We start from the raw sequence: 57,671 nt of genomic DNA, 5'->3' as shown, positions 1-57,671 counted from the left end.
TCGACCGCGGCATGTCCCGCGAGGGCATCCTGCCGGGCGGCCTGAAGGTGCGCCGCCGCGCCGCGAACACCGCGCGCAAGCTGCGTTCCGAGGGCGACCCGCAGGCCCTGGCCATGGAGTGGATCACCCTCTACGCGATGGCCGTGAACGAGGAGAACGCGGCCGGCGGCCGGGTCGTCACGGCGCCGACGAACGGCGCGGCGGGGATCATCCCGGCCGTCCTGCACTACTACATGAACTTCGTCCCCGGCGCCGACGAGGAGGGCGTGGTCCGCTTCCTGCTGGCCGCCGGCGCGATCGGCATGCTCTTCAAGGAGAACGCCTCGATCTCCGGCGCCGAGGTCGGCTGTCAGGGCGAGGTCGGCTCCGCCTGCTCGATGGCGGCGGGCGCCCTCGCGGAGGTGCTGGGCGGCTCGCCGGAGCAGGTGGAGAACGCCGCCGAGATCGGCATGGAGCACAACCTGGGCCTGACCTGCGACCCGGTCGGCGGACTGGTCCAGATCCCGTGCATCGAGCGCAACGGCATGGCCGCGGTGAAGGCGGTCACGGCGGCGCGGATGGCCATGCGCGGCGACGGCTCGCACAAGGTGTCCCTGGACAAGGTCATCAAGACGATGAAGGACACCGGCGCGGACATGTCCGTCAAGTACAAGGAGACCGCCCGCGGCGGGCTCGCGGTGAACATCATCGAGTGCTGAGGCAACGGCGCGGCGCGTTCGTCCCCTCCGGTGTCGTCAGTGCACGGACGTGGACGTACGGGCGGTACGGACCGGTGCGCTGCACGAACACGCTCCTCCGTGGAGGTCGCCGAGCCCCGCGGGCCGTCACCCGGTGGTGTCATGGGCACTGGGCTCGGCCCCGTCCGGTCGTGTTCCGCCCGTGACCGTCCCCGCGAGCCGACCGGGCTCCAGCACGCTGCCCGCGGGACCGGCCGGATTGACGTAGAGCGCGTGGCCGGGGGGCAGGCGGTCCAGGAGGGCCGGGACGGTGACGCGTTCGAAGGCGAAGCCGCCGACGCCGGCGAGGTGGGACGGGGCGGTGAAGACCGGGACCACGAGCCCGCCGTCCTCCACCGCGGCGGTCACCGGGGATCCGTCCGGCAGGGTCAGCACCGCCACCTCGGCGGTGGCCAGTGCGCGCAGGACGTCCTCGGCCGGTCCGTAACCGGTGACGGCGAGCTGGAGGGCCTTGTCGACGTCGTCGGTGGGCTCGGGCCAGCCGAGCGATTCCGGGGAGGGGCGGTACGCCTCGTTGTCCTCCCACTCCTCGATCTCGCCGGTCGCCCCCGTGCGCCAGCGGCCGACCACGACCCGGTCGGGCGGCACGCCCTCGCCGTCCCAGCCGGGGTCGATCATGCTGATCCAGTGGTCCGGCGCGAGCCGTGCGGCCTCGACGATGTCGTCGGGAGGCGTGGGCATCGCCGTCCCACTCCGCTCACTCATCTCATTCACCCCTGTTCGCTTTCACCCGTGTTCACCGTCCCGAGGGGCGGCAGTCCGAGGATCTCCCGGAACCTGGCGGCGAGGCGCGCCACCGTCCGGGGGTCCGCCCCTTTCGCCGCCAGCAGGACGGCGAGCCGGCGCACCGCGTCGCGGTACGCCTCCGCCGCGTACCGCCAGTCCGCGAGCACGGCGTCCGCATCGCCCGGCAGGAGCAGCCCGAGGGCCGTGTCCCACGTCCGGGCGGCGTCCGGGCCCGGGGCCGTGCTCTCGAAGTCGGTGAGGGCCGAGCGCCAGATCCGGCGCGACACCGCGGCCGCGACGGCGTCGAGGGCGTCCGGCCACGGGCCGGGGCGGGCCAGCAGCAGCCGCACCTGGTCGAGCGGCGCCAGTCCGCTGCCCCGCACGCCTCCGCCGAGTTGCGCCTCGACGTCCATTCCGGGAGTGATCCCGATGCCCGCGTCCCTCAGTTCGGCCAGGGTGACGGTCTCGGCGCCGGTGAACCCCGGCGGGTCGCCGGGCAGGTCCTCCGCGCTCACCCGGCCGACGATCCACCGGCGCCGGGCCTCCTCGGACGGCGGCGCCTGGAGCGGGGTGTCGTCGCCGGCCGTGATGACCTCGGGGGCGGGTCCGGAGGGCTGGGCCGCGGGTTCGGGCGCGGGCTCGGGCTCGGGCTCGGGCGGACGGGTCTCCGACCAGTGGGCTCCCGTGTCGTCCTGGGGTGAGGTCAGCACGAGGAGGCTCTCGTTCACCGCCGGACGCCGGTCGAGGAGCCGGAGGGGCCGCGTCGGCAGCCACACCGTCCGGGCGGCCCCCGTCCGGGCGGCGATCGCCTCGGCCAGGCCGGCGTCCCCCGCTCCGACGGGGACGACCGTGACGTCCCGGTCCAGCCGCGCCAGGACGGGGTCGTGCGAGAGCAGTTCGGCGATCTCCTCGTAGGGCACCGGGCGGGTCGTGCCGTCCGGCCAGGGCATGTCGACCTGTCCCGGGGTGGTGCCGCTCATGTCCAGTACGTATCCACCGGGGTGGTCGCTCTTCCCGGCGCCCTTCCGGTGCCAGGGCGCCAGGGCCCCGCGGCTGTTGCCCAGGCCGCCGTCGGGTGAGATCACGTAACGGTCCGCCCACATGCGGCTCGGGGCGGGCCTCCCCGTCCAGCTGCGGCCGGCCTTCGTCCCGTTCACGGAGGTGATGAGGGTGCGGTCGTCCAGCGCGCCGTTGCGTTCGAGGTCGTACGCGGCGAGCGCGGTGGGGTCGTGGGCGTCGCGGCCGAGGGCCGCCGCCGCGGCCGCCGTCCGGAGGAGGTCCGTCCGCAGGGTCTCGTCCCGCGGATCCTCGCCGGTGCCCAGGTGGAGCACCTTGGTCGTCAGGGCGTCGGGGTCGGGGTGGTTCTCCACGCTCTCCACGGCCTGGACCGTGGCCCACAGCGCGTTCTGCCGGTCGGCCGCGGTGACGTGCGCCGACGGGCGCAGCCCCAGCACCAGGCGGGCCCACCGGTCCGGATCGTGCCGGCCGATCAGTGCGCGGGCCCGGTCCACGGAGGGCAGCGGGACGAAGTCGGGCAGCGTGGACCGGGGGTCGGTGGACAGGCGCGCCGACGCGGCCTCCAGCATCGTCCGTACGGCGTCGGGGTCCGGCGGCGCGGGCCGGGTGCCGGGGGCGGTCGTCAGGCCGTGGTGCGCGCGGGTGACCCGGTCGAGCAGGTCGAGCGTCAGCTCCCCGTGCTCCCGCAGGTTCCCGTCCCCGCGGCGCATGACCTCCAGGGCGCCGATGCCGCGCAGCAGTCGGCGGTACGTGCCGGCCGGATCGTCCTTGTCCTCCTCCACGTCGACGCCGAACGTCGACCGGAGGGCGCGGACCAGTCGCAGGGCCGTGTCCCGGGCCATGGCCGGGGTGAGGTCCGGGGAGGTCTCCAGGCCGGCCCGCGCGGCCAGGACGTCGAGTTCGTCCGGGGTCGGTTCGGGGCGCAGCCTCACCAGGTCCACCGGGTCGTTCGCCGGGGTGGTGCCGATGCCGTGGTCGTACAGCTTTCCCTTCGCGTAACGGCTCAGGTGCTCCCGGTCCGGGGCGTAGACGTCGCGCCGTGTCGAGTTGGAGACGTCCTGGGCCGCCGACGAGACGGCGAGCGGGTCGGGGACGAACGGGCGGCTCCGCTTCAGGGCGGCGGCGGTGTACCCCTCCGGTCCGCTCCCCCAGCAGGACAGGAACACGATGGGGGTGTCCCGGTCCAGCCGGCTCACGCTGGGGCGCCGCCGGAGGTAGCCGCCGGTTTCCGTGCCCCGGACCGGAACGTTGTTCTGGAGCATGCGCTCGACCATGAGGGTCTGCCCCGGCAGGCCGTGGACCAGGAAGAAGTAGGGCTTGCGGCCCTTCCACGGCACCGGCCGGGGGTTCCCGATCGGCTCGCCGGTGACCGGGTCGTAGACGGACCACTCCGTCGACCGGACCAGATCCTGGAGCCACGGCTCGCGCCGGAGCAGGTCGGCGCCGTTGACCACCGCGCGGCCGACGGGCCGGCCCTCGTCGGTGAGGGTGACCGAGTTGACGTCCGCGTCCCGGAGGGTCCTCCCGTCGATCGTGCGCAGGACGCCTTCCCCGGGTTCCGGCCGTCCCTCGTCCGGCCCCAGGTCGCCGGGGTCGCTGGCGATCCACTCGCCCACCGGCTCACCCATCGGCTCACCCGCCGACTCGCCCATCGACTCGTCGCCGAGGGACCGGTCGTCGGTCACCTCGACGCGGTGCCGGCCGGTGTCGGGGTGCGGCTTCAGGGCGGTCTCGCCGCTGTGCGACCACAGCGTCCGGTCCGTCCGGGCCGCGGCCCTGCGCGGCAGGTCCAGTCCCATGGCGCCGGCGTGCGGCGAGACGAGCACCACCTCGGCGGCGTCCTCACGGCCCGCCAGCTCCTCGTCCTGCGCCAGCAGTTCGGCGAACTCCTCCGGCGACAGCCGCCACCGCTTGCTGCCGTCCGGCAGGACCAGCCGGACCTTGGTGTGGTCGCCGTCCTTCGTCCCGATCACGTACGGGAGGGGAGCACCGGGCCGGCGTGCCCACGGTGCCGGCCGGGGGTCCCGGTCGTCGCCGTCCACCACGTCGTACGAGGAGACGTCCAGGTCCCGGGCGGGCCGGCCCGTCCAGTTCCGGCCCAGCGGGGTGCCGTCGGGTGCGGTCAGGCGGGTGGCGTCGGACAGCAGGCCCTGCCGGCCGAGGTGGTACGCGGTCAGTGACGCCGTGCTGGTCGCCCGGCCGGCGGCCATCGCCTCGGCCGCCAGCTCGTACAGCCGACGTACGCGGTTCGACAGGTCGTCGGCGTCGAAGCGCACCGGGGCGGGAGGGGAGTCCGTGGACTCGCCGTCCGCGTCGCTGTCCGAGTCGTCGTCCGAGTCGGGGTCGTCCCCGGGGTTGTCGTCGAGGTGCAGGAGGTTCCCGGCGAGCCGGTCCGGGCCGGTGAAGTAGTCCGGCCGGCCGAAGTCCTCCGGGCTCAGTTCCGCCAGCCGGGCGGCGGCCTCCGACAGGGGTGAGCGGTCGACCGTGACGACCGCCTGGCGCCGTGCCGCCCGCCCGGTGGCGCCGTCGATCGGGCCGACGGCGCCGATGTCCCGGCCGCCGCTCTCCGTGACGACCGTGAAGTCCTCGGCCCGGACCGTGCCGCCGCGTACCTCCGCGACGTCGCGCACGCTCTGTTCGTTGAGCTCCAGCTGACGCCGGATCTCCTCGAGGAGGAGGTCGCGCACGGCGTCCGCCCGTTGCCGGCCGACCGTCCCGGCGTGCTCGACGGCGTCACCGGACAGCGCGAAGCGCGGGCCGTTGCTGTAACCGGTGACCGTGATCGTGGGGAGCCGGAGACCCGCCCTGAGGTCCCGCAGGCCGGACAGCACGATCTGCTCGGCCAGCTCGGCGAGTCGGCGGCGCTGGTCCGGATCGGTGATGTCCCGGTGGCGGTGCTCGAAGGCGACCCGGGACCGGGAGGAGGGCGGCGCCGGGGCGGGCTCGGCGGGTCCGGCGTCGTCCGGCGCCGCCACGCTCTCGGCCTCGTCGTTGTCGGGGGCGGAGTCGAGGTCGTTGTCGGGGTCGGGGTCGGGGCCCGACAGCGGCACCGTGTCCGTCGGGGCCGGGGTGACGGTGGAGGCCGGCGGCGCGGCGGGGGCGGTGGGGTCCGCGGTGTCGGAGGGCCGCAGCCGGCCGGTGTGTGCGGCGTGCAGCAGGTGTGCCAGGGAGCCGGCGGTCAGCGACCGGTCCCAGCCCTGCCGGGCGGCGTACTGGCCGGCGATGTGCCGGAGCCCGCCCCAGGTGAGCAGGCCGGGGCCGGTGTTGCCGGCCGCCTGGAACCGCAGCCTCTCGAGGGCGCCGAAGCCCTCGATCAGCTCGTGGAACTCCGCCTCGCGGGCCGGGTCGGAGTCGATGTGCACGCCGTGGGTCTGCCGCAGGGCCCGTACCCAGTGCAGGGCGCGGTCGGTGCGCCCCGGCAGCCGGTCGGGCAGTCCGCCCAGGTCGGCGAGCGCGTCGAGGGCGGCGGTCCCGGGCTCGGGACGGAACTCCTCGACGTGACCCGCGGGGTTGTCGGGGTCGTCGTACACGACCAGGTGCGGCGGCAGGCCGCCCTCGGCCTCGCTCGGCGAGATCTGCCGGTCCACGGTGAAGACGGTGCGGCGGGTCTCGTTGGCGACGTACTGGGCGGAGGAGGGATGGGCGAGCAGGTCCTGGTCGGCGCGCGTCATGGACAGCTCGCAGATCAGCAGCCACACCGGCTTGTCGGGGGACAGCGCCTGCATGCTCTTGCGCCGCGCCAGCATCCGGCCCAGCTGCCGGGGGTGGACCGCCTGGTTGGCGCCGGTGCTGCGGCGGGGCACGGTGGTGCGTCCGCTGTCGCCGTGGCCGACGAAGACGTAGGAGTCGGCCAGGCCCCGCGGCAGGGGCAGCGCGCCGCTCTGCTTCCCGGCGTACACGCCGGGAAGCCCTTCCATGACGTTGGTGTAGTGCTGGATGGCGGACACCACCCGCAGGGCCTCCTCCCGCAGCGCCATGTCGTGCGCGTCGAGGAACGCCCGCCCGGTCAGGGTCTGCCCGTCCACCGTGACCAGCGGATACGAGTGGATGTCGGCGTCCGGGAAGACGGTGCCGTTCGCGGCCCTGACGGTGGCCGCCGGGTCGTCCGGGACCAGTCCCGGGTCGGCGGGGATCCAGGTCCCCGCCGGATCGCTCCCGGGGGCGGGCGCGGCCAGGACCGGCACCCGGCGGCCGTCCGGAGCCGTTTCCAGCCGCAGGTCGCCGTAGGTGAACCAGGCGCGGGCGCGGGTGCGGTCGGCGATCGCCCGTGCGAGGACCTCGTTGCGGCCGTCCTCCTCCGCGATCAGGATCACCACGGGTACGTCCGGCCGCCGTCCCGGGTCGTGCAGCACCAGTTCGGCGAACTCCTCGTCCGACACTGGTTTCCCGTTCGCCAGCAGCATCCCCCCGTCGTTCCGCTCGGCCACCACCGCGTAGGCCGCGGGCCCCCAGGGCGAGGGGCGGACGCCCCGGGGATCGGCGACCACGTCCATGTGCAGGCGGATGCCGGGACGTCCGGTCCAGTTCCTGCCGTACGGCGCGCCGTCGGCCCCGCTGAGCGCGGACTGCTGCGGGTAACCCTGCCGGGTCAGCCCGTAGGCGGCGATGGCGTCCAGGCTGCCGGCGCGGCCCCGGCGGTGGGCGCTGCTCGCGAGGGTGAGGGCCTCGTAGTGCCGGGCCGCGTCCACCGGTTCGTCCGGTGCCAGGTGCAACAGCGTCCGGGTGATGCCGTCCAGGTCCAGGGCGGCGCCGAAGCGGGGGTGCCCGGCGCGCGCCGCTTCGATCACGCGCAGCGCGTTGAACAGCCCGGTGCGCAGCTCCTGCGGGAGCGGCTGGGAGCCGAAGGTGGCCTCGACGAGCGCCCACAGTTCCTGGAGCCGCTGCTGGACCGCGCCGTCGGTGGGCGGCGGCGCGGCGGCGGACCCCACGGCCGGCACCGGAGTGGGGTGCGGCGGCGGCAGCGGCGCGGGCGGGTGCGGCTGCGGCGTGTGGGTGCCGGTGGTGCCGTCCCACAGGGCGCGGACGGCCGTGTAGGAGTCACCGCCGTCACCCGGTTCGCCCTCGGCGACGTCCCACAGCGCACGGGCGCGGGCCAGCGCCTCGTTCTCGACGTCGGTGGCCTCGACGGGGTTGACGTCCGCGGGACGCGCCCCGCGGGGGCGGACCGGTTCGACGCTGCGCGGGTGGCGGGGCTCCGGCCGGGGGCCCTCGCCGTACAGCCGGCGCAGCAGGGGGTACAGGGCGGGCTGGCGGGTGCGCACCCACTCCGGTCCTGCGTTGTTGCGGGGCAGCCCGGTGTAGGGGTCGTTGCCGCCGTTGGCCATGAGGTAGACGTTGCTGAGCTGGGCGAAGAACTCGCGCTCGTTGCGGCTGCTGTAGTTGGGGGCGCTGCGGCGGCCGTCGGCGTCGTGGCCGTAGAGGGGGCCGTCGGGCCAGTTGCCCGCCTCGCCGGCCCGGGTGGTGGTGCGGAAGGTGTTGGTGATGCGCTGCCGGTCGACGGGGTCCAGACCGTGCAGGTGGATGGTGTGGGCGAATTCGTGCAGGGTGGTCGAGTAGCCGTCGGGGTAGGCGGACTTGCCGGTGCCGACGGTGGTGCGCTCGCCGAGCAGGTTCTCCTCGGTGACGGCCGCGGTGCGCGTGCCGATACCGCGGACGTCGTCCCAGGGGCGGCCGTCGCCGGTGGCGGCGTCCCGCAGGAAGCGGAAGGCGTCCAGGGAGGTCAGGGCCTCGCTCCTGGGCACCACCAGGACCCGCGAGCCCTTCTTGAGCAGCCGGGCCGTGACCTCGGGGTCCTGCAGCATCCGGGCGATCTGGGTACGGGCCCGGTCACCGGCGGAGACGGGCTGCTCGACCCCGTCGGGCACCTGGGTCATGAGGCGCGCCGCGACCGAGGCGAACTCGGCCGGGGTGAGCCTGGCCGGGGTGCGTCCGGTCGAGGTGCGCCCGGTCGAGGTGAGTCCGGCGCTCAGGGCGTCCACCAGCGCGGGATCAGCGGCCAGCCGTTCGCGGTCCGCGGGCGACAGCGACGCCAGCGCCGCGTCACGGTCGGCGGCGGACAGGTCGGGCAGCCGTGCGGCGAGGGCCCGGACCGGGTCCGCTGTCACCTCCGGACGGGCCCTCAGCCCGCCGGCGAGCGCGGTCAGCTCGGCGCGCAGCGCGGGCAGGTCGGCGTCGGTGACGCCGAGGGTGCTCCAGGTCTCCTCGTGGCGGGCGAGGGCGTCGCGGTCCAGGGCGGCGGAGTCGAGCAGTTCGCTGAGCCGTACGGCGAGGGAGGGGGCGGCGCCGGCGGGCCGCGCGGAACGGTAGGCGTCCTCGCGCGCGAGGACCTGCGTGACCGTACGGGGGCCGTCGGCGGGGGTGCGGTGCAGCGCCCACAGCAGGTCGAGGAGGTCGCGTCCGCGCAGCTCCGGGTCGGTCCCGGTGGCCAGGGCGAGGGCGGCGTCGGCCAGGGAGTCCGCGGGTGCCGGCACGGTGAAGCCGTCGGCCGTGACCGTGCCGGAGGCCGGCCGGTCCACCGCCGTGACCGTGAGGTCGACGCCGTTCACCGACAGGTCGAGCACCCGGCCGCCGCCCGGGCCGGACCGGACCCGCACCGACGCCCCGGGCAGCTCCCGCTCCAGCGCCGCGCGTATCCCGGCGACGGCGGGCAGGGCGGCCGCGGGCAGCTGGAACTCCACGGTGCCCAGGGGCCGGGGCAGGCCGGACTGCACCCGGCCGCGGGCGGCTCCGGACAGCACCACCGGGTGGCCGAGGCCGTGCAGCACGGCACCGACCCGGCGGGCGACGTCCAGCTTGCCGGTGTCGTCACCGGACGGCGTGGCCGGGGGAGCCGGAACACCTCGGCCGGCCGCGGTGGCGGTGGGCGCCGTCGGCGGAGGCGGGGGCGCGGGCGGCGGGGGCTGTGCGGGTTCCTTCGGCGGGGCCGGGGGCGGTGCGGGGACGGTCGCGGCGGTCTTCACCTGGTCGGTCCGGACCACGACGCCCAGCCGGGCGCTGAACAGGGCCGCCACGTTGGTCAGCCAGTCGGCGGCCTCCGCCGCGTCCAGACCCGGCCGGACCGACTCGCTCATGTAGCGGCCCGACTTGTCGTTCACCACCCAGGAACGCAGCTTCTCGCTCCAGCGGAACTCGCCGGACACCCGGCTGCGCCCCGGCAGCGTCCGGCCGGCGTTCTCCTCGCCGGGGGCGACGTGACCGGCGGCGATGCCGGTGTGGCCCAGCCCGTCCAGCGCCTCGCGCAGCGAGTCCGCCGTCAGGTCGGGGTCCTTCTCCCGCATCCCCGCCAGCAGCGCGTCGAACTGCTCCGGCGTGACGATCCCGCTCAGGTCCTCCGTGCCGAGGATCACCCGCCCGTCGTCGGTGACCGTGTACAGCCATACCGCGTCCCGGTTGCCGGTGATCAGCAGGTCGGGATCGACCTCGTCCAGCGGCACCCACAGGGGGTTGAGCCGTACGTCGCCGTCCTGGTCGCGTTCCTCGTCCTTGATCCGCTTCGGGAGGACCGGGTCACCGAACCGGTCGCGGGGTTCGGCGTCGCTGCCGTCGTAGTGGTCGACGCCGTTGTAGTAGACCTCCGTCCGCCGCGTGGCGTTGTCGGGCCCGGCGCCGCTGACCCGCCGCGCACCCGACGGGAGCGACCGCACCACGTCGACCCTCAGGTCGAACGCGTGCGCGAGAAGGGGCAGGAAGATCTCTCCCTCGGGTGTCCCCCAGCGGTGTTCCCAGTTGACGACGGCGTCCATGAGCCTGGGCAGTTCCGTGTCGTCCAGCGGCGCGGTGCTCTGCGTGTAGGCGGTACCGAGCAGGCGGGCCAGTGCGCGGTCGTCGAGGTCGTCGGGCGTCGGCAGCAGGCCGTGCCGCTCGAGGTGCTCGAACATCCGGCGCGGGCTCAGGTCCCCGGCCTCCACCTCCAGTACGGCCCTGGCGTCCCCCGGGGAGACCTCCGGGTCGGCGGGGCGCGACGCCATGCGGGCATCGACGTACCGGGTCAGCAGGTCGGCGGGGTCGAGGGCCTCGGGCACGGGGACGTGCCGGACGCCGTGGTGGGCGAGGAGGGCCAGCCTCCCGGCCCGGTCCATTCCCCGGACGCGTGCCCCGAACTCGTCGGCGACCGTCTGCCGGAACTGGCCGGTGATCTGCGGGTGCAGCCGCCCCCCGCTGCGGCCCACGTAGTCCTCCACGTGGGACCGCATGGCGCGGAGCACGGCCCGGGAAGGGCCGGCCCCGGTGCCGGACCCGGCCTGCCGGCGCAGCTCGCCGCGTACCGCGTCGGGGTTCCCCAGCCAGTCGTACGCGGCGCGGTCGGTGGCGGCGAGGCCGCCCAGACGGCCGCGGATGTGCACGGGGTCGCCGGCCATGAAGGAGTACAGGAGGCACTCGCCCGTGCCGGGCACCGGCACCCGGCGGCCCCTCGCCCGGCCGCTGTCGCGCTGCGGCTCGGAGCCCTTCTTGCCGTCCCCCTGAGGCGGAACGTGCGGCGGCTGGGACTCCGGTGCGACGGCCTTCGCCTTCGGCGCCGGGAGCTGCGGCTCCTCCGGCACGGGCTGCTTGCCCTTCGGCGGCTGCGGGTCCGTGGCCTTCGGCGCCGGGAGCTGCGGCTCCTCCGGCACGGGCTGCTTGCCCTTCGGCGGCTGCGGGTCCGTGGCCTTCGGCGCCGGGAGCTGCGGGTCCTTCGGCGGTGTCGGGGCGGTCGGCAGGGCCGGTCGGTAGTGGCGGTCGTCGAGGCTCAGCACCACGTGTGCGCCGGAGTGGGCGGAGGTGCCGACGAGTGCCTGGAGGTCGCCGGCGCCCGCCGGGTCCTCGGGAGCGAAGGCCTGGAAGGCGCCGTCGCCCCCGACCACCGTGACGCGCACGCCGAAGGTGCGTGCGGCGAGCAGCGGGAGCAGGTCCGCCGCGCCGTGGTTCCAGCCGGCCTCCGACGGGGCGTCACCCCGTCGGAGGAGCTGGGTGATCGCCAGGTTGGCCCGTACCTCGCGGGTCAGCTCGACGGCGTGCGGGATCGGACCGTCGAGGCCGTCGAACTCACGGCGGGCGGGTGTGTCCGTTCCGAGGTCCAGGCCCGCCGCGGCGATCTCCTCCGCGCTGAAGGCGTCGGTGTGGTCGGGGGCGACGGCGGCCAGCAGGTCCTCGTCGGCGTGGTCGGTGAGCCAGGAGGCCATCCTCCGGCGCAGGTCGGACACCACCCGTGGACCGGCGGGGTCGATGCCCTGCGCGGCCAGCAGGCCCGGGGCGGCGTGTTCGAGGCCGAGGGCGAGCGCGCGGAAGAAGGCGTCCCCGTCCCTCGGCACGTCCCGGAGCGTGTACGTCTCGTTCGCGGGTGACGTGAGGACGGTGTCCGGTGCCGTACCGGTCCTGGTGTAGCGGGGCGGGGCCGGGGGCTTGGCCACGGGCGCCTTGGGCGGGGCCTGGTAGGTCACCGCGGGCGGCTCGGCGAGACCGTCCAGCTCCTCCCGGCCCTCCGCGGTGGCCGCGAGCCGGTGCCAGCGGGTGAGCTGGTCCGCCCCGGCCCGTACCCGGTGGTACTCCGCCGCGGCCTTCTCCGCCGTGTCCCTGAGGGCGTCCAGCTCGGCGCGCCGGGTGTCGAAGGCGTCGCGTGCCGCGTCCCGGCGGGCGGTGGCCTCGTCGAGGGCCCGGCCGGGCGCTCGCGCGGACAGCAGGGCCGCGTCGAGCCGCCCGTCGGCCAACGCCTTCTCGGTGCGCGCGGTCTCCAGCCGCAGGTCGGCCGCCTTCCGCAGTTTCCCGGCGGCCTCTTCCGCGTCGTCCAGGCGGGCCAGGGCGGCGTCCTGCTCGTCCCGCAGGAGCTCCGCCCAGCCGTCGTGCTCGGGTGCGGCGCCGTACTCGTCGTCGGTGAAGGCGTCGACCTCGGCCCGCGCGGCGGCCACGTTCGCGTCCGCGATGCCGTGGTCCCGGCGGGCGTCGGCCTCGGCCTGTGCCAGGGCCCTGTCCGCGTCCTCGACGCCCGTCCGGGCGAGGTCGACCGGGCGTGCCGCCGCGCGGGCGACCCCGGCGGCCTCGTCGAGGGCGGTCTGCGCGGCGTCGAGGTCCGCGCGCAGCCCGCCGGAGGCGCGCCGCTTCTTCCAGTAGGCCTTGTCCGCGTCGACCCACGCCTTGCTCGCGCTCTCGACCGCGTCCCACGCCTTCCCGACGCGCTCGGGGAAGTTCGCGTCGGTGATGATCCGCAGGTCGCGGGCGACGTCCTCCCGGATCCAGGTGACGACGTACGCCTCGGACTCCATCGCCTGCGGACCCGACCGGGCCTTGGCGAAGGTCCCGCCCCGGATCCGGTCGGCGAGCCTGGAGTCCAGGATGCCGCGGTGCACGTCGCCGACGCCGATCCAGGTGGCCGGGACGGCGAACAGGAAGGTCCGGCCCGTCCTGGGCTTGAGGTTGCGGGAGGTCAGGTGGTCGTCCCCGACCGGCATGACGTCACCGTCGAGGTCGTTGGGGCCGGGGCCGAAGGCGCCGATCTGGTTGAGGCCCGCGTTGTTGGGCGAGTCGTACAGGAAGGCGCCGCCGAAGCCCGAGGACTGGCTGTGCTCGACGGACGACGACGTGCCGGCGTTGTCCCCGTACCGTCTGAGCACCTCCAGCTTCTTGCCGTCGGCGACCGTCAGCAGCAGCGCGCGGCTGAAGTCGGGCGCCGAGCGCAGCGTCAGTTGTCCGGTGTCGGTGCCCATGAGGGACTTCTCGGTCAGCCCCGCCACCTGGTAGCCGTCCGGTTCGGTGGTGCGCGGGAAGAACGCCGTGGCCGCCATGCCGCTGATGCCGTCCTCCAGCGCCTGCGCCGAGCCGGTGCCCAGGCGGGTCAGTCCGGTCTCCCTGGTCCTGCGCAGGAGTTCGGTGAGGGCGGCGTCGTCGGGATCGTCCTCGGCCTCCAGGGCCCGGAGGGAGAAGCCGGCGTCGTACGCCTTCGTGAGGAGGAGGTCGCCGGCCATGCGGATGTTCTCGATGCCGATGATCCCGCGGGGGTGCATGCCGTTCTCGGGGAAGGTGAACGGCCGTGTGACGCCGTCCCCGTCCCGGACCGTCAGTTTCTCCCCCACCCCGGGGAGCGGCACCGGGCGGGGCGGACCGGCCAGGGCGGGGTCGGCCGCCGGGTCGGGCGCGGGCAGCAGCCGGCCGGTCCCGGAGGCGCCGGTCGCGTCCGCCCCCGCCGGTGACGGCGCCGGCTCCATCAGGCTGAGCGGCACGTGCTCGCGCAGCTCGCCGACGTCGCCCTCCTCGACGATGCTCAGCCTGCCCCGGAAGCGGTCGAGGGCCGTGGACTGCGCCTCCTCCAGGTCCGGGTCGGCCGGCGCGCCGGTGTGGGGGGTGTCGTCGGCCTCCAGGGTGATGCGCATCCGGTACGGGGTGACGACCTCCGCGTGCGGTTCGGTGGACGCCGCCCGGTAGATGGTGACGGTGGTGACCGTGTGGCTCGACGCGACCGTCTTCCGGTTCGAGCCGCCCTCGGTGTACGTGGGTCCGGCGGCCACGACCTGGGGGTTGCCGGTGTGCACCATCTGGCTGGTCAGGAAGCCCAGGTCCGCGCCGGCCGAGAACTCGGAGTTCTGCTGGGAGGTCTCGATCGCCCGCCGGTTCTCCTCCAGTTCGGCGCTGTGGTCGAGTCCGTCGAACACGGGTGTCCCGGGGATCAGTTCGACGCGTGCCCGCACCCGCCGGCTGCCGATCCGGACGCTGTCCCAGCCCCAGCCGCCGGCCTTGACCAGGGTCGACGGGCCGGTGGTCGTCATCTCCCCCTTGAGCGCCCGGGTGGCACGGCCCGTCACCAGCTGCCGGATCCGCTCCCGGCTCCCCTCGTCGAGCCCCAGCTTCCCGATCCGCTTGTCGAACGCGAGCAGCACGTCCGTGGGGTCCAGCGCGTTCACCGCGTACGTGCCGAAGGCGGCGCCGCGCATCCAGGGCTGCGGCGTCCAGACCCGACTCGTGTAGCGGGGGACGTCGCCCAGCCCGTCGTCGATCAGCCCCATCCGGTGGGCGCTCTTCTCCGGCAGGTGCCCCAGCAGGCCGCCCGGGCTGGTCAGCGCGGTCCCCGCGGCCCCGGCGAGGGAACGCGGCACGAGGGCGCTGCCCGCCGCGGCCGTTCCGACGCGGCCGGTGCCCAGCCGGCTGGAGAGCAGCGCGAACCAGTGCTGCACATCGCCGGCCACGAGCACCTGGTGGGTGAAGCCCTTGCGGTTCATGTCCGCGACGACGGTGCGGACGACGCTGAGACTGTGCGTACCGGTCCTCGAAACGGGGTTGGCGACGATTCCGTACGCGCCCATGAGTCCGTGTCCCGGATTCTGTGCGACGGAGTAGACCAGCTGGCCGCCGAAGACGAAGCTGGTGCTGTTGCTGATCTTGCCGGCCGCCTGGCGGGTGCCGCCGAGCGTCATCTCGGTGTCCATGGACATCGGCGGGGTGAGGGCGCGCAGGTTCCCGACCGTCGTCGCGTACCGGAAGGTTCCCCACAGTTCGCCGTACGGCCCCTTGCCCAGCAGGCCGCTGCCCACCAGGCCCAGCGGCCCCGAACTCTGGTCGAAGCTCGACGTCAGGTACTGGGGGGTGAAGGTGCGGACGATGGCGTCCCGGGTGGGGGCGCCCTCCTTCACCAGCTGCCAGGCGCTGCCCGACGCCGCCCGCAGGACCCGGTCCACCTCCGCGGTCAGCGTGGGTGACAGCACCACGTTCACGATGACGAACGGGTGCTGCCGGAACTCCTTGAACTGCGGTGTCCCGCGGTCGGCGAGCCGTCCGGCGGGCTGCTGCGCGCCGGGTCCCGCGGGCAGGACGAGGTCGCCCTTCGCCAGGGCGAGGGCCCGCTCGGTGGTCATGGGCGTGGGGGCGGGCTCGTCGGACAGGTACGGGTTGAGCGCCCCGTCCGCGTGCGGGTCCGCGTCGGGCGTGTGCTGTACGGGGACACCGATGAGCACCTGTCCGGTCATCGGGCCGCCGCCCCGCAGGTGGCCCCGCGGCGTCCGGCCGAAGAGCACGTTGACCGGCTCGTCCAGGACCAGCAGACCCGGCAGCCCGAGGCCGAGACCGCGGATCAGGCCGCGGGGCCGCCAGTAGCCGCTCAGGCTCGCGATGAGGGCGAGGTCGTAGCGGTACAGGTGGGTGGGCTGGTTGCTCACCGACATCGGTTCGTTGGTGACCGTCGAGCCGAAGGTGGTCTCCGTCTCCCACTGCCGGCCCCAGCGTGTGCCCAGGGTCAGCCCGAGCGTGTTCCGGGGCAGCCCCGCCGTCTCGTCGACGTTGTTGTCACGGCCCGAGAACGTGCCCTCGAAGCCCAGCTCCAGGCCTCGTTTCGCGCTCTCCTGGCCCTCGAGCCGGTCGATGCCCTGGGCGCTGAAGCGCATGCCCTCGTCGATGTCCTTGCCCTCGTACCGTCGCCCGGTCAGCGTCCCGTGCACCCGGAGGGTGTAGTAGACCGTCCCGACGGAGTCGGGGTCCGTGAGCCTGACCGGCAGGCCGACCGTGGTGAGCGCCTCCAGGTTCGCGGTGACGTTCTGCTGGGACAGCACGCCGAGGATCTGCAGGGTGTTCTGGAGCGCGATCCGGTACTTGACGGGATCGGTCCACCGGGGCGGCACGGGCAGGCTCCGGGCCGCCTGGAGCACCTGGTCGGGCTTGCGCCCCAGCAGGTCGTTGAAGCGGGTGCGCCAGCCCTTCGGCAGGTTCGGCGGCAGCAGCTGGTCGAGGGGCACCACCAGGTCCTGGTTCAGGTGCGAGACGGCGTCGACGACGCCGTCCGCGAACCGGTCCAGCAGGGTGCGGCCGACGCCGTCCGCCGCGTCCGGGGTGACCCGGGTGCGCAGGCCGTCGTCGAAGGTGAACTCCTTCACCCGGTGCATGCCCAGGGTGCGCGGGCGGTCCACGGTCAGATAGGGCGGCACGAACGGCGGGGCGGCGCCGTTGCGCAGGGCGAGTGTGGTCCCGTCGTCCCATCCGGCCAGCCGCCGCGCCTCGGAGCTGGTCATCCGGTCCAGGCTCCAGGTGAGGAAGCGCGTCGGCGGCGCGTTGTCACCGGCCCGCCGCACCCGCACCGACTTCACGACCAGGTAGAGCGCGGTCCTGGGGCCCTTCACCTGTCCGGCCGACTTGAGGGTGCCGGCCGCGCCGAGTCCGACCGACCAGGTCTTCGCGAACGAGGCCTGGAGGACGGGCCCGAGCTGGAGCCGCAGGTCGAAGGGGGCCGTACCGGGGTCGTGGAAGTTGAAGGCGGGGCCGGCGACGGCCTGCAGCAGCAGGCTCCTGCCGTCGGCCCGGCTGCGCTCGCTGCGGACCGTCGAGGTGTTGATGTCCCGCATCTCGGCCTGGTCGGTCTCGCCGACGAGGATCGCCGTCCGCGGGATCAGCTCCTCCACGACGAAGACGCCCAGCGGTGACTTCTTCCTGTCGTCGGCGAACAGCGGCGGGGTGGTGATGCGGCCGCGCGCCATCGTGCCGCCGTGCCGCTGGAAGCTGTCGCCGGAGAAGAAGATGTCCAGCTCGGTGTAGGCGGAGCTGCCGGGGAGGGCTCCGATCTGCCGGGCCGCCCAGTCGCGGATCGCCGCGACGGGGCCGAACCCCTCGATGCGGACGAAGCGGTACTGGGAGTTGCGGTCCAGGTCGATGGAGCGGGGGATCCGGCCCGGCTCCGGGATCCTCGTGACGCTGTCGGGCAGGCGGACCAGGAGGCCCTTGCGGACGCCGAAGGAGAACCGGGCGGGCACGGCCCGGTCGGTCCTGGGATCGGGGGCGGTGCCGGGCCCGGGGTCGATGCCCGTGACGACCCGTCCGGCGGGGTCGGTGACGCGGATCTCGTAGTGGATGTCGTCCAGGAACGCCCGCGACTTGTCCAGCGTCCGGGTCTCCATCTGGTTCATGCGCTGGTCGGTCAGGGTGTAGCCGACCTTGTCGATGAAGCCGAACCGCACGGCGAGCCGGCCGAAGCCGCCGAACGCCGCGGCGCCCGCCGGGCCGATCGGCCCGCCGAGGCCGTACTGGGAGTTGGCCTGCATGTTCTTGGTCAGCCCGAAGGTCGCGGCCGCCCGGTGCATGCTGTCGATCTTCGTCGAGTCGCCGATGCCGTCGTCGAACGGGGCCCAGTTGCCGTGGTGCCGCGCCCTGACCCACAGGACGCGCGCCTTCCCGTCCGCGGTGACGTACGGGAAGGGGCGCCCCCCGCCGTCCGCCAGCGTCTTCGGCTTGTCCCGGAGCGTCCGCCGGACGTCGTCCAGCAGCCGTGTGTGGTCCGCGGGCCGGGCGTCCGGCCTGCGCTCCAGTTCGCGGTCGATGGCGTCCAGGGCCTGTTCGGTGCCGCGCAGGAGGACCGTGCTCTGACCGAACGTGCTCGGATTGGCGAGGAGTTGTTCGATCTCCGCGGCGGTCAGGTCGGGCGGCAGCAGCGACCGGAGGTCGTCGACGTACGCGGGCATCCGCCTGCCGTCCTCGAACCGGGCCGGGGTGCGGCGTACCGGCGGAGGTCCCATGGCGGGGTCGAGGCGCGGGGCGTTCGGAGACGGCGGGGGCGGTGGGGGCGGTGCCTTGGACGTGGTGACGGTCGTGACGGTCGCCGTTGTGGAGACCGGGTCGGTGGACGGCGTGACGCCGGGAGCGGGCGTGGTCGTTTCCGTGGATCCGGCCGCGAGGGTGGTGCCCGGAGTGCTCGTCGAGGTCTGGAGGGCCGGCCGGACGACCGACCAGTCCCGGTCCCGCTGACGCGCGCCGTCCCCGAGGGGGAGCAGGGCGAGGACGTGCGGCCTCGACGGGTCGTCCTGCGCGAGCAGGCCCATCGCCCCCGGTGAGGTCCATACGCCACGCCCGGTCCCGGTACCGAGGGCACTCCTGGCCTCCGGTGCCGGCTGGACCACGGGCGTCGTGTGCGAGGAGGCGAGGACGATGTCGGCGTCCTGCGGGCGGGCGTTCAGTCCCGGATCCCGCGCCAGCAGCTCGGCGACCTCCTCGTAGGGCACGCGGACACGCAGTCCGCCGGGCAGGTCCATGGTCAGACGGGTCGCCCCGGTCTCGCCCCACACCAGGTACGGCGTGGGCCTGGTGGGGTCGGTGGTCCACGGCATCCTCGCCCGGTACAAGGGGCGGTGGCCGCCGTCCCGTGTCGCCGCCATGACGAAGGCGCTGTCGGCGTCCACCATCAGGGCGGACGAGCCCCGCGCCCAATGGCGTCCGGCCAGGACCCCCTTGTCGTCGAACAGCCCGGTGTCCGGGGAGAGGGCTCCCAGCAGTTCCAGGTGGAACGAGGCCAGCTCGGTCAGGTTGTCCAGGTCCGCACCGGCCGCCGCCGCCCGCACCACCAGGTCGAGGAGTTCGGGCACCCGGGACGGGTCCGGCCGGTCCAGGTGCAGCACCCTGCCGGTGAGGGCGACCGGGTCGGGGGTCCGGCCCTCCCACTCCAGGGCCTTGACCGTCGCCCAGAACAGCCGGAACCGCTCGGGCGCCCCGATGAGCGCCCGGTCCGGGTCCAGCCCCAGGACGTGGGCGGCCTCGTCGTTCACGTCCTGCTCCGGAAGACCGGCCAGCCCTTCGGCCACGTTGGTCACGTGCGGCAGGGTCACGAGGTCGGTGAGCACGGCGCCGGGATTCAGGCTTACGACGTCGGCGGCCCTGGCCAGCAGATCCCGGTAGGCGTCGGGTCCCGGCTCGCCGTCCACGTCGGCGTGCTCCGTCGCGCGGATCTCGCGGGCCGCGCGCTCGAACAGGTCCAGGCTGAACGGCACGACGTCGCGCAGCGCCGGGTCGGCGTGCCGCATGGCGTCCAGAGCGCCGATGCCCCGGAGGAGTTCGCCGTAGCGGCTGTCGTCCTCGATCTCCACTCCGAACGTCAGACGCAACGCGCGCACCAGCCGCAGCGTCCGCTCATGGACGGCCTCCGAAGCCGGCCCCACCGGGTCGGTGTGCAGGCCCGCCGCGCGGGCGCGGTCGTCGAGCAGGGCGCCCGTGGGTTCCGGCCGGTGCTCCACCCATCTGCCGCGCCGTCCCCGCGAGTCCGTGACCATCTGGTGGACGACCTTGCCGTCCCGCCGGGCGAAGCCGAGCACGTGGGTGCCGCCGTACACGGTGCGCCCGGTCTCGTTGGCGACGTGCTGGCTCTCACTGAGGGCACCCAGCGGGTCGGGGGCGAACAGGTCGTGCACGCCCCGCCGCATGCGGATCACGCTCGGCGGTGCCGCGCTGAAGCACGCCTCCATCACGACGGCGTGGTCCTCGGGGAGCCGCGCCAGACTCGGACGCCGCTTGAGCATCCCGCCGGTCCGCTCCTGCCGGGTGCGGTGGTCCGGGTTCGCCAGGGTCGGCACCTGGGTCTCGCCCGGCAGGCCGTGCGCGGCGAAGACGTACACGGGCTTACCGGCGAACGGTACGGGCTGGTCGTCCCTGGTCCACTTCCCGGAGACGCGGTCGTGGTGGTAGAGGTCCGTCGCCGTCGTCGCGTGCCGGATGTCCTCGAGCACCTGCGCGTGCTCAGTATCCCGGAAGACGCCCCTGCCGATCGGTCCCCGGTCCGTGACGATGGTGTGGGACAGCGTCCACCGCTCCCAGAGCGGGGCGTCCGCGGCCTGTGCGGGGTCGAGCACCTGGCCGGGAGTGCTGCGGATCCAGTGGGGCCGCGGCCTGCCCCGGACGCCGCGCAGGGACACGACGTGCGGGAGCGAGGGATCCTGCTGCGCGTTCACGTCCACGCCGCCGTCGGCCGACCACACGTCCCTGCCGGCCCGGTCCGCGGCCCGGCGCGGCAGCTCCAGACCGCGGGCACCGGCGCCGGAGACGAGCAGCACCACGGGAACGTCCGCGGGGAGTCCGGCCAGCTCCGGGTCGAGGGCCAGCAGTTCGGCGAAGACGTCGAGCGGCACCTCGCGCGGGGCGCCGTCGTAGCCGCGTACGACGATGTGCTCGTGGTTGCCGTCCGCCCTCACGACGTACGGCTCCGGCTCGCCGGGGCGGTGCCAGGGCGCGGTGGTCACATCGCCGCGCTCCAGGGTGCCGTCGGACCGGAGTGCCGTCCTTCCCGTGTTCGTGAGATCCAGGTCGGGGACGTGGGCGGTGGTCCAGTCCCGGCCGCGGGGGCGTCCGTCGAGGCCGGTGGTCATGGCGTGGGTGGGTGACAGCACGCCCTGACGCCGGAGGTGGAGCGCGGTCAGGGCGGCGAGGCTGCCGGCCGACCCCGCCGCCGGGTCCGTCGCCACCCGGAACAGTTCGTCGCGCTGCGCGTCGCTCACCGGGGCGGAGTGGTCCAGGAGCAGCACCGTGCGGGCCACCCGGTCCAGGTCGAGCGGGGTGGGACCGAACAGGGGGTCGACCGGGCGGAGCCGGTCGAGGCGCGCGAGCCCTTCGAGGAAGTCCGGGTACAGGGGGTTCGACGTGACGGCGGGGCCGTAGAGGTCCGCCAGCAGTTCCCGGTACCGGGCTTCCTCGGGGGTGAGCTCCTCCGCCCGGTCCCCGTCCATGCCGTCGTCCTGGTGGTCCGACAGCGGGGTGTCGAAGCCCTCCAGCACGCCGTCCAGGTTCGGCAACGGCGTGTCGAAGCCCTCCAGCACGCCGTCCAGGTTCGGCAACGGCGTGTCGAGCCCTCCGACCGGTCCGGGGTCGAGAAGGTCGGTGAGGGCGGCGGGCGGCTCGGGCGGGGCCTCGGTCCCGGGGCGGTCCGCGAAGGTGACGTCGTCCACCCCGGTGTCGCCGGTGCCGGGCGCGGTGAGGTCGCCGGGCCGGACGGCCGCCCAGTCGGCCGCCGCGGGACGCCCCGGCGCGCTGGGCAGGAGGGAGGGGACGTACGGCCGGGACGGCCCGGTCGGGGCCAGGCTCACGCTGCCCTGCGAGGCCCATACGGTACGGCCGGTCCCGGCGCTGACGACGGCCCGCGGATCGGTGTCCGGGGTGCCGCCGGCGGCCGGTCCGGCGGCTGCCGCCGGGGCCGCCTTCGGGACGGCCAGGACGACGTCCGCGGTGTCCTGCGGGCGGGTGTTGAGCACCGGGTCGCGGGCCAGCAGCTCGGCGACCTCGTCGTAGGGGACGCGGGCGCGGAAGCCGCCGGGCAGGGTCATGAGGAGGTGGTCCCGGCCGCCGCCCGCCCACACCAGGTAGGCCGGTGATCCGCCGGGGGTGCTCCACGGCGGGCGTTCCTGGCCCACGGCCCGGTAGCCGCCGCCCTGCTGCGGGGCGGCGACGACGACACGGTCGGTGAGCGTGGTCGGGGCCGCGTTCGGCGGGGTCGGGGACCAGCGCCGCCCGGTCGGCACGCCGTTCAGGCCGAGCAACTGGGTCCGGGGCGCGAGGGCGCCCAGGGTCTCCAGGTGGAACGCGCCCAGTTCGGTCGGGTTGTCCACGTCGACGCCGACGGCCGCCGCCTGGGCGACCAGGTCGAGCAGCTCGGGCCGCCGGGCCGGGTCGGGCCGGTCCAGGTGCAGGATCCTGCCGGTGAGGGCGTCCGGGTCGGGGATCCGGCTCTCCCACTCCAGGGCCTTCACCGTCGCCCAGAACAGCCGGGCCCGCTCGGCGTCCCCGACGCCCGCCGGGCCGTCGGGGAGCCGCAGGACGCGGGCGGCCTCGGTGTCCAGCTCCTGGTCCGGGAGACCGCCCAGACGCCGTGCGGCGGCGGTGACGTGGGGCAGGGTGACGAAGTCGGAGAGTACGGTGTCCGGCTGCCCGCGCACGGTGTCGGCGGCCCGGACGAGCAGGTCGCGGTAGGCGTCGGGGCCCCGGTCGCCCGGCCGGTCCGCGTGGGCCGCGCGTTCGAACAGGTCCATGGAGAACGGGCCGAGGTCGCGCAGGGCCGGGTCGGCCGCCCGCATGGTCTCCAGCGCGCCGATCCCGGCGAGGAGTTCGCCGTACCGGCTGTCGTCCTCGATCGCCGCGCCGAAGGCCAGCCGCAGCGCGCGGACCAGCCGCAGGGTCCGTTCGCGGGTGGCGTCCGTGACCGGCCGGGCGGGGTCCGTGTGCAGGCCCGCGGCGCGGGCGCGGTCGTCGAGCAGGGCGCCGGCGGGTTCCGGCCGGTGCTCCACCCACCGGCCGCGCCGCCCCCGCGAGTCCGTGTAGAGGCGGTGGACGAACTTGCCGTCCGGCAGGGTCGCGAAGCTGACCATGTGGGTGCCGCCGTACGCCGTACGTCCGGTCTCGTTGGCGACGTGCTGGCTCTCGCTGACGACCGCCAGCGGGTCGGGGACGAAGGTGTCGTCGATGCCCCTGCGGGTGCGGACCACGCCCGGCGGCTTGGCGCTCGAGCACGCCTCCATCAGCACGGCGTGGTCCTTGGGGAGCTGCGCCAGGCTCGGACGCCGCCTGAGCATCCCGCCGGTCTCCCGCTGGTGGGTGTGGTGCCCCGGGTCCGTCGTGGTCGGCACCCGGGTCGCGCCCGGCCGGGCGTGGGCGCTGAAGACGTACACCGGCTTTCCGGCGAACGGGACCGGTTCGTCGTCCTTGACCGCGTCCTTGGTGACGGGGTTGTAGTGCCACAGCTCCGAGGACTGCGTCGCGAGCTTCAGCGCCGCGATCCGGCGCGGGGCCTCGGAGCCCTCGAACACGCCTCTGCCGATGGTCGCGCCCCCGTCGCCGACGACGCTGTGCGACAGCACCTCGCGCTCCCACTCCGGCGCGTCCTCGCGCTCCGCCGGGTCGAGCACCTGGCCGGGGGTGCTGCGGATCCAGTCGGCGCGCGGCAGCCCCTCCCCGAACAGCAGGGAGACGACGTACGGCCGCGACGGGTCGCGCTGCGGGGACACCTTCACGGTGCCGTTGGCCGACCAGACCTCCCTGCCGGTGCGGTCCGCCGCCTGGCGCGGCAGGTCCAGGCCGCGGGCACCGGCGTCGGGGACGAGCAGCACCACGGGGGTGTCCGGGGGCAGCGCGGCGAGCCGGGGGTCGCGGGCCAGCAGTTCGGCGAACACGTCGATCGGCACCTGGCGCGGGACGCCGTCGTAACCGCGTACGACGATCCGCCGGTGGTCGCCCTCCGCCATGACGACGTACGGCTTCGGCTCGCCGGGCCGGTGCCAGGGCGCGGGCTCCACGTCGCCGCGGCCCAGGGTGCCGTCGGGCTGCCGGGCCACCTTCCCCACCTCGGTGAGGTCGAGGTCGGGGATCGTGGCGTTCGTCCAGTTGCGGCCCCACACGCCGCCGTCGTCGGCGGTCAGCGCCTGGGTGGGGGACAGGACGCCGCGGAGCTCCAGGTGGAAGGCGGCCAGGGCGGCCAGGCTGCCCGCCGACTCCACCGCCGGGTCCATCGCCACCCGGAACAGCTCGCCGCGCTGCGCGTGGGTCACCGGATGGGCGGGGTCCAGGAGCAGCACCTGGCGGGTCAGGGCGTCCAGGTCGAGCGGGCCGTCGCGGAGCGCGGGAACGGCCTGCCGGAGCTGGTCGAGGTGCACGAGGGTGTCGCGGAGGGCGGGGTGCAGGGGGCTCGTCCCGATCGCGGGACCGAAGACGTCCGCCAGCAGCCGGTCGTACAGGGCCTCGGTGGCCGGGTCCGGCTCGGGGTCCGGCTCGTACTCGTACTCGGGCTCGGCCGCGTCCTGGTCGTCCTCCCAGTCCAGGATCATGTCGACCGAGTCCGGGGAGCCCGGCCCGGAGGATTCCCCGGTCGGGATCCCGTCCGGTGCCCGGGAGCTGAGCGGCGTCTCGTCGAGGGCGACGGGCTGGACGGGCGGCACCTCGCGGGAGACGACCGGGGTGGGCTCCGCAGTGGAGCCGGTGGTGGCCGGCAGTTCCTCGGACTCGGTCCGTACGGGCCGGTAGGGCTGCGGGACGTCGGACGTGGGCCGGGTCTCGGCCTTCGGTACCGCGGAGGACGGGCGGGACTGCTCGGACTCCTCGGGTGCGGGGGTACGGACGTCGTCCGGGGGCGACGGCTCGACAGTGACCGCCTGGTCGCCGGACGGTGTGGTCTGGGGCCGTGGCTGCGGGGTGGCGTTCGGCGAGGCGTGGCCGCCCGGGGACGTGCCGCTCGACGGGGCGGGTGCCGTGGGGGGCACGAGGGGCGCCTGCGGGTTCTGCTGTCGCTGTTCCCGCTCCTCGGGGGTGAACCGGGTCGTGCCGTCGTCCGCCGACCGCTGTCGTCCGGTCCCGTCCGGTGCGGAGTTGCTGCCGCCCGTCTGGGCCGAGGGCAGTCCGGAGGCGGCGGAGCCGGCGGTGTCCTGCTTGTTCACCGGCGGGGTGTCGTCCGTGCCGGCGGACCAGTCGGTCCCCGGGCTCCTGATCACCGACGGGCTGAGGGTGGAGAAGACGGTGTCGGTGTCGTCCACCAGGGAGTCCCGGTAGGCGTCGTCGTACGCGTTCGGCGGAGAGACGTAGGACGACGGCTTGCCCGCGCCCGTCGCCCCCGGGAGTCCGGAGGCGTTGACGTTGTTGTCGACGCCGTGAACCGTGCCGTGGTCCGGGAGGGACGAGACCGACGAGACGGACGAGGCATCGCTGGTGTCGCTGAAGACCGACGCGGCATCACTGGTGTCGCTGAAGTCGCTGAAGACCGACGCGGTGTCGTCGATGCCGCCGGCGTGGGGAACCGGGTCGTCGCTGTCCGACCGGTACGGCGACGGCGATGTGGAGGAGGAGGTCGGGACGCTGTAGGGGTCGCTGTACGTGTCGTCGTGGAGGTCCTGGTACGTGCTCGCGCCGTCGTACCCGTACCGGTCCTCGTACCCGTACCGGTTGCCGTTCGCGCCCGTGCCGCCGTTCCCGCTGCCACCGCCCGGCAGGTCGTTGACGGAGTCGGAGCCGAAGTCGAAGTTCTGGAAGAACTTGTTGTGAGCGAACTTTCCGCCGAACTCCGCCCCGGTGGAGGCCGCTTCGAAGAGCAGACCGCTGAGGCCGGCGCTCAGGAACGTGCCGGGGTTGAGCGTGAACGTGCCCAGGAAGATGAGGCCGGTGAACGCCTCCGCGAAGGTTTCCGCCTGCCCCTCGTTGATGAAGCTGAACGGGAGCTCGGAGGCTTCCTTCCAGAAGTTGTTGTTCTTGAAGTACTTGTTGATGAACCTTCCGCCGACCTCGCCGAAGATGCCCCCGAAGAGCCCCGCCAACGCGCCGGTCACCGCCGACTGGCCGATGTCCTTCCAGTCGAACCGGATACGCCGGCGCTCCGGGTCGTCCGGCGCGGTCATGGAGATCAGCTGCGAGGCGAAGGAGACGAACGCCTCCTGGATCGCCTCCAGCAGCACCGACAGCGGTGTGGGGACGGCGCGTCCCAGCCGCTGGAGGATCAGCAGGATGGTGAGCGCGGTGCGCGCCTTCTGGAGGGCGATCTCGGTGAGCGACGTGCCGCCGGTGAAGACGGCCAGGGCGGCGATCAGAGCCAGTTCGATGTTCATCAGGATGAACTCGATGAGGATCTGGTACTTCCCCTCGGACAGCTTGATCGAGCGGTCGATCTGCCGGGAGCCGAGCTCCCGGAGTTCGTCGGAGAACTTCTGCAGGTGGTTCTGGCCGTTGTCGTCGACGAAGAGCTTCATCGCCGCGACGAACTCGTCGGCGATCCGTGGCGGGAGCGAGTTCCCGGCGGTGGAGATCGCTCCCTTCATCGCGTCGGACAGGTCCCTGACGTCGTCGGCCAGCCGTTTGTAGGGGTTACGGCTGTCGAAGCCCAGGTCCTCGTTGCCGGTGGCGACGTTCGCGCCCACCCAGACCTCGATGAACTCCCGCAGGCCGGGCGGGAACATGATGGCCATTCAGCGCCTGTTCTCGCTCTCCGAGCCGTGCGTCTCGATGTCCTCCACCGCCTGGACCTGCGGCCGCTGCACGTGGTCGGCCTCCGCGGCGACCGCGTCGACCAGCGCCATGAACCCGCTGGTGATGGCCAGGACCGTGTCCGTCACCTGCTGCTGTTCCTGGCGGACCTGCTCGCCGACCGCGTTGGCGAAGTCGTCGTCGCCGCCCTCCACGCCCCACCAGCCCGCGTACCGGGCGTTGCCGGTCTCGAACCGGGGCAGCATCTCGTCGCCGTGGCGCACGGCGTCGGCGAGGTGCCTGGAGCCCTGCAGGATCGCCTGGATGTCGGCGGAGTAGTTGCCGGCCATGGTTACGCGCCCTCCTGCCGTTCCCGTCGTCCGTCGTCCGTGCCGCGGGCCACCCCGGGCGGGGCGGCGGGTTCCTCGTCGTCCTCGACGATCTCGTCGCGGAGCCTGCTCATCGCCGTGGGTCCCTCCGCGACGGAGGTCTCGCGGAGCAGCGATCCGAAGACGGACTCCCAGTCGACGCCCATCCGTTCCGGGGCGGCGCCGCGTGCGGTCATCCTGGTCAGCGGGTCGAGCGTGGCGACGACCCGGCGGGCCATCTCGGCCCGTGCCTTGTTCGCGGCCTCCAGCACCGCCGCGGAGAGCTGGGGGGCGGCCATGGTCCGGTACTTGCCGTCGAGGAACTCCAGGCTGGTCAGTTCGCCCTTCGCGCCGACGGAGACCCGGACCGACCGGTCCGTCGAACGCGCGGTGACCGAGGCCGCGTCCAGCTCGGCGCGTGCCGAGGCCGCGGCCTGCTCCGCCGCCTTGAGGTGGGCCATCGCCTGGGCCACCCGGTCCTCCATCGGCCGGCTCATCCCGGTCCCCTTCCTCTCAGCGTCCCAGGGCCTGCGGTGCGCCGCCCTCGTCGGTGCCCCAGACGTCCTCGTCCTCGGCCAGCCACGTGGTCCGTTCCCGGTCCCCGCTCTCCGTCTGCGGCCTGTCCCCCGCCCCCGCCCCGCCCATGGGTCCCATCGGCGGCATGAAGGGCGTACTGCTGCTGGTCTGCGTGGACCTGGGGACGACGCGGTGCTCCTCGTCGTCGACGGTCGGCGTGGTGGCGGCCGTCCGGCCGGAGCGGCCGACCACGGGCTCGATGACGGTCCTGGCGCGCTCGCCGGAGCCGCCGCCGGCCTCGCCGCCCGCGCCGCGCATCATCGGCGGGTACATCCCCGGCGAGCCCGCTCCCGTGCCGGTGCCGCCGGCGGAGGCGCCCGCCAGGGCGTCGCCGCTCTGCGGGCGCCCGAGCGCCGAGGCGAGGTCGTCCTGGTTGTAGAGGTTGTCGCTGAACGCGGAGGAGTACGCCGAGCCCGCGGAGCCCGCCGAGCCGCCCGGGTTGTAGGCGGAGAGGTCGGGAGGCTCGGGGAGGTCGGCGATGCGCTGCCGGATCAGTTCGTCGATGTCCTTCTGATCGGCGCTGATCCGGTCGTACTCGGCCTGGATGTCGCCCATCCGCTGGTCGTACTCGGCCTTGGCGTCCTTGCGCGCCTGCTCGGCCTCGGTGCGCGCCTCCGTGCGTTCCGCCTGGGCGTCGGCCTTCGCCCGGTCGTACTCGCTCCTGGCCTCGGCCTCGGCGGCGTCCGCCCGTTCGAGGGCCTCCCGTTCGGCGGCGTCGATCTCCTCGATCCGCCGGTCGTACTCCTCGCGGGCCTCTTTCTCGTCGGTGCCGGCGGCGATCTCCCGCTCGTACTCCCGGCGTGCCTCGGCGCGTTCCTGTTCGGCGTCCTGGCGTGCCTGGTCCCGCTGCTCCTGGGCTTCGGCCTTCTCCTGCTCGTACTCCTGTCGCGCCGCCGCCTCCTGGCGGTCGGCCTCCTGGAGGGCGGCGTCGCGCTCGGCGCGGGCCTCGGCCTTCTGCTGCTCGTAGTCGGCCTGTGCCTCGGCTTTGGCGTTCTGGGCGTCCAGCCTGGCCTGCTGCTGCTCCCGCAGGGCCTCGCGGCGGGCCTCCTCCTGCTGGGCCTCCGCCCTGGACTGCGCGTCGGTCTGTTCCCGCTTGGCGGCTTCCCGCTCGGCGGCGGCCTCCGACTTGGCGGCCTCCTGCTCGCGCTCCGCCTCGGCCTTCGCCTGGGCCTGCTCCTGCTCGGCGGCTTCCTTCTCGGCGGCGGCCTCCGCCTTCGCCGTCTCCTGCTCCTGCTTCGCTTCGGCCTTCGCGGCCTCCTGCTCGGCCTTGGCCTCGGCCTTCTCCTTCTCGGCCTCCGCCTTGGCCGCTTCCTGCTCCGCCTCGGCTTCCGCCTTCTCGCGGTCCTGCTCGGCCTTCGCCTCGGCCTTCTCCTGCTCGGCCTCCGCCTTGGCGGCCTCCTGCTCGCGCTCCGCCTCGGCCTTCGCCTGGGCCTGCTCCTGCTTGGCGGCTTCCTTCTCGGCGGCGGCCTCCGCCTTCGCGGCTTCCTGTTCGGCCTTGGCCTCGGCGCGGTCGGCTTCGGCCTGGGCCGAGGCCCGTTCCCGTTCCTTCTTCGCCTCGTCCTGAGCCTTCTGGTTCTGTGCGAGGACAAGCGCCTGCTGTTGCTGGGCCTCTTCCTTGGCGGCGGCCTGCTCGGCCTTGGCCTCGGCCTTCTCGCGCTCCTGCTCCGCCTTGGCCTCGGCCTTCTCCTTCTCGGCCTCTTCCTTGGCGGCGGCCTGCTCGGCCTTCGCCTCGGCCTTCTCGCGCTCCTGCTCCGCCTTGGCCTCGGCCTTCTCCTTCTCGGCCTCTTCCTTGGCGGCGGCCTGCTCGGCCTTCGCCTCGGCCTTCTCGCGCTCCTGCTCCGCCTTGGCCTCGGCCTTCTCCTTCTCGGCCTCTTCCTTGGCGGCGGCCTGCTCGGCCTTCGCCTCGGCCTTCTCGCGCTCCTGCTCCGCCTTGGCCTCGGCCTTCTCCTTCTCAGCCTCCGCCTTCTCCTTCTCCCGCTCGGCCTTCGCCTCGGCCTTCTCCTTCTCGGCCTCCGCCTTGGCCTCCGCCTTCTCCTTCTCGGCCTCCGCCTTCTCCTTCTCCCGCTCGGCCTTCGCCTCGGCCTTCTCCTTCTCCCGCTCGGCCTTGGCAGCCGCCGCCTCGGCCGCCGCCTTCTTCTTCTCGGCGTCGGCCTCCACCTTGGCGGAGATCTCGGAGAGGGGGCGGTCGTCCTTGTCGGTGATGCTGGTGTCGAACGCCTTCTCCGCCGTCTTGAAGGCCTTGTGGATCTCGACGATGGCCTCGGCGCCCGCCGTGCTGAGCCAGTCCTGCACGGACTGCTCCCACCGGCGCACCGCCTCGTCGGCGATCGCCTTCCACGTGGTCATCTCGCTCGGCTTGCCGTACGACTTGCCCTCGATGACGATCTCGTTCCGGAAGCCGTCGGTCGACACCACGTAGTTGTGCCAGGAGGTGTACGGTCCGGAGTTGTTGGAGATCGTCTCGATGTCCGTCTTGTCGTACTGGGTGTCGAAGAGGGTCAGCCGGGCGTTCTGCAGCATGTCGTAGAGCCAGCGCTGTGGATTGCTCTCGGCCTTCCACGCGTTCCAGGTGTCGTGGAGCTTCTGCGCCTGGGCGAGGAGAACGCCCTGGGCCTCGGCCAGCGCCCGGGCCGGCGCGGAGGTCACCGTCACACCGTCGATGGTGACGGCGGTGCCCTCGCCGCCCTTGCCGTTGAGCTGGTCGGCGTAGCCCTCGTAGTTCCGGGCCAGCTTGTGGATGAGCGCCTTGAAGATGGCGGCCGACGTGCCGTCCCAGGAGTCGCTGCCCTCTCCGATGTTCTCGGTGTCCCACTTGCCGATGGTGACCGCGCTGTCCTCGAAGAACTTGACCACCCGGTCGAAGGCCTTGGCCGTTTCCGTGAAGGTGCGCAGGTCGACGTAGTCTGCGTCGTTCACCGGGTAGCCGCGGTTCTTGAACCCGTGGGTCGAGTAGGGCCACATGGTGATCTGCGAGAGGGCGTCCCGGGAGCCGTAGACGTACCGGACCAGCGCGTTGGTGTTCCAGTCGAGCTTCTCGCCCTCTTTGTTCCAGCCGCCCTTGTCCTTCAGGCGCTCACTCGTCTTCGAGTAGTCCGGGATGATGTCGTTCCCGCCCGGCGGCCAGTCCTGGCCGGACGCGAGGAAGGTGATGTAGGCGCGGTACCGGTAGAGGTACTTCCCCGCGGACACGTCCTGGGAGTCGTCGCTGGGACGGTAGAACGGGATGGTGTAGTCGGTGTTGTGCGTCTTCCATCCGCTCGAGGACAGGAAACCCGACGAGTAATCCGGGCCGCCGTGCTTGTCCAGCCGAACGTGAATCAGCGGGATGCCGTCGTTACCCTTCAGGTCGTCGAACAACGTCTTCCGCTCCGGCAGGACATAGCCGGTGAGCAGGTCAACCGCTTTTTTCCAGTTGTCGTTGTTGTTGTCCCCGGGGTTGGCCATCGCCGAACTCCGCTACTCTTCCTCTTCGGTGCCACCGGAATTGCCGAGATCACTGTCGACATCCTCGAAGATGTCCATGAAATCGTCCGCGGTGATGTTCTCGAGATTCTTGCCCTGGGCCTTGGCCAGCTCGTCGATGGTGTCCCACAACGCCTGCTCGAGGTCCTCGAAGAGGACCGTCTGGTCCTCCAGGATGCGCACGACCTCGCCCGCGCCCTGCTGGACGACCTTGTTCAGGGCGCCCCCGCCGACCGCGCTGTTCTCGCCGGCCATGAGACCGATGACGAGCGGCTTCGCGGAGTCGATCGTCGTGGTCGAGATGCTGTCCGCGATGAACGTGATCGCCGGGCCGGCGGTCGGGCTGTCCTTGAGGATGTTCTCCAGGGTCGTCCGGAAGCCGTCGATCTGGTTGTTGATGAAATTCTTCAGGAACGTGCTGTCGAGGACCGTGACGGCCATGCGATCACCCTTCCGTCACCGGCCGGCGTCAGCGGCTGCCGATCCTGATGTCGCCCCACCGCTGCGACAGGTTCTGCTCCGTGTACCGGTAGTTGGAGGAGATCTCGGTGAGCAGACCGGAGTGGTTGGCGAGCAGGTTCTTGATGTTCTCGACAGCGTTGTCCCATTTCGCCTGGACCTCGCTGTAGACGTCCCGGTCGTCACCGATCCAGCTGTTGCGGAGTTCGGCCAGTTCCATTTCCAGGTTGGCCAGAATGCTCATGATCGCCTGGGACTGGCCGACCATGTCGTCCGCCGCGCCTTCGGCATGGTTGTAGTCGACGTAGATGTAGCCGTCGGAGAAGTCCATCGGAGTCCTCTATTCACCGGAAGAACGACGTGAGTGGAAGGGCTGGGAGGTCTGCTGGGTGCGCCGGGGTCAGTTCGACGACGTGTTGGTGCCGTTGAGCTCGTCGAACACCTGCGTGGAGCGCGAGTACTCCGCATCGATCGCGTCACTGGTGGATCCCTGCACCAGTCCGTGCTCCCTGAGGGTGCCGTTGAGCTCGTCGACCATCCGGTCCAGGTTGATCAGGATGGTGTCGACGTGCTCGTCCCACTGCTCCAGCAGCTTCTTGTACTTTCCGCCGTCCACACCGCCGTAGTTCGAGGCGAGCGTGTGCGACGTGGACTGGACGTCCTGCTGGCAGCGCTGGACACCGGTGAAGGCCTGCTCCAGCGCCATGATCCCGTTGCGGGTCGCGCGTTCTTCGGACTGCTGCATGGCCATGAGAGAACTCCCTTTTCGGTGACGCTCACCGGGGCTGCGGCCCCCACTTCACTCCGTGGGCAGACGGAGCGTCCCAGCGATCACGACTGACGCGCCGGGGGCATGGGGTGGCCAGATGCTATGCAGGCCACAACTTGTTTGGCAATTGCCTGCGGAACCGCGAAGTCCTCTTTTCGGAAGCTCAATTGAGCAATTTCCAGGAATTCGCGCCGCTCAAGTGAGCGGCGTGGTGCTTCCGGCCGGACAGATCGGGCATCGGTACCGTCCGCCGGAGGCCGCCGGGGGTCCGGCTTAACGTGAGGTGACTGGGCGGACGCCAAGAATTTCCCTTCCGGACGATCACCGGCGGGGCCCGGCCGTCCCCTTTCCCGCTACCGCCCGGGGCACCGCAGCGTCACCCGCGCCTCGCCCTCGGACGCCGCCTCGGGGGTCAGGTCCGGGCCGCTGGGCAGCATGGCCAGCATCGGGGACGGCATCGTCCGCGCCTCGACTCCCTCGTAGCCCAGCGCCTTCACCGCCTCCTGGGACAGCAACCGGTACTTCACGCCCTCGTCCGTCACCAGGTACGTGGTGTCGCCCAGCGCGCTGCCGCTCGCGCTCAACGCCCTGACCAGCGCGCCCTTCCCGGCCCGTACGGCGATGGAGTCGACCTTCAGGCAGCCCGGTTCGACCTCGGGCGCCGGCGCCTGCACGGCCGGGGGCAGGGCGCCCCCGGGCAGCACCGAGGCGCCCACCCGCACCCCGGAGTCCGTGGAGTCGACCTCCGCGCAGGACACGGAGCCGGTGGCGACGGTGACCGCCTTCGGCGGCTGCGCGGGCAGCTCCGCCGGCTCCGGGCTCCGCGCGTCGGGGGCGAGGTGCCCGGCCAGGGTGTCCGCGCCGAGCGTCGCCACGGTCGCGGCGCCCCCGCCGTACGCCTTCTCCCGCGTCTGCGGATCGCCCAGCAGGAGGGCCGCCTCCGTGTCCGTCAGGGGCACGAGCCCGTCCTTCGTGAGCAGGTGGAGGCGGACGGCCGAGCCGGGTACGTCGACCTTGAAGAGCTGCCCGATCCTGGTGCTCAGCCCGGCCAGTTCGGGGCCCTTCCCGCCCCGGCCGGGCACCTCGGCGGGGGCCAGGTCGGGTCCCAGCGGGAAGGAGTCGAGGAACGCCGCGGAGACGGGACGCGGGGTGACGTCGCCGTACCCGAGGGCCTCGGCCGCCTTCGCCCGCCCGTCCAGCCGCAGCCGGCTGCCCTGCCACAGCAGGTACGTGGCGTCGTCCGGGCCGGTGACCAGCATGCCCTCGTCCTCGCCCAGTCGCCTGCCGCCGGGCACGTCCTGCGGGGCGTCGGCGCCGAGGGCGAGCGTCGTGGTCACCGTGACGACGCCCGTCGTCCGGGGCAGGACGCCGGAACACACCAGCCACGGGGTGCGGTCCAGGTCACCGGTGCCCGGGAGCGCCTCGGGCCCGTCGGGGATGCCGACGGGTGTTCCGTGCGGGGTGCCGGCCAGCGAGGACGTGCCCACCGTGGTGACGCCGACCTCGCCGCCGGTGACCAGCCGGGCCGAGGCGTAGTTGCGCACCGGGCGCAGCCGTCCGTCCAGGTACAGGTAGCGCGCGCCGGTCTGCTTGTCGACGATCAGGTTCTCCCCCGAGCGCCACGAGTCGTTGCCGCCGGGCCGCAGGAGTCCGAGGACGAAGGCGCCCGCGCACACCAGCAAGGCGATGATCACGCCGATCGCGGCGCCGCGGTTGGTCCTGCCCAGCGGGCTCTCCGGGGCGTCGGGCTCCGAGCGCAGCATGGCCGAGGCCAGCCGGCCCATGATGAAGAGGTGCGCCTGTACTTGGTCGCGCTTGCTGTGCATGTCGCCGTTCTCCCGGGTCAGCCGTTGATGCCGCGGAGCCAGCCGTAGACGCCCATCGACCAGAGCGTCAGCGGCAGGATGCTGAGGGCGGCGAGTGAGTGCAGCAGCTCGGCCGCGCGCCCCCAGTACGGGACGAGCCGCCGTCCGGGCACGGTCCACGAGGCGATGGTGATCGCGGCGGCCAGCCCCATCAGGCCGGCCGTCAGGGTCAGCCGGTCCGCCGGGGCGAGGGAGCGCGCGGTGACGAACAGCAGCAGGACCACGCCCCAGGCCCCGGCGGCGGTCAGCGCCAGCCGCTGCCAGACGTTGCCCAGCCCCCGGCTGTGCAGCAGCAGCAGGAGGGAGAGGGCCACGACGGTGAGGATCTCGGCGAGGCCCGGCGAAGCCATGAGGGCCACCAGGCAGGGCAGGCACACCAGGCCGATGGCGCCGTAGAGGGCGGTCATCCAGCCGTCCGCCAGCGCGGAGCGGGCGTCGACGTCCGAGGAGGAGTACGGGTCGATGCCCTGCTGCAGCTGCTGGACGTTGGTCGGCAGGGGCGGCATCCGCATGCCGGCCAGCCGGAACGACAGCGACGGGACGAACCCGCCGAAGAGCACCACCACGACGGCCACCACGCCGGCCGCCTGCTGCGGTGCCAGGTCCAGGGTGATCAGGGCGGCGCCGAGCGCGCCCGCGGCGGCGACGCAGGCCGTGCCGATGAACAGCGCCGGGTACACGCCGACCGCCGCCAGGGCGAGCACCGCGCCCGCGCCGCCGGCCGCGGACGCCGCCAGCAGCCGTGCGCCGAGGACGGCTTCGCCGTCGGCGCCGCCCAGGTCGCCGCCGGGCAGCAGCCAGCCCGCCAGGGCGAAGTAGGGGGCCGCCATCAGGCCGAGCACCGAGCCGGCTCCGGCGTCCCCCACGGCGCGGGAGGCGGAGCCCGCCCCGGCGATCAGCAGCAGTCCGGCGGCCGAGGCGGCGACGGCCCGCACCCAGCCCGCCGTCCCCGGCATGGCCAGCAGCACGATGCCCAGCGTGAGGGTGGCCGCGGCCAGTCCGCGCAGCAGGCGCCGGCCGGCCTCCGGGCTCCAGCCGTGCGGCCTGCGGCCCATGCCGTCGGCGATGCCGTCGACCAGGTCGTCGATGTGCACCTCGGGCAGCGCCTCGGTGCGCGGCCGCAGGTAAAGGCCCTCTCCGTCCCGCAGACCGAGGGAGTCCAGGGTACTCTCGGGGTCGAGCGGTGGACCGCCGAGGCGTTGGAGCACCCAACCTCCGTGCTCCAGGCCGGTTTCCTCCAGGTCGTCCCCTCCGTAGCCGATCACTGTGGGCAGCAGATCGGCGACGGGGACGTCGGAGGGCACGGCCAGGTCGACGGTCCTGGCCGGAGCACGTACGGTGACGCGGCACAGGCTTGCCGTCCGGATCTCAGTCATGGGCTCGGGGTTCACGCTTTCTGGCGGACCACGCGATACGCGGTGGCTGGAAGGTGGCAGCGGCACACCGGCCGGTCGTCGAACGCGACGGATAAGTCGGACGGGGCATGCGCCGACGAGTTTGACCGTACGCCGGGCTTTTCGCAACACCACTCCGGGAGTTCAGCGTTACGGAACCCCACGAAAATTCTCCCGCCGCCGTCGCGCGGGACTCTGACTCTTTACGGAAAACCCGCGACGTTCCCGCGAGGTTCCTCCGGAATTCCTTCCGAAATCGTTGAGGAGGACGTTCGTTGAGCGTGATCCTGTTCCGCCGGCCGGCCCGCCGCAAAGGGCCGGAGATGCCGTCGGGGGAACTGAGTCTTCAGGAGCCGCCGACGCTTCCGGAAGTCGTGCCGGACAGTTCCGCGGTGTGGACGTATCTGCCGATGGCGCTGATGTCGGTCTCCATGATGCTGATGTTCATGCGTCCGGGGATGAGCCGGGACAGCGGCGGATTCATCTACATCGCGCTCGGTGTGATGGTGATCGCGTCGGCGGGCATGATGCTCGGTCAGGTCATGCGCCGCAACGGCGAGCGCAAGCAGCGGATGAAGGGCGAGCGCCGCGACTACCTGCGGTACCTGCGGCAGACCCGGCGCATGGTGCGGGCGTCCGTCGTCGAGCAGCAGCGCGCCCTCGCCTGGCGCCACCCGGACCCCGACGCGCTGTCGTCGCTGGTGCGCAGCACCCGGCTGTGGGAGCGGCGGGCGTCGGACGAGGACTTCGCCGAGGTGCGGATGGGCGTGGGCGACCAGCGTCTCGCGATGAAGCTGACGCCGCTGTCGACCAAGCCCGTCGAGGACCTGGAGCCGCTGTCGGCGCACGCGCTGCGCAGCTTCACCCGGGCCTACTCCACCGTCCGGGACCAGCCCATCGCGATCTACCTGCGGGCCTGGTCGAAGGTGCTGTTCCGTGGGGACGAGGAGCGGATACGCGCCCAGGCCCGGGCCCTGCTCGCGCAGTTGGCGGTGTTCCACTCCCCCGACGACCTGTGGATCGCGCTGTGCGTCTCGGACGAGCGGCGTGCGGAGTGGGAGTGGGCGAAGTGGCTGCCGCACAGTCTGCACCGGCACGAGGAGGACGGCGCCGGACCGGCCCGCATGATCACCTCGGCCTTCACCGAGCTGGAGAACCTGCTCGGTGCCGAGTTCCTGGAGCGGCCGGGCGCCGACCCCGACGCGGTCCCGGGACGTGAGGAGCCGTACACGGTCGTCGTGATCGACGGCTGCACGGTGCCGGCGGGGCACCGCTTCGACGGCCACGGCTTCCGCAACGCGGTGGTGCTCGACCTCACCGGGGCGCTCGCCTGGAAGCCGGGACGGACCACGCTGCGCCTGGAGGTGGACGAGGGCGGGGTCGCGCTGGTGCGCACCGACCGCGACCGCAAGGAGCAGTCGACGGTGCTCGGCCGGCCCGACCGGCTGGGCACGGTGGGGGCGCTGGCGCTCGCCCGGCTGCTGGCGCCGTACCGGATGAGCGTGGGCGGCGACGACTCCAGGCCGCTCGCCGACGACGTCGAACTGACCTCGCTGCTGAACATCCCCGACCTGCACCGGCACGACCCGGCCACGCTGTGGGAGAAGGCGACGGGCAGTGCCCGGCTGCGGGTGCCGATCGCGGTGAGCGGTGAGGGCAGGCCCGTGGAACTGGACATCAAGGAGTCCGCGCAGGGCGGTACGGGACCGCACGGCATGCTCATCGGCGCCACCGGCTCCGGCAAGAGCGAGCTGCTGCGCACGCTGGTGCTGGGGCTGGCGCTGACCAACTCCTCCGAGACGCTGAACTTCGTCCTCGTCGACTTCAAGGGCGGCGCCACCTTCCTCGGCCTCGACGAACTCCCGCACACCTCGGCGGTCATCACCAACCTCGCCGACGAGGTGGCGCTGGTCGCCCGTATGCAGGACGCCCTGCACGGGGAGCTGATCCGGCGGCAGGAGCTGCTGCGCGCCGCCGGCAACTACACCTCCGCGCTGGAGTACGAGAAGGCGCGGCAGTCCGGGACGCCGCTGCAGCCGCTGCCCAGCCTGTTCGTGGTGGTCGACGAGTTCAGCGAACTGCTGGCCTCGCACCGCGACTTCATGGAGCTGTTCGTCATGATCGGCCGGCTCGGGCGCAGCCTCGGGGTCCATCTGCTGCTCGCCTCGCAGCGGCTGGACGAGGGCCGCATGCACCAGCTGGAGAGCCATCTGTCGTACCGGATCGGTCTGCGGACGTTCTCCGCGATGGAGAGCCGGGGTGTGCTCGGTGTGCCGGACGCCTACGAGCTGCCCGCGCAGCCGGGTGCCGGCTTCCTCAAGAGCGGCGTCGACGCGCTCACCCGGTTCCGGGCCGCGTACGTCTCGGGGCCGTACCAGCGGCGCCGGGCCGTGGTGCAGGCGCAGGTGGCGCGGCAGGTGGTGCCGTGGACGGCGGAGTGGGTGGTGCCGCGCGCGCCCGCGGACCCGGACCTGGACCCGGCGGGCGAGCCCGACGAGCCGGAGTCTCAGGCGCGGGGCGAGGGGGACGGCGGCGGGGAGACGCTGCTGTCGGTGGCGCTCGACCGGCTGCGCGGGGCGGGACCGCCCGCCCACCAGGTGTGGCTGCCGCCGCTGGGCCGGCCGGCCACCCTGGACCAGATCCTGCCGCCGCTGGCACCCGATCCGCGGTACGGCCTGACCACGGCGGACTGGCCGCTGCGGGGACGGCTCACGGTGCCGGTGGGCGTCGTGGACCGGCCCTTCGACCAGCTGCGCGACCTGCTGACCGTGGACCTGTCGGCGGCCGGCGGCCACGTCGCCATCGCCGGGGGCCCGCAGAGCGGCAAGAGCACCCTGCTGCGGACCCTCATCACCGCGCTGGCCCTCACCCACACCCCGCGCGAAGTGCAGTTCTACTGCCTGGACTTCGGCGGCGGCACGCTGGCCTCACTGGACGAGCTGCCCCATATGAGCGGGGTCGCGGCGCGGGTGGACACCGAACGGGTGGGCCGTACGATCGCGGAGGTCACCACCCTGCTCGCCCGGCGGGAGCGGTTCTTCCTGGAGCACGGCATCGACTCCATGGCGACGTACCGCAAGCGGCGCGCGGCGGGCGAGTTCCCCGACGAGCCGCACGGGGACGTCTTCCTCGCCATCGACGGCTGGGCCACCGTGCGCCAGGACTTCGACCGGCACATCCCCACCTTCAACGCGCTGGCCGCCCGCGGGCTCAACTACGGCGTCCACCTGATCGTCACCACCGCCCGCTGGGTGGAGCTGTCGTCCTCGGTGCGCGACCAGACCGGGACCCGGCTGGAGCTGCGGATGGGTGATCCGATGGACTCGCAGATCGACTCCCGGAAGGCGGCGACGATCCCGCGCAGCGCGGGGCGGGGGCTGACCTCCGACAAGCTGCACTACCTGTCGGCGCTGCCGCGCGTCGACGGGGTCGAGGACGCCGACGACCTCGCGGACGGGGTGGCGGGGCTGGTCGCCGCGATCACCGAGAACTGGACGGGACCCACCGCGCCGCGGGTGCGGATGCTGCCGGCGAAGCTGCCGGTCGAGGAGCTGCCGGAGGCGGAGGGCGAGAACGGCCTGCGGATCGCCATCGGCCTGGACGAGAACGAACTGGCGCCGGTGTGGCACGACTTCACCGAGAACCCGCACCTGATCGTGGTGGGCGACACGGAGAGCGGCAAGACCAACATGCTGAAGCTGGTCGCGCGCGGCATCACCGAGCGGTACACGCCGGCCGAGGCGCGGATCATGACGGTGGACTACCGGCGGGAGCTGGTGGAGAGCGTTCCCGAGGCGTACCGGCTCGGGCACGCCGTGTCCCTGGACATGCTGCGGGACCTGGTGGACGGGGCGGCGCGGGCGGTCAAGCAGCGGGTTCCCGGGGAGGACATCGCCCCGTCGCGGATGCGGTTGTGCGACTGGTGGCAGGGGCCGCGGCTGTTCATCCTGATCGATGACTACGACATGGTGGGCGGCGGGCCGATGACGCAGCCGTTCGCCCCGCTGCTTGATCATCTGGCGCTGGGGCACGAGGTGGGGCTGCACCTGATCGTGGCGCGGTCGTCGGCGGGGGCCGGGCGGGGGCTCAACGAGTCGTTGCTGCGGCGGTTGCAGGAGGTCAACACGCCGGGGCTGTTGATGTCGTGTCCGCCGAGTGAGGGGTACCTGTTCGGGAGCGTGAAGGGGCGGGAGCTGATCCCGGGGCGGGCGGTTCGGATCGCCCGGCGCAAGACCTTGCAGGTGCAGACGGGTCTTGTGGGGGACGGGTCGTGAGACGTCCGTGCGGGGTGGGCCGGGGTGTGCGGGGCGCCCGGCGTGGGTGCCGGCCGGGGGGCGTGCGCGCGGCCCGGCGCTTGCGGGGTGCCTCCCCCACTCCCGGCTTCGCTCGAGCGGGGGGACTCCCCTCGCCCGCCCGTGCCGCCCTGGGGGTACCTCCCAGGCCCTTTCGGGCTCTGGGGGAGGCACGACTGCCCGCGGGAACGGCGGGGACAGGAGCGTCGCTAAGGGGTGGTCGGGGGGCGCCAGTTCCTGGTGCGGCCTCGGGGGACGACCGCCGCCAGGGCCGCCAGGAGGAGGACCGTGGTCAGGCCTACGGCCGCGATCGTCAGGGAGCGGTGGTGGGGAGTGGGGTCGGCGGGGGCCGGCATGTGGGCGGGGGCGGGGGTCCGCGCGGGGGGCGTCGTGCGGTCCTGGATCAGGGACAGGGCGGCGTACGGGTCGAGGCGTGGGGTGTCCGACGGGTAGGCGGTGTCGAGGAGGCGGCGGGTGACCTCGGCCGCCGTGAGGTCGGGGTGGTAGGCGCGGACGAGTGCGGCGGTGCCCGCGACGCCCGCCGCCGCCAGCGAGGCACCGGAACCGATGTAGTGGCCGGGGCCCTCGGGACCGACGCTGACCATCTCGCCGCCCGGCGCGGACAGGTCGGGCTCGTGGGCGGGCGGCGCGTTCTGCTGCCGTACGCCGCCGGGGCCGAAGTCCACGACGGCGAGCGCGCCGGGCGCGGCGGCCGGCCAGTACGGACCCTCCGGCATCTCGCCGTCGGGCCCCTGCTCCTCGCGGGGCACGGCGTCCGGGGCGGCCGGGGCGACGACCAGTGCGTCGCGCCGGGTGGCGTGGGCGACGGCCGCGGTGAGTTCGGCCTTGCCGGTGCGCAGGACCTGGCCGACGTAGATGACCTGTGCGCCGCGGTCCGCCGCCGTCCGGATGCCGGCGGCCACGCGTTCCACGGAGGGGACCCCGCGGTCGTCGGTGCCGGGCAGGGCGAGGATCTCCGCCTGCGGGGCGACCCCGGTGATGCCGCTGCCCTTCTGCGGCGCGGCGGCGATCAGGCCGGCGGCGAACGTGCCGTGGCCCACGCAGTCCTCGGCCGCCGCGTCGACGGACTCCACCCTGCCGGACAGGCCGGGGACGCCGGTGGCGACACCGGTGTCGACCACCGCGACGGTCACGTCGCCGCCCCGGGAGATCCGCTGGGCCCGGGACAGTCCGAGCGCCGTCTGCGACCACGCCGCTCCGGTGGCCGTCTGTCCCGAGGCTCCGGTGCAGGGGTTGTCCTCGCCGAGCCGGACGGGCAGCGGGGGCAGCAGCGTGGCCCCCGGACCGTCGGCACCGGGACTCCCCGACGGCGCGGCGGGCGCGGCGGGGAGGGCGAGGGCCGGCCCGCCGGTGACCGGCAGGACCACGGCGATCGCCAGCACGAGGCCCGCACTCCGGCCTTTCATGACATTCCGCATGGTCCGCATGATATGCACACAAGATGTACGACGCACAACGCCAACTACCGCAGCAGCACAAGGAGGTTCGAGGCGTGGTACGGCAAATACTCACGGTCGGCCCGGAACGGTCGGACGGATTCCAGACGATCGGTGAGGCACTGGCCCAGGCCCGTACCGGGGCGGTGATCCGGGTCCGTCCCGGCCGCTACGCCGAGAACCTCGTCATCCGGCACCGGGTGACGATCGTCGGCGAGGGCGAGCCGGGCACCGTCGAACTCTGCCCGCGGGACGGCACCGCCGTCACCCTCATGGCCGACGCCGTGATGCTCAGCGCCCTGACCCTGCGGGGCCGCGACAAGGAGGCCGCCGTCGTGGACGTGCCGGCCGGTCAGGCCGCGCTCGACGACTGCACCGTGACCGGTGCCGGGTGGACGGCGCTGCTGGTGCGCGGCAAGGGTTCGCTGGCCGCCCGCGGCTGCCGGATCGGCAACCCCGGCGGCGCCGGACTCGTCGACTCCTCGGAGTCCGAGAGCATCGTCGAGGACTGCGTGTTCGAGAACTTCGGCACCTCCGCCGTGGTCATCGGCGAGACCGCCGGCCCCCTGGTGCGCGACTGCCGCATCCGGGGCGCGCGGGCCAACGGCGTCCTGGCGAGCGGCGAGGCCCGGGGCACCGTGGAGGGCTGCGACATCTCCGGCACCGACAAGCCGGCCATCGCCCTGGAGGGCCACAGCTCGACCCGGGTGCTGCGCTGCGCCGTGCACCACACCTCGGTGGGCCTGCTGGTGACCAGCATGTCCCGTCCGGAGATCGAGGAGACCTCCTTCGAGTCCATCGCGCAGAGCGGCATCGTCATCTCCGGCGGGGCCGACCCGGTGCTGCGCGGGTGCGTCACCCGGCGCACCAAGACCAGCGGGCTGCTCGTCCTGGACCGCTCGCGCGGAACCCTGGAGGGCTGCTCGTTCCACGGCTCCACCGAGGCCGCCGTACGGGTCGTCGAGGGCAGCGCCCCGCTGCTGCGGGACACCGTGGTGAGCGACTGCGCCGACACCGCCGGGGCGGTGCAGCTCGCGGACGACTCCACGGCCGAGTTCGAACGCCTGGAGGTCCTGGACGCGGCGGGCGTCGGCATCTCCGTGCGCTCCGCCGCCAACCCCCTGCTGCGCCGCGCCCGGGTCACCGGCGCCGGCGGCCACGGCGTCGAGTTCACCGACGACGGCCGCGGCCGGCTCGAGCACTGCGAGGTCGAGTCCGCCGGCGGTTGCGCGCTGCACATCGACGACGACTCCGACCCCGAGATCAGCGACACCGTACTGAGCTCCGCCGCCCGCTCGGGCCTGCTCGTCGGCGAACGCGGCCGGGGCACCCTGCGGGACTGCGAGATCGGCGACAGCGCCGACGCCGGGGTCGGTGTGCGGGACGGCGCGGAGATCACCCTGGAGCGGGTCCGGGTGCACGGCTCGAGGGCCCACGGCGTCCAGGTGTCGCGCGGCGGCCGGGCCGTCCTCGACGCCTGTGAGGTCACGGGCAGTACGGGCGACGGCGTACGGATCGACAGCGCCGAGCCGGTCGACGTCACCCGGTGTGTCGTGCGCGACAACCGGGGCGCGGGACTGCGGCAGAGCCGCGCGAGCGAGCGGCTCACGGTCGAGCTGCTGACCAGCGCGGACAACGGACTGCCGGACAGCTGGGGCGAGTCGGCCGAGACCGTCGGCGAGGACGGCGCCCCGGGCGGACCCGGCAAGGAGCCGGAGCCCGAGGGCCCGCTGGCCGAACTGGAGTCGCTCGTCGGTCTGGAGAACGTCAAGCACCAGGTGAACACGCTGGTCAACCTGAACCAGCTCGCGGAGCGCCGGCGTCGGCTCGGCATGCCGGTCCCGTCGATGAGCCGGCACCTGATCTTCGCGGGACCGCCCGGCACCGGCAAGACCACCGTCGCCCGCCTCTACGGCAGCATCCTCGCCGACCTGGGCGTGCTCAGGAGCGGGCACCTGGTCGAGGTCGCCCGCGCCGACCTGGTCGCGCAGGTCATCGGTGGTACGGCCATCAAGACCACCGAGGCGTTCAACAGCGCGCTGGGCGGGGTGCTGTTCATCGACGAGGCCTACACGCTCACCGTCGAGGGGACGTCCAACGACTTCGGCCGCGAGGCCGTCGACACCCTGCTGAAACTGATGGAGGACCACCGCGACGACGTGGTCGTGGTGGCGGCCGGCTACTCCGAGCAGATGGAGTCGTTCCTGACCGCCAACCCGGGTCTGGCCTCCCGGTTCACCCGCACCATCGAGTTCGGCAACTACGCGGTGGAGGAGCTGGTGACGATCACCGAGAGCCTCTGCCACCGGCACCAGTTCGAGCTCGGGCCGCTGACCCGGGAGGCCCTCGCCGTACGCTTCGAGCAGATGACGCGCGACGCGACCTTCGGCAACGGCCGTGCGGCCCGCGGCGTGTTCGAGGACATGGTGGACCGGCAGGCGTTCCGGCTCGCGGCCATGACCGACCCGGCGGAGAACGACCTGACGCTGCTGCTGCCGCAGGACGTCGGCGACGCGGAGGCCGCGGCCGTCGGCGGGACGGCACAGGACACCGACGACGCGTCCGACCCGATGGCCGAACTCACCGCCATGGTGGGACTCGCCGCCGTGAAGCGGGAGGTCGCCGACCTGGTCAGCCTGCTGACCAACGCCCGGCAGCGGATCGCCGCGGGGCTGCCCGCCCCCCGGATCAGCAACCACCTCGTCTTCAGCGGGCCGCCCGGCACCGGCAAGACCACCGTCGCCCGGCTGTACGCCAGGCTCCTGCACTCGCTGGGGGTGCTCCCCCGCGACTCCCTGGTGGAGGTGGCGCGGGCGGACCTGGTGGGCCAGTACGTCGGCCACACCGCCCAGCGCACCAAGGACGTCTTCACCAGTGCGCTGGGCGGGGTGCTGTTCATCGACGAGGCCTACACCCTGACCCCCGAGGGATCGTCCAACGACTTCGGCCGCGAGGCCGTCGACACCCTGCTGAAACTGATGGAGGACCACCGCGACGAGATCGTGGTCGTCGTCGCCGGGTACACCGAGGAGATGGGGCGCTTCCTCGCCTCCAACCCGGGTCTGACGTCCCGGTTCTCCAAGTTCGTGACGTTCGAGGACTACAGCACGGACGAACTGGTCACCATCGTGTCCCGGCACGCCGCGGCCTCCGGGTACGAGTGCGCCGACGCCACCCTCGAGGCGCTGCGCGCCCACGTGGACGCCATCCCGCGCGACCGGTCCTTCGGCAACGCGCGGCTCGCCCGGCAGCTGCTGGAGACGATGATGACGAGCCAGGCCCGCCGGCTGGGCGCGCTGAGCTCGCCCAGCCTCGCCGACCTCACCACGCTGCTGCCCGAGGACCTGCCGTCCGCGCGGCGGCAGGCCGCCCTGTGACGCGGCGCCCCGCCGCCCCGTGAAGGCGGACGCCCGCCGGCCGGTGCCGACGGGCGTCCGCTGCGCTGTCGCGCCGCTCACACGGTGAACCTGACGGCCTCCAGCCAGAACTGCGGCTCCGTCGACCCGCCGAAGATCCAGCCCTGGGGCGACTCGCACGCCAGGCCGCCCCAGCCGCGCTCGCCGAGCTTGTGGTTCTGGCAGACGTTGCCCGCCTCGACACCGATGGTGAAGCCGCTGAGGTTGGGCGCGTTCGAGGCGGCGCTTCCCAGGACCAGGTCCGTCCCGTCGGCCGCGCCCGACCACTTGGTGGTCCATCCGTCCTTCTGGACGAACTCGTTGCCGTTCACCCTCTTCGCGTCCGCCACCGCGACGTTGATGGCCGTGACGGGCCGCCCCCCGCCCTCCCGGCCGGCGGTGGCCCCGTCGCACACCGGGGCGGTCCAGCCGGCGCCCTTGACGTGGACCCGGTAGCAGATGTGCCGGCCGGGGTGCGACGCGGCCAGCCGCTGGACGGCGTAGGCGGCGGTGTTCGGCGGGAGCCGGGGGGCCTTGTGCTCCTCGACCTTCTCCTCCGTCTTCTTCTTCGGCGTCTCGGCCGGCTTGCTCACCGGGACCGGACTCGTCACCGGGATGGGCTCGTCGACGACGGGGCTCGGCTTGGCGGACGGCTTCCTCGTCGAGGGCTCCGGGGTGGGCTCCGCCGGGGCGTACTCGCCCCTGGGCGCCTCCAGGGTCTCCTCCTCGAGGAGGGTGTCGGACCCGGCGGCCACCGCCACGTCGCCCTTCTTCTTCTGCTGCGAGTCGTCCGTGGCCCAGATCAGCAGGGGCACCGCGAGGAGGACGACGCCCGCGATGCCGGCGGCGGCGAGCAGGGGCTTCTTCGGGTTCCCGGAGGGCGGCCCGTCCGCACCGGCGCCCGCCGCGGCCCCGGCGGCGGCCCCGTCGGCCGGGGCGCCCCGGCCGACGGCGGCCGACTCCGCCTGGACCGGCCTCCGCGCCCGCCCGCTCGCGGGCTCGGCGGTTCCCTCGGGCTCCTGCCGCTGCCGGGAGGCCGGGGCGGCGGAGGCGGCGGCCGGTGTGGCCGTCTCCCCGGCCGTCTCCCCGGCCGTGCCGCCCGTCGTGCCGGGCCGTGCGGGGACCGTCTCGCTCTGCGGGGCGTCCGGGGTCTCCGTGTTCTTCGGGGTCTCCGGGCTCCCGGTGTTCTCCGGGGCCGGTCGTGCCGTTCCCCCGCCCCCGTTCTCGTTCCGTCCGGGCGTGTCCGGCCGCCGGGCGGCCGGTGCCAGCATCGGGCCCGGGTCGGCCGCCGCCGGGCCCAGGGAAACCGCCCTGCGGACGGACGGACCGCCCGCGGCGTCCGGCCCGTCGGGGGAGGACTGTCTCTGGTCTGCCATCGTTCTCCTTGGAATGCGCACGTGCGCGGTGGTGTCTGTCCTCGTGCGTGAGGGACGGTGCGGTCCCCGCCCGCTAGGCGTCGTGGCCCACGGGCCCGGAGCAGCGTTCCGGCCAGCCCCGGCCCTCGCCGGCGCGGAACCCCCGGGAGAGCGCCTCCTCGAGGTGCGCGAGTGCCTTGAGGTCCAGCCCGCTCAGTTCCTGCGTCCCGTCCATGTAGGCGGGCGCGTTCCCGGGGAGCTCACGCAGCAGCACCACGGACGGGCCGTCGGGCACGGTCCGTACCCCCAGTACCCGGAAGCCGGTCCCCGGCACGAAGACGATCTCCTCGCCGGTCTCCGGGGAGCCGGTGGGCCGGTCGAGCAGTTGCCGCACCTTGCGTCCGGTGACGGACCAGATCGCATAGCGCACGGCGGCCCCGGCGGGGAGCTCCGAGGACCCGGTCAGGGCGCTGACCGGAGCGGGGTCGTGCACCAGCGTGCCGGTCCCGGGGCCGGGGCCGGCGGCGTCCCCGCCGCGCAGCGCCACGCCCCGGTAGGAGGGCAGCCGCCGCAGGGCGGACGCCAGGCAGCCGGCGTAGGGCAGCAGGCTCCCCTCGCCGGTGCGCAGGTCCCGGACCAGCGCGCGGTGGTGCAGCGGCCCCTCCTCGGCGGTGAGGTAGGCGTGCGCGGCGATGAGATCGGTCCGCGCCGCCTCCAGTTCGTGGCCGCGCAGGGCGGGCATCCGCGTGAGCACCCGGGAGACGGCCGCGGCGTGCCCCTCCCAGACGCCCGCCGCGAGGTCACGGAACGCGGCGCGCTCGGCGGCCCCGCTGACGTGCCCCGGAACGAACGGAAGGGACACGGCCCGCGCCTGGCGCGCCGGGGCGCTCGGGGCACCCGCCTCCGCGGCCGGCGCCTCGGCGGTCCGGCCGCGCGGCGCCGGTGCCGGCCGCGCCCCGGCGCGCGCCGTCCGGCCGACCGGACGGCCTTCCGGACGGCCTTCCGGGCGACCGTCGTGGCGACCGCTCCCGGCGCCGTCGGGCGCCTCACCGGCGCTCGGGTCCGTGCCTCTGGAGTCGTGCCCCCTCGTCCCGGTGGCGGTCCCGCCGACGGTCCGGCTCTCCGGCTCCGCACGCGTGGGCGCACCGGCCGCGGGGGCACCTGCCGTGGACGCACCGACCGCGGGCATACCGGCCAGGGGCCCACCGGCCGTGGGCGCACCGCCTTCCGGTCCGGGCTCGCCGCCGGTGCGGTCCGCGCCCCCGCCCGACGGTGGACCACCGGACGCGCGCGCCGCCCCGGCGACGGCACCGGCTTCGCCCGGCGGGCGCGCACCGCCGGCCGAGGGGTCCGCCTGCGCCCCGTCCGTCCCCGCGCCGCCGGCCGCGGGAGCCGTGCCCGCGTCACCGGGGGCGGGACGGCCGGGCGGCGCGCCGGCCGGGCCCCGCTCACCGGACCCGCCACGGGGCGCCTCACCGCCGGCCCCGGCCGGCGGCCCGGACGAGGAGGTGAGCGGCGGGCGCGGTGTCGCCGCTCCCGGAGCCGGTGCGCGCCCCCCGGTCCCCGCGGCCCCGCCCGCTCCGGCGGACCGGCCCCCCTGGACGGGGTCCGGCGACGCGGCGGACACCGGCACCCCGTGGGCCGGCGCCGCGGAACCCGCGCCCGGCGAACCGGCGGCGGCCGTGGCGGGCCGGCGGGCCACGGCGCCGGGCGGCGAGGGGCGCCCGGCGGTGACGTAGCGGATGCCCGGTACGCCGTGCTCGGCGGCCAGCCGGCGCAGTTCGCCGTCGCCGCCGACGAGCCCGCCGCGCACCAGCAGGGTGGTCCGCGCCCGGACGTCGGCCCCGAGGCCGTGCAGGAGCCGGGACAGCGCGGGCAGCAGGGAGCCGTCCAACGGCTGTCCCGGCATGCCGAGTTCGATGGCGCACACGTCCGGGTCCACGGCCGGGCCGACCGGTCCGGGACGGGGGCCGTCCGGTGCCCACAGGGCGAGTCCGGCCCGGGTCACCGTGGCCTGCCAGCGGTCCGTCAGCCGTACGGTCCCCGGTTCGGTGCCGCCGAGGATCCAGTCGGGCGGGTGGCTCCCCACCGGCCTGGGCACGGGGGGCCTGCCCTGCGGGCCGGCGGGCCCGCAGACCACCGCCGGGACGAACGGCTGCCAGCTCGGTCTCCCGTCCCGCCCCACCAGCGTCGGCCGGGGGGCCGTCCCGGGCGGTGCGTGGTCGGCGAGCAGCGGCAGGCCCGTGAGCACCTCCACCTCGGTCCCCAGCAGGTCGGCGACCGACTGGCCGAGCCGCAGCAGGTCGCGCCGGCCGCCCGGTGCGAGCCGGACGCGGGAGCGCTGCGCCTCGGGCAGCGCCGTGAGCACGGCGGCCACCTCGTCGGCCGTGACGTCCTCCGCCTGCGGGGCGCCGACCAGGACCGTGGGGCGCTCGAAGTCGACGGGCACCGCGAAGCACAGGTCGTCGGGGGCCGGGCCGGGGGCCCCGGCCGGGCGTATCAGCACGCCCGCCGGTATCCGGTCCACGACACAGCCACCGGTCGTCTGCGCGGGCACCCGGCCCAGCGCCTCCTCCCAGACGGGCGCCGGGGCGCGCGGCCCCAGCTTCCGGGGTTCCTCACCGGGCGCGAACCGCCACCACGCGCGTCCGGGGCCGGAGTCGCCGTGGACGAAGAGCGCGCCCCCGGGCGTGAACAGGACGGCCCCGTCCGGAGCAGTCACTTCCAGTTCCCAGGCATCGGCGATCCTGCGGGCGACGCAGGGCCGGTCCGGCCGGTCGTCACCGGCGCCGGACATGACGAGCCGGACCCGGTCGGTGCCCTTCGAGCGCAGGGAGTCCAGCAGAGTGCCCAGCCGCGCCCAGTGGTCGGCGCCGGGCATCCCGCCCCCGGCGTCCGAGCCGACGATCACCGTGGCGACGTCCTCCTCCACGCCGACGGCGCCCGCCACTTCGGCCAGGACGTCCAGCGGGAACGAGTCGTCCTCGACCGAGCGCACCAGCAGCACGCCGTCGACGTCCTCGACCGGCGGGCCACCTGTCCCCCGGCGGCCGGCGCCGCCCGGGCCGGCGACCGGCCCCGCCGTTCCCCGTCCCGTACCGGACCTGCGGCCCCGGCCCGGCAGGACGGACGACCAGCGGCTCACGCGTCCGCTCCCCGTACCGGGTGGACGGCCTCGGTCAGCACCCGGGCGGTGCGGCCGCCGGCGGCCGCGGGGCGCTCCCGCTCACCGGCCCGCCCTTCGGCGGCCGCGTCGCGCACGGCGTCGGGTTCCAGCAGCATGCCCACCGCGGCCGAGGGGTTCAGGTAGAGCGCGTGCCCCTCGGGGACCCTCGGCACGAGGTCGTCCACGCCGACCAGTTCGAAGGCGAAGCGCCCCGCGGTGTGCAGGAACACCGACGAGGTGAACAGCGGCACGACCGGGGTGCCGTCCGGCGCCACGGCACTCAGCGGGCCGCCGCCCGGCGCCGTCAGCACGGCCACCTCGCGGCCCGCCAGCGCGGCCGGCACCGCCTCGCCCGGCCCGTAACCGGTCGAGGCGAGCTGGATGGCCCGGTCCACCTCGTCCTCCGGTTCGGGCCAGCCGAGCGCCCGCGGGGACGGCCGGTAGTCGGGGTTCTCCTGCCACTCGACGATCTCGCCGTCGGGACCGGACCGCCACCGGCCGGGCATCGCCCACTCCGGGGGCTCGCCCGGTCCGGACCACATCGGGTCGATCACCCCCAGCCAGTGGTCCGGGGCGAGGCGGCCGGCCTCACGGATGTCGTCCGGAACGGGCGGAAGCGCCTCGTCCTGCCGGCTCATCGCTGTCCTCGTTCGGTGGATCGGGGTGACGGGTCGGTCCGCGGCGTGTCGCCCGGGCCGTCGCTCCACAGGAGGCGACGCGCGGTCGTGGCGTCCGTGACGACTCCGGTGAGCAGGCCGGACCTCAGTGCGGCGCGGATCGCGTCGGTGCCGCGTCCACCGGCCGTGACGCCGATCAGCTCCGCGACGCCGCGGAGTTCGGCGGCGCTGACGGAGATCATGCGCGCGTCCAGCTCCGTGGGGATCACCCGGCCCTCGGCGTCCAGGACGTGGCCGGCCACTTCGGCGCGCGCCCCCGCCCCCCGAAGCCGCTCCCGCTCCGGCTCGGACAGGGCGTCGTACACCGTGGAGTGCGGGGCGTCCCACGCGCCGATGCCGACGACGGCCTTGGTGACCAGGCCGAACCGGTCCAGCGTCTCGGCGGTGGCGGGCTGGCTGCGCAGGACGGCGGCCGTCGCCGCGTCGGGCAGGAGGAAAGGGGTGTGGAGGGGGAACACCCTGCCGCCGCCCGCCGCGGCCGTGCGGCGGACCGCGCCGATCGCGGCGTCATGGGCGAGGTCGCGCCCGTGCACGCCGGTCAGCTGGACCACGTCGCAGAGCGGCAGCCGGGTGACCGCCTCGCTGAGCGCGGCCACCGCGTGGCTGCCGTCCAGCCCGAGGACGTCACCCTCCTCGGTGATCTCCGAGATCAGCCGGGCCGCCGCCGTGCCGAGCCAGCGGCCGGTCTGGCGCTGGTCCGCCGGGGACGCCGCGCCGCCCTCGCCCCGGGACAGGTTGACAACGATGCCGTGACGGAGTCCGAACCGCCCGGTCAGCGCCCTCGTGAGCGGGACGTCGATCTCGGCGGGGACGGTGATGTCGATCCGCACGATGTCGTGGGCCACGGCCGCGTCGAGGAGGCGGGCCACCTTGAACCGGCTGATGCCGAACTCCTTGGCGATCTCCACCTTCGACCGGCTCTCCAGGTAGAAGCGCCTGGCGACGGCGGCGGCGAGGAGCGTGTCGATCGGCGCGGGTAACGCCGCCGCCTCAGCCGGTTCGGCCATGTGATTTCTCCGCGCTCTCATCGTCTCGCCAACTCGCGTGTTGCGCTGATCAGTTCACCTGTTCGAGATGAGCGGCACATGACGGGGAGAAGGCGTCGAAGTTACACGAGGGACTGGAGTGACTGCTGAGGTCGAACTTCCCCCTTCCCGGACGGGTCGCCCGCGCCGGGGCGGGGAATGAATCGTTCGACTCCCCTCCCCCCACCAGCACCTCAGGGAGCCCCATGCTGCGCGGCATCGACGTGAGTGCGTACCAGCCGTCCTCGTACGACACCGACGGCCTGTCCTTCGTCTTCATCAAGGCGACGGAGGGCCGTTCGTACACCAACCCCAAGCTCTCCGCCCAGACGAGGACGGCCCGCGACGCCGGTCTGGTCGTCGGCTTCTACCACTTCCTGTGGCCGGGCAACCTCACGGCCCAGGCGGAGTACTTCGTGGGCAAGGCCCCGGAGAGGCGGGGCGACATCCTGGCGGTCGACTGGGAGACCACCGGCGAGGGGACGCACGCGAGCAACGCGGAGAAGGACCGCTTCATCCGGAAGGTGAAGGAACTGCGGCCGCACACCAGGGTGATCCTGTACGCGAACAGGCACTTCTGGCTCGACGTCGACACCACCTCCTACGCCGGCGACGGCCTCTGGATCGCCGACTACGTCACCGCGGGCAAGCCCCGCATCAAGGCGAAGTGGCGCTTCCACCAGTACACCGACGACCCGCTGGACAGGAACGTCGCCGACTTCTCCGGCAGGGCGGCGCTCGAGGAGTGGGCCGAGGGCGCCTGACCCCCGTCCCGCCGGAGGCCAGGCGCGGGGCGTGCCTACGCCCGGAACTCCGGCGTGCGCTCCGGGGACGCCTTCGCGAGGGCCTCGGTGACGGCCTCGGCGCCCGCCCGCAGACCGTAGACGGGGGTGCCGGGCTGCTGGCGCCAGGAGTCGTCGAGGCCGCCCGCGTCGACGGTGTCGAAGCCGAGCTCCTCGATCAGGTCCCGCACCTTCCGCTTGGCCGCGGCGTCGTCGCCGGCGACGGGCAGGGCCATCCGGTCGGGGGCGCCGGCGGGGCGGTGGCGGTCCAGGATGTCCTGGGCGTACGTGCCGTTGAAGGCCTTGATCACGGGGTGGCCGAGCTGCCGCTGCGTCCAGCCGCTCTCGGTGAGGCCCTCGTCCTCGATGCCGGTGATCTTCCCGTCCCGCTGCTGGGGGTAGTAGTTGCCGGTGTCGATGACGGCCACGCCCGGCGCGGCGTCGTCGAACAGGCCGGGCGGCAGGTCCGGGACGGCCTTCAGCGGAATGGTGACGACCACGATCTCGGCGCCGCGGGCCGCCTCCTCGACCCGCACCGGGGTCGCCCCGGTCTCCTCGGCCAGCTCCGTGAGCGTGTGCGGCCCCCGGGAGTTGGCGACGGAGACGTCGTGCCCGAGGGCGGTGAGCCGCCGGGTGAGGTTTCCCCCGATGTTGCCCGCGCCGATGATGCCGATCTTCATGTCCGACTCGCCTGGCCCTTCCGTGGATCGGTGTCCGCTCCGGTTCCCCTCGGGGAACCTCCGTGATGGGCACCAACTCCCGGTGCGGGCGGGCTATTCCGGCCCCGTGGGCCGTACGGGCGGCAGCGCGTCCGCACCAGGCGCGGCGCGGGGCCCGGTCCGCCCCGGACGGGTGCGGCCCGGGCCCCTGCGCACGGCCTCACTTGTTCAGGTGGGCCCAGAACTCGTCGAAGGACAGGACCTTGTCCCCGTCGAGGTCGCGGGACTTGATGACGGCCTCCGCGACCGACTCGGTGACGTTCCAGTCACCGCCCTGGGCGAGGGCGGTCTTGAACTCGGCGGCGGTGATGAATCCGTCCCCGTCCGTATCGATCCGCTCGAACTGCTTGCGCGCTTCCTCGATGTCCGCCACCGATCCGCCCCTTTTTGTCTCGTATCACATGCTCTGCCGGACTCCTCTGGAGTCCTGATGACGCAGGTCAGATTAGCCGCCCGCGCGAGCCCTCGGTGCGGCGGCCATCCGCCCGGACCCCGCCTCGCGGGAGGAGGGGGTTCCGGTCCGTTCACGGCCGGGGGCTCGCGGGGGCGGAGGGCGCGCACGGGCGGGCCCACCGGTGGCGAGAACTCCGGTGCCGTCGCCGATCACGTCTGGGAGTCTGGGCCTTCCAGGGGGCACGGACTCAAGGAGCGGGCGGATGGCGGACACCCTGCGGGACGTTCTCGACGCGGCGGCACGCGGCGGCTTCCCGGCGGCGGACGGGGGTGTGACGGTGGTGCCCCAGCCGTCCGGCCGGGACGCGGGGGTGCTGGCGTTCACCGCGCACTCCGTCGTCTTCACCGACGAGGACCCCGCGTGGGTGCGGCGGACGCTGGCCTCGGCCGACTGCGACGCGCTGGCCGCCACCATGAACGCCCGCTTCCTGGCCGCCTTCATGGACCGCACGGGGCGGCGGACGGACACGATCGACGTGATGACGGTGGCGGACCCGCTGCCGGACGGTCCGCCGCTCGCCCTGGAGGAGGTCGACGACCCCGGCCATCCCCGGGTGGTGAGCGCCCGCAGGCGGCGCGACGACGTGCGGGTGTGGACGGCGGACGGGGGCGTGCTGGTCCTGGGGCGCGGGGTCGCGGGACGGCTGGAGGTCGCGGTGGAGGTGGCCGAGGAGGCGCGGCACCGGGGCCTGGGCCGACGGCTGGCGCTGGCGGCGCGGCGGCTGGCCGGGGCGAGCCGGTGTGGGCGCAGATCTCCCCGGGGAACGCCCGCAGCCTCCGGGCGTTCCAGGCGGCCGGTTACCGGCCGGTGGGTTCGGAGGCGCTGTTCCTGCCCGGCTGAGACGGACGCCCCGCCCGCGGGAGGGGGGCGGGAGCCGCCGCGGGGCGGTCCCTCAGCGGTCCGCCACGCGCATCTCGAACCAGGTGGTCTTGCCCCGGGGCAGCAGGTCGACGCCCCAGCGGTCGGCGAGTTTGTCGACGAGGAAGAGGCCGCGGCCGCTGACGTCCATGTCCTGGACCGGCATCAGGCAGGGCAGGCCCCGGGAGGGGTCGCGGACCTCGACGCGGATCCAGCCGCGCCGGTGGCGCAGCCGGAGGCCGAAGACGCGGGCGCCGGTGTGGCGCACGGCGTTGCCGACGAGTTCGGAGACGAGCAGGACGGCGTCCTCGGTGATCTTGGCGCCGAGGCCCCAGTGGCGCAGGACCACGACCTGGGTGAGCCGGCGCGCGATGGCGGCGGACTCGGGCCGGGACGGCAGCGGAATCTCTTCGTCCGCCGGGTTCCCGTACGCCTCCAGCGCTTCCAGCGCGCGTTCGTCCTCGACCGTCGGCGACCAGCGCGACGCGGTCGCACGTCCGTCCTCCCGCGGCTGCTCCATGCCCTCCAGCCCCGCCATGCCCCCATCATGGCCGTCCACGGGACCCTCCGGGGCCGCTCCGGGGGAATGCGCCCCCCGTACGCCCCCGTCCGGCAACCGTCCGATGACGTGCGCCGATGACGCTTCGGAGCCGTCGGCGACCCACCCGGCCTGCGAGAACGGTTCGCTGTGCGGCAATCGACGGGCTCCCTCGACACGACAGGCTTAAGGGTGGGTTAAGGCTCCCATAAACCGTCCCGCCGAGGGGCCCGGATGAGACGCCGCGTCAATTGCAAGACCCCGAAAGGGCTTTCGGGGTCCGCGCGGGGCTCAGAGGAACTTCGCCTTGCCGGGGCCCTCCTCCACGAAGCTGCGCATCCCCCGCTCGCGGTCCTCGGTGGCGAACAGGCCCGCGAACCAGTTGCGCTCGACGGCGAGACCGGTGTCGATGTCCGTCTCGAGACCGGTGTCGACGGCCTCCTTGGCGGCGCGCAGGGCGATCGCCGGGCCCTGGGCCAGCTTCGCGGCCCACGCGTGCGCCTGCTCGTAGACCTCCCCGGCGGGGACCACCCGGTCCACCAGGCCGAGCGCCAGCGCCTCGTCGGCCCTGACCTGACGGCCCGTGAAGATGAGGTCCTTCGCCCGGGACGGGCCGATCAGCCGGGACAGGCGCTGGGTGCCGCCCGCGCCCGGGATGAGGCCGAGCAGGATCTCGGGCTGGCCCAGCTTGGCGTTCTCCCCGGCGATGCGGTAGTCGGCGCAGAGCGCGAGCTCGCAGCCGCCGCCGAGCGCGTAGCCCGTCACCGCGGCCACCACCGGCTTGGGGATGCGGGCCACGGCGGTGAAGGAGTCCTGGAGGGCACGGGCGCGCAGGATCATCGCGGCGTGGTCCATGGCCTGCATCTCCTTGATGTCCGCGCCCGCCGCGAACACCTTCTCGCCGCCGTAGACGACCACGGCGCGCACGTCGTCGCGGCGCGTGGCCTCCTCGGCGAGTTCCTTCAGACGGTCCTGCGTGGCGACGTCCAGCGCGTTCATGGGCGGGCGGTCCAGGCGCAGCGTGCCGACGCCGTCCGCGACTTCGAGGTGTACGGTCATGCCAGCAGGTTAACGGCGACTAACGGCTGCCGGGCCGGTGCGGTCGCTCACACCCGGCCGGGGGTCCGGGAGTCGCCCCCGGGCGGACACGGCACGGCGACTAACGGCTGCCGGGCCGGTGCGGTCGCTCACACCCGGCCGGGGGTCCGGGAGTCGCCCCCGGGCGGACACAGCACGGCGACTAACGGCTGCCGGGCCGGTGCGGTCGCTCACACCCGGCCGGGGGTCCGGGAGTCGCCCCCGGGCGGACACAGCACGGCGACTAACGGCTGCCGGGCCGGTGCGGTCGCTCACACCCGGCCGGGGGTCCGGGGGTCGCCCCCGGGCGGACACGGCACGGCGACCGACGGCGACGGCCCCGGTGCCGTCGTTCGCACCGGGGCCGCGCACGTCACGCGAAAGGCCGTGAAGGGCCGCGAAGGACTACGCCTTCCACTTCTCCCAGGACATGTTCCAGCCGTTGAGGCCGTTGTCCGGGGCGACGGTGGCGTCGTTGGAGTTCTTGACGATCACGACGTCGCCGATCATGGAGTTCTCGAAGAACCAGGCGCCCGGCGCCTTCTTGTCCCAGCCGCCGCGCACGTCGCGCAGGCCGATGCAGCCGTGGCTGGCGTTGTAGTTGCCGAAGGCTCCCCCGCCCCAGTAGTTGCCGTGCAGGAAGGTGCCGGAGGTGGTCAGGCGCATGGCGTGCGGGACGTCCTTGATGTCGTACTCGCCGCCGTAGCCGACCGTCTCGCCGTTCATCCGGGTGACCTTCAGCCGCTCGCTGATGACCATCTGGCCGTTCCAGGTCTCCATGCCGGCCTTGCCGGTGGTGACCGGGATCGTCTTGATGACCTTGCCGTCCCGCTTGACCTTCATCGTGAGCTTCTTGGCGTCGACGACGGAGACCTGCTCGCGGCCGATGGTGAAGGAGACGGTCTTGTCCTGCTCGCCGTAGACGCCGGGGCGGCCCTTCACGCCGTCGAGGTCGAGGTCGACGGTGACCTTGGTGCCGGCCTTCCAGTACTTCTCGGGACGGAAGTCGAGGCGGTCGTTGCCGAACCAGTGGCCCTCGACCTCGACGGCGGGCTCGGTCGTGATGCGGATGGCCTTCTCGACGTCGTCGGGGTTGGTGATGCCCCGGGTGAAGCGGAGGGAGAACGGCATGCCGACGCCGACCTCGGACCCGTCCTCGGGGGTGAAGTGACCGACGAAGGTGTTCTTCGGGGTGAGGGTGGTGAAACTGGAGTCCTCGGCGGCGGCTCGGCCCTCGGAGTCCTCGGCGACCGCGTGCACGGTGTACTCGGTGGAGGCGGCCAGGTGGGTGGACGGCGTCCAGGTGGCGCCGTCGCCGGATATCCTCCCCTCGACCTTCTCGCCGTCCGGGGCCTTGACGACGACCTCGGTCAGCTTGCCCTTGGCGGCGTTCACCTTCAGCGCGCCGCTGGTCTCCACGGACTTCGCGCCGTCCTCGGGCGCGATGCTGACGACGGCCTCGGACTGCTTGCTCTGTGCCGCGGCCGCGTCCTTGCCCTTGCCCTTGCCCTCACCCGAGCCGGAGCCCGAGTCCGTTCCCCCGCCGCCGCAGGCGGTGACCGCCAGCATCACGCCGAGTGCCAGCGCAGCCAGCTTCCGGCCCCCGCGCCCCCGCACGGCAACCGATGCCCCCGATATGGGCCCCATGTTCAACTTGTTCTCCCCTCGGCGGGCCTGGCCTGACCCGCGCCCCTGCGCGCCCCTCGCGCGCACCGGCGCATAGTAACCCCAGGCCAGGGACGTGGGACGCGGCGGGATTGTCACCGTTCAGTCCCAACTTCCCCGGCCCGGGGAGCGGTCCGTCCGAGGGGCAGCGGCCCGGGCGGCCGGCCGGTCGGCCGGGGGTCACTTCACCGCGCTGCCCGCCGTCCACTCCTCCCAGTCCATGTTCCAGCCGCCGAGGCCGTTGTCGGCGGCGACCTTCTTGTCCTTGCTGTTGACCACCTCGACGACGTCGCCGACGAGGCTGCGGTCGAAGAACCAGCCGGCCGGGGTGTCCGCGCCGCCGCCCTTCACGTCGCGCAGGCCGATGCAGCCGTGGCTGACGTTCCGGCGGCCGAACACGTCGGAGTCGGTCCAGTAGTTGCCGTGCAGGAAGGTGCCGGAGCTGGTCAGCCGGATGGCGTGCGGGACGTCGGGGATGTCGTACTCGCCGCCGAAGCCGACCGTGCGGCTGTCCATGCGGGTGACCTCGAGCATCTCGGTGATCACCATCTTGCCGTTGTACGTGGTGGTCTTCGGCGCCCCGGCCGTGATCGGCACGGTGTCGAGCAGTTCGCCGTCCCGTCTGACCTGCATGGTGTGCCGGGACGCGTCGACGACGGACACCTGGCTGCGGCCGACGGTGAAGGTGAACGTGCGGTGCTGGAGGCCGTAGACCCCGGGTGCCCCCTCCACGTCGCGCAGCCGCAGGTCGACGGTGACCCGGGTGCCCGGCTTCCAGTAGCGCTCGGGGCGGAAGTCCAGGCGGGACGCGCCGAACCAGTGCGGGCGGATCTCGACGGCGGGGCGGGAGGTGACGCGGACGGCGCGTTCGACCGCCGCGCGGTGGACGATCTTCCGGTTGAACTCCAGGGAGACGATCATCCCGGTGCCGACGGTGGAGCGGTCCTCCGGGGCGACGTAGCCGATGAAGCGTTCCTCCGGGACATACGTCGTGAAGGTGGTGTGGCGGGCCGAGCGGCGCCCGTCGCCGTCCACGGCCACCGCGTCGACGGTGTACTTCGCGGCCAGCGCCAGCCGTTCGTCGTCGGGCTTCCAGGTCAGCCCGTCGGCGGACACCCGGCCGGGGACCGGCGACTCCCGGGCGTCCTGCTCCCTGACGACCTTCACCGACTCCAGCCGCCCGTCCGGCACCCGCACCCGGAGCCGGGTG

General features: G+C 73.9%; 24 protein-coding genes and 2 pseudogenes (2 of these 26 cut by a window edge). 5 read left to right on the top strand and 21 right to left on the bottom strand.

The features are described 5' to 3' along the window. A protein-coding gene (locus GL259_RS26965) for an L-serine ammonia-lyase (RefSeq protein ID WP_159535899.1) crosses the window boundary here: on the top strand, positions 1-698 show its 3' portion. 670 nt of this gene lie to the left of the window's left edge; the window shows 698 of its 1,368 coding nt (coding positions 671-1,368); its start codon lies beyond the left edge, outside the window; its stop codon occupies positions 696-698. Between the two features lie 126 nt (positions 699-824). Here GL259_RS26965 and GL259_RS26960 read toward each other — a convergent pair whose 3' ends face one another. From GL259_RS26960 to eccD, 10 genes are all read right to left on the bottom strand, one after another. Beyond that, positions 825-1,442, bottom strand: a complete 618-nt coding sequence (locus GL259_RS26960; RefSeq protein WP_159535898.1) for a type VII secretion system-associated protein — start codon at positions 1,440-1,442, stop codon at positions 825-827. Positions 1,443-1,447: 5 nt separating this feature from the next. Then, complete coding sequence (locus tag GL259_RS26955; RefSeq protein ID WP_159535897.1) at positions 1,448-26,110, bottom strand: lonely Cys domain-containing protein; 24,663 nt, start codon at positions 26,108-26,110, stop codon at positions 1,448-1,450. Next, positions 26,111-26,458: a hypothetical protein gene (locus tag GL259_RS26950; RefSeq protein WP_159535896.1), complete on the bottom strand. Its 348-nt coding sequence runs from the start codon at positions 26,456-26,458 to the stop codon at positions 26,111-26,113. Positions 26,459-26,460: 2 nt separating this feature from the next. After that, positions 26,461-26,973, bottom strand: coding sequence for a YbaB/EbfC family nucleoid-associated protein (locus GL259_RS26945; RefSeq protein WP_159535895.1), 513 nt, complete (start codon positions 26,971-26,973; stop codon positions 26,461-26,463). A 16-nt stretch (positions 26,974-26,989) separates the two neighbouring features. Continuing rightward, positions 26,990-30,496 (bottom strand): AAWKG family protein, encoded by a 3,507-nt coding sequence (locus GL259_RS26940; RefSeq protein WP_159535894.1) that lies wholly within the window; start codon positions 30,494-30,496, stop codon positions 26,990-26,992. 12 nt (positions 30,497-30,508) lie between these two features. After that, on the bottom strand, positions 30,509-30,955 hold the full coding sequence (locus GL259_RS26935; RefSeq protein WP_159535893.1) for a type VII secretion system-associated protein: 447 nt from the start codon (positions 30,953-30,955) through the stop codon (positions 30,509-30,511). Positions 30,956-30,983: 28 nt separating this feature from the next. Continuing rightward, positions 30,984-31,304, bottom strand: coding sequence for a WXG100 family type VII secretion target (locus tag GL259_RS26930; protein ID WP_159535892.1), 321 nt, complete (start codon positions 31,302-31,304; stop codon positions 30,984-30,986). 69 nt (positions 31,305-31,373) lie between these two features. Continuing rightward, positions 31,374-31,724, bottom strand: a complete 351-nt coding sequence (locus GL259_RS26925; protein WP_159535891.1) for a hypothetical protein — start codon at positions 31,722-31,724, stop codon at positions 31,374-31,376. A 371-nt stretch (positions 31,725-32,095) separates the two neighbouring features. Further along, a complete protein-coding gene (eccB, locus tag GL259_RS26920) occupies positions 32,096-33,568 on the bottom strand; it encodes a type VII secretion protein EccB (protein WP_159535890.1) in 1,473 nt (490 codons plus the stop codon). A gap of 17 nt (positions 33,569-33,585) precedes the next feature. Further along, complete coding sequence (eccD, locus tag GL259_RS26915; protein ID WP_159535889.1) at positions 33,586-34,983, bottom strand: type VII secretion integral membrane protein EccD; 1,398 nt, start codon at positions 34,981-34,983, stop codon at positions 33,586-33,588. 341 nt (positions 34,984-35,324) lie between these two features. Here eccD and eccCa point away from each other — a divergent pair, with 341 nt between their 5' ends. Then, on the top strand, positions 35,325-39,275 hold the full coding sequence (eccCa, locus tag GL259_RS26910; protein WP_159539015.1) for a type VII secretion protein EccCa: 3,951 nt from the start codon (positions 35,325-35,327) through the stop codon (positions 39,273-39,275). Positions 39,276-39,502: 227 nt separating this feature from the next. Here the strand turns inward: eccCa and GL259_RS26905 are convergent, their stop codons facing one another. Next, complete coding sequence (locus tag GL259_RS26905; protein WP_243762392.1) at positions 39,503-40,732, bottom strand: S8 family serine peptidase; 1,230 nt, start codon at positions 40,730-40,732, stop codon at positions 39,503-39,505. A 74-nt stretch (positions 40,733-40,806) separates the two neighbouring features. On the opposite strand from GL259_RS26905, the gene GL259_RS26900 reads away from it, so the two are divergent. Beyond that, on the top strand, positions 40,807-44,127 hold the full coding sequence (locus tag GL259_RS26900; protein ID WP_159535887.1) for a right-handed parallel beta-helix repeat-containing protein: 3,321 nt from the start codon (positions 40,807-40,809) through the stop codon (positions 44,125-44,127). 77 nt (positions 44,128-44,204) lie between these two features. On the opposite strand, the gene GL259_RS26895 is transcribed toward GL259_RS26900, so the two are convergent. The 4 genes from GL259_RS26895 to GL259_RS26880 form a co-directional block, all read right to left on the bottom strand. Then, on the bottom strand, positions 44,205-45,521 hold the full coding sequence (locus GL259_RS26895) for a hypothetical protein (protein WP_159535886.1): 1,317 nt from the start codon (positions 45,519-45,521) through the stop codon (positions 44,205-44,207). 73 nt (positions 45,522-45,594) lie between these two features. Then, positions 45,595-48,645 carry a hypothetical protein gene (locus GL259_RS26890; RefSeq protein WP_159535885.1) on the bottom strand — a complete coding sequence of 1,017 codons (3,051 nt, stop codon included), beginning with the start codon at positions 48,643-48,645 and terminating at the stop codon, positions 45,595-45,597. Beyond that, positions 48,642-49,304, bottom strand: a complete 663-nt coding sequence (locus GL259_RS26885) for a type VII secretion system-associated protein (RefSeq protein ID WP_159535884.1) — start codon at positions 49,302-49,304, stop codon at positions 48,642-48,644. Before GL259_RS26885 ends, GL259_RS26890 begins: the two co-directional genes overlap by 4 nt. Then, entirely contained in the window at positions 49,301-50,350 is a 1,050-nt protein-coding gene (locus tag GL259_RS26880; RefSeq protein WP_159535883.1) for a sugar-binding domain-containing protein, read from the bottom strand. Before GL259_RS26880 ends, GL259_RS26885 begins: the two co-directional genes overlap by 4 nt. Positions 50,351-50,574: 224 nt before the next feature. Between GL259_RS26880 and GL259_RS26875 the strand changes: the two genes are divergently transcribed. After that, positions 50,575-51,132, top strand: a complete 558-nt coding sequence (locus tag GL259_RS26875) for a glycoside hydrolase family 25 protein (protein WP_159535882.1) — start codon at positions 50,575-50,577, stop codon at positions 51,130-51,132. Between the two features lie 35 nt (positions 51,133-51,167). Here GL259_RS26875 and GL259_RS26870 read toward each other — a convergent pair. Next, positions 51,168-51,857, bottom strand: a pseudogene (locus GL259_RS26870) (NAD(P)-binding domain-containing protein); the annotation flags it as partial. A 172-nt stretch (positions 51,858-52,029) separates the two neighbouring features. Further along, positions 52,030-52,242: an EF-hand domain-containing protein gene (locus tag GL259_RS26865; protein WP_159535880.1), complete on the bottom strand. Its 213-nt coding sequence runs from the start codon at positions 52,240-52,242 to the stop codon at positions 52,030-52,032. A 283-nt stretch (positions 52,243-52,525) separates the two neighbouring features. On the opposite strand from GL259_RS26865, the pseudogene GL259_RS38945 reads away from it, so the two are divergent. Next, positions 52,526-53,163 (top strand): annotated as a pseudogene (locus GL259_RS38945) (GNAT family N-acetyltransferase). A gap of 52 nt (positions 53,164-53,215) precedes the next feature. Here the strand turns inward: GL259_RS38945 and GL259_RS26855 are convergent. The 4 genes from GL259_RS26855 to GL259_RS26840 form a co-directional block, all read right to left on the bottom strand. Then, complete coding sequence (locus GL259_RS26855) at positions 53,216-53,719, bottom strand: ATP-binding protein (RefSeq protein ID WP_243762391.1); 504 nt, start codon at positions 53,717-53,719, stop codon at positions 53,216-53,218. Between the two features lie 291 nt (positions 53,720-54,010). Next, entirely contained in the window at positions 54,011-54,778 is a 768-nt protein-coding gene (locus tag GL259_RS26850; protein ID WP_159535879.1) for an enoyl-CoA hydratase-related protein, read from the bottom strand. A gap of 423 nt (positions 54,779-55,201) precedes the next feature. Continuing rightward, entirely contained in the window at positions 55,202-56,443 is a 1,242-nt protein-coding gene (locus GL259_RS26845) for an Ig-like domain-containing protein (protein WP_159535878.1), read from the bottom strand. 198 nt (positions 56,444-56,641) lie between these two features. Beyond that, positions 56,642-57,671 carry the 3' portion of an Ig-like domain-containing protein gene (locus tag GL259_RS26840; protein ID WP_159535877.1) on the bottom strand. Its footprint extends 191 nt past the window's final position, so only the last 1,030 of its 1,221 coding nucleotides appear in the window; the start codon falls outside the window, past its right edge; the stop codon is at positions 56,642-56,644.

Source organism: Streptomyces sp. Tu 3180 (assembly GCF_009852415.1).
Taxonomy (GTDB): domain Bacteria; phylum Actinomycetota; class Actinomycetes; order Streptomycetales; family Streptomycetaceae; genus Streptomyces.
The sequence above is the reverse complement of the archived record's forward strand: the minus strand, read 5'-3'. Positions and strand labels throughout refer to the sequence as shown.

Bases quoted from the DNA above. Each gene is read 5' to 3' on its own strand.
- eccCa (WP_159539015.1), top strand. From the start codon at position 35,325: ATGCCGTCGGGGGAACTGAGTCTTCAGGAGCCGCCGACGCTTCCGGAA.
- GL259_RS26960 (WP_159535898.1), bottom strand. From the start codon at position 1,442: ATGAGTGAGCGGAGTGGGACGGCGATGCCCACGCCTCCCGACGACATC.
- eccB (WP_159535890.1), bottom strand. From the start codon at position 33,568: ATGCACAGCAAGCGCGACCAAGTACAGGCGCACCTCTTCATCATGGGC.
- GL259_RS26955 (WP_159535897.1), bottom strand. From the start codon at position 26,110: ATGGCCATCATGTTCCCGCCCGGCCTGCGGGAGTTCATCGAGGTCTGG.
- GL259_RS26895 (WP_159535886.1), bottom strand. From the start codon at position 45,521: ATGGCAGACCAGAGACAGTCCTCCCCCGACGGGCCGGACGCCGCGGGC.
- GL259_RS26945 (WP_159535895.1), bottom strand. From the start codon at position 26,973: ATGAGCCGGCCGATGGAGGACCGGGTGGCCCAGGCGATGGCCCACCTC.
- GL259_RS26905 (WP_243762392.1), bottom strand. From the start codon at position 40,732: ATGCGGAATGTCATGAAAGGCCGGAGTGCGGGCCTCGTGCTGGCGATC.
- GL259_RS26935 (WP_159535893.1), bottom strand. From the start codon at position 30,955: ATGGCCGTCACGGTCCTCGACAGCACGTTCCTGAAGAATTTCATCAAC.
- GL259_RS26925 (WP_159535891.1), bottom strand. From the start codon at position 31,724: ATGGCCATGCAGCAGTCCGAAGAACGCGCGACCCGCAACGGGATCATG.
- GL259_RS26875 (WP_159535882.1), top strand. From the start codon at position 50,575: ATGCTGCGCGGCATCGACGTGAGTGCGTACCAGCCGTCCTCGTACGAC.
- GL259_RS26855 (WP_243762391.1), bottom strand. From the start codon at position 53,719: ATGGCGGGGCTGGAGGGCATGGAGCAGCCGCGGGAGGACGGACGTGCG.
- GL259_RS26885 (WP_159535884.1), bottom strand. From the start codon at position 49,304: ATGAGCCGGCAGGACGAGGCGCTTCCGCCCGTTCCGGACGACATCCGT.
- GL259_RS26845 (WP_159535878.1), bottom strand. From the start codon at position 56,443: ATGGGGCCCATATCGGGGGCATCGGTTGCCGTGCGGGGGCGCGGGGGC.
- GL259_RS26950 (WP_159535896.1), bottom strand. From the start codon at position 26,458: ATGGCCGGCAACTACTCCGCCGACATCCAGGCGATCCTGCAGGGCTCC.
- GL259_RS26880 (WP_159535883.1), bottom strand. From the start codon at position 50,350: ATGGCCGAACCGGCTGAGGCGGCGGCGTTACCCGCGCCGATCGACACG.
- GL259_RS26850 (WP_159535879.1), bottom strand. From the start codon at position 54,778: ATGACCGTACACCTCGAAGTCGCGGACGGCGTCGGCACGCTGCGCCTG.
- eccD (WP_159535889.1), bottom strand. From the start codon at position 34,983: ATGACTGAGATCCGGACGGCAAGCCTGTGCCGCGTCACCGTACGTGCT.
- GL259_RS26940 (WP_159535894.1), bottom strand. From the start codon at position 30,496: ATGGCCAACCCCGGGGACAACAACAACGACAACTGGAAAAAAGCGGTT.
- GL259_RS26930 (WP_159535892.1), bottom strand. From the start codon at position 31,304: ATGGACTTCTCCGACGGCTACATCTACGTCGACTACAACCATGCCGAA.